Raw genomic sequence first — 57,671 nt, 5'->3', positions numbered from 1 at the left:
ACAAAAGCCGAGTGGACACCCTGTAGTCGCCTTCTTCTCTATCATAGGATTCATCATAAAACGTAAGTGCAATGCTAGCTCTGTTCTTGTTGTTTAAGTGTGATTGAAACTATATTTTTTTTGAAAACCAATAAGACAATAATGATATTAACATACAAATAAAAGTTTGATAATAATACACATTTTTGCATTTCGTTAATAATTATTTTATTATGCAATTATAGTTTCCCATAATTTGTTATTTTCAAAAAACACACAAAGTAGTAAGTGGTTTTTCACCTCATAAGAGATGTAGTTTTCTATCCTATAAAATCAGAATTGGTTATTTTTGGAGATTTGCAATGTCAACAAAAACTGTTTTATGGACCAGTGGCGGTAGCGGAAGCGGCGATTATAGTTTTGGCACTAGCGAATATGATACAATTGTATCTGGAGATCTGCCAGGCACAGAAATTAGTGATTTAACCATAACCGGTAATGTGACATTTGAAGGATCTGGCACAGTTATTATAAAAAACAATCTCAATGTGTCATCTCATGTTACTATCAATAATGGAATGTCCTTTATTGTAAAAACAAACCTTGAGGGGAGTCCAAATGGTTCAATTACCATTAATGCGGGAGCTAAGTTGGCATATGAAAAAAGTGATGGAAATACTGAGATAAATTTTGGATCTCTTGGTAACGGAGAAACGTCAACATTAGAAGTTTCAAATACTAATATAAATAATAAAATTACAAACCTCTCTCCTGGTGATAATATTACTTTTTCTGGAGATAATGATAATACAAATATATATTTCCAAGATACTGGAAATAAAGATTCTGATGGGAATAAAATATATCAGATACTGGATGGCAATAAAGATTCTACTCCTCTTGTTTCATATGTCACTTTAGCAAGCGGTGCTTCTCCATCGGATTTTTATTGGGATTCTTCAACAGATTCCATCGTATGCTTTCTGGCAGGCACGATGATCAGAACGCGTAATGAAGAAATCGCTATTGAAGATATTCAAATCGGCGATGAAATTATTACGTTTAATGGTTGTGGCAGGGGGCAAACAGTACGTCCTGTCGTATGGGTGGGCAAAGCACATGCAATTGTTCGTCCAAGCCTGCCAGATGACGAGGCAGGTTACCCTGTATGTGTTCTTAAAGATGCCATTGCTGATGGTGTACCATACAAGGACATGCTGATTACTTCTGAACATTGTCTGTTCTTTGAAGGCAGACTTGTGCCAGTTCGTATGCTGGTAAATGGCTCGACTATTTTCTATGATAAATCAATTATTTCCTACGATTACTACCATGTGGAAACAGATCAGCATTCTGTCATCACTGCAGATGGCATGCTGACTGAAAGCTATCTGGATACGGGTAATCGCCGCGCATTCCGCCAGAAAGGGAAAGTCGCGGCTTTGCGTATTAATGCCAAAAGTTGGGAAGATAATGCGGGGGCTCCGCTGTGTGTCGAGCGGTCCTTTGTAGAATCTCTATTTCACAAGCTGAAAGCACGTGAAAACACTGTGTTTGGGTGTTCCGTGTCAACAGAGCAGGCAGAATTAACGGAAGATCCCAATTTGCATCTGGTAACACAGGCAGGAGCAGTTATTCGTCCGGTGCGGCAAGAAGGTCAGCGCTACAGCTTCATGCTGCCAGCCAATACGCAGTCTGTGCGTATTGTTTCACATGCCAACCGTCCGGCTGATGTGATTGGACCGTTTGTGGATGATCGACGTCGGATGGGTGTGGCTGTAGCGGACATGCATTTTATGACAGCCCAAAAACTGCATCCGATTACAGTGCATCTTCAGGCAGACAAACCAGAAGGTTGGCATGATACCGATTGGACGGATTGCGCATGGACAAACGGTAATGCGGTGCTTCCTTTGGGTGATCTTACCAAAGGGAATATGGGCCTTCTCTGCATGACTATCCGTGCAAAAGGGCCATATCTACGCAATACGCAGTTAAAATCTAACATTAGGAAACAGTCTGTTTAACCCGTTCTGTTAAGTTACGAGTAAAGAGGGCTTTCTCTTCTTCGGGAAAGCCCTTTCCTATGAAAAAGATGTTCTAAATCAGTTGTTACTATGCATATAGCTTGATTTTATTTTCTCAAATAAGATTATTTCAAATTAAAAAGTGCAAAAGTTCCGACAGTCACGCAAACAGATTCAGACGTTGTGTACAGTCATTACGTCGTCCCACTAATGTGACGTTACCGGCTCAGTTACTCGAAGGAGCCAAATCGCTTAATAACCCTATAACAATGTTCGGCGTGGCATCAAAATTCAGGAAAGCAAGATAATGGGAAAAGGGCAGGCGCTTTCCGTAAAAGAAAAGATAGCCTACGGCTATGGTGATGCAGCCTCCAACATGATGTGGGGCATGACGTCATCCTATCTGATGTATTATTACACAGATATCTATGGCCTGCCGCTGGTTGCCGTCTCATGGATACTGCTGATGGCCCGTGTTGTGGATGCTTTTTGCGACCCGGCCATCGGCTATGTTGTTGACCGTATAGGCGGCCTGATTGTGCTACGCTTGATCCGTTCCCTTGCCATTCCGTTCAGTATAACGGGTTTTCTGTGCTTTCTGGCTCTACCGCTTTCGCCTAAGGGGAAAGTTGTGTGGGCCGGAGTAACCTATATCGTGTTTGGTGCCATCTATTCCTGCATCAATACGCCATATGGTGCGCTGGCCGTCATGATGAGCCACTCCGCCTCAGAGCGCGTTGGTCTCAATGCATTCCGCATGATGGGTTGTCAGGTAGGATCTTTGCTTGTCGCGCAGCTGACCATTCTAGCATGTTCGATTAATACAATGGGTTACGAAGCAGGCAATGGGTCTGACCGGCTTTGTTCTGGCGCAAGGCCATTACGTTGAAGGAGGACCCATGCAGCCACCAGACCTTTCATTCTAGATTATGGCCGGATTTGTCTGGCTCCCGCTGGGGGTAATATGTTTGTAGGCTTTTTGCTTTCTGTCATGGCGCGACCGAGAATGAATATTCTGCTGGTGCTGTAATTGAAAGAGTCATGTACCCTGTTAGGTTTTCGATACTTTCCTCAAAAGCCTGTAGAGATCCTAACCTGATTTTGGCTGACCAAGCCTGTCCGCTTACGCTTTCGGATACCAATATCGCCATTTTGTATTGCGGTGCGTAAGGCTTAAAAGTGTTGTGGATGTGTTATGAATTGCTCTGGGTTTTATGGAAACGTTTTTTATCTGATTTAAGCGGCTAATGCATGTGATTTCCGTTGTGCATGAAAGCGATCTCGGCGACAGAACCAGTCATGGTTACACTCCGCAGTGAAACGGCTCGACCATCATAACTTCACTTCATGCGGATACATCTGGAGCATGTAGGCAAGCCTCTCGGTCGCAAGCGATGAAATCCACTTGCGACCGCATAGTCAGTTTTATTTGTTGGCAGCCTCAAGCAGGGCTTCAGCCGCCAGCTTGCCAAGATTGTTCGATGCCAGCGGGCTATCACCTGTCAGCAGGTGACGATCACGATGTATCTGACCGGTAATTCCCGTATTGACGATTTTCACGTTGTATTTCTGGAGATTTTCACCGACAAGCCACGCCATCGAACCCGGGATATAGCCGATGTCGATATTGGCTCCGGTATCCAGACTGTCTGGAAAGACGCACATCTCGTAGCCTTCATATGCAAACTTACCGCCATCAACTGCAGTAGCCAGCAGGCTGGCAGGCCCATGACAGAGCGAGATCGTGAAGCGCCCGTTGGCTTGTGCCCAGCGCAGGATATCACCGACCTGTTTGCTGAATGGCACACCATTGAGAACGCCATGACCACCTGGAATGAATACGCCAAGATACGGTGTTTCAGCGGTGAGACCTTCGCCTATCACATCAGCAAGCTTTTTTGGTGTTTTGAGCTGCTTTTCATATTTCTTGTAGATTGACTTGATGGCCTCATCTTCATGCGGGAAGGCCCACCATTCGAGCTTGACCGGATCGCCGGAAATGGTCGCAATATCGATTTCAAATCCCGCCGCATCTAGATGATACATGGGCAGAAGCATTTCGACTGGATGATTGCCGGTCGAGAAGAACTCGCCGCCTTTCATCATCAGATACCTTTCCTGAGTGCCGATCATCAGGATTTTCCACTTTCCTCCCGTATAGGGCTTGGGATAGGTGGCGCCATCAAAATCGGTTTTTGAAGACGTGTATTGAGTCAGGGAATATTCCGACGGAAAGAAGGCGTTTTCCTCTGCCCGATCGGGCACCGGCGTACGGCTTAGCTGTTTATCGCTCATGAGTGTTCTCCTGTTGTTAGCCTGTTGCGAGCGAGCAACTTACGATCAGACCTCGCGGTGTCCTCACTCAGAAAGCGCGGCAGGGTATGCAGGCAATCATACGGTGTTTCACAGTAAAGATGAATGAGGGAAATTATTCACCTGCTGAAAGGACGGCCTTTCTAGAGCAGGCTGTGGCTATCTGTTCCCTTCAACAGGTCTCACCAGAAGAGGTGAAGTGCTATTTCGAGACCAAGGCGAATGGAAGTTTCATGCTTGGTGTCGGCAGTTTTCAGGAGGCACTGTTGTGAACCGGTCTGTGATTGTGTCCAAGAAATGTAGGATGTGGAATTATCCGGACGACCAACAGTTTTTCGGCATTGTGGAGGGAAAGAGATGAGCCGGGAGGTTCTGCAGGCATTTTTTCGAAGCAAACGTAACTGATATCGAACCCGTGGTTCTGACGGATAGTAAGGCAACAATGGCAGAAACCGCTCAGTTTACAGGAAAAGCAGATTGCCAACACGCGGCCGCATCATCCATGTGTGCCGCCACGGACAACCAACGCGCAGAACACAAAGCATTCCGTTGAGAAACAGACGATTATCCTGTGCAAGCTGGAACCAGTGGCTAGGTTCCGGCAGCAGATTGCTAATAATCGTCCATTCTTTGTCCGTCAGGTCGCCACGTATTCACTGCGCGCCGTAAAGAACAGTTTTGAATCTCATGCTAGAGGCCTGAAAATATCTTTTTTCAACACGATCTAGTTGAAAACTACATGAAAATAGACTGCGCGGCCATAATTGTCCCGCTCATCGGCATATTGCAAATGGTTTCCTGTAACATAGGTCGGTTGATAATTAGCTAAATTCATTACTTCATATTTTAATGTAATTCCCGGGAATATCTGATGCCAAAAACCTAGGTTGAAAGTAAGAAAGTTTCCAAATCCGTCTGATGCACCCGGGGTTGCTCCAAAGGATGTGAAATATTTCCCGGAATAATTGACAGTGGTACGAAGTGCGCCTTTTATTTGTGGAATATGCCATGTGAGCATGCCATTTGCGACAAAGTTAGGCTGGTAAATCATTGCGTTATATTTGTATGTCGTGCCACCAGATGAATAACTTTCATGTCCTTGAAGCCATGTCACGTTGGCTTGTAGATCAAGTATCTGGCTAAAAACATGTAGGTTTCTATTTACCACATTGAATTCCAACCCCATAACATCTGCAGAGTTGGCGTTCATCGGGCTGATGACCTCATAGTTCGTACCATTCTGGGTATAAAGACCACGACTGGTAATAATATCGTCTTTGATCCATTTGCTGAAAAATGCCAGGCTCACCATGCCGTTTCCTCGGTTGAACCATTTATCAACGGAAACATCAAAGTTGTGGGAACGGCGGGGTTTAAGATGGGCATTCCCCATGGTCAGTGTGCAATCTGCTCCTCCTGAATCGTTATCGCCGCAACTTTCAGATGCTGCCATGGCGATCTGTCCGGGGGCAGGGCGACCGAGAGACTGACTGTAAGAAGCGTGGACTGTGACATCATGTGGAAAGTGATGCACGGCATCAAATGAAGGCAACGGGTTGATGTAAGATCCAGGTTGTTTTGTGTAACCGGATGAAACTGTTTGAGCTGCGCTGTTGATTTGCGGCGTCCAGCCAGCGTAGTTCGTTGCATCAGCTCTTACACCAGCAATCAGTGTCGTGTTTTTCCACGCATAATGCATCGAGACGTAGCCATCAAAGATATTTTCGCGATATTTGTAGTTAGATATACCGCTATTATATAAAGATTTTTTCTGATCTGCCACTAAAGTTGACCACGGAAATTTGTAACCATTTGGACCAATAAATGTTTCTGGATATGTATTCAGCCACGGCACATGATCGGTTTGTAGCATCTGGTTACTGAAATTTTCTTTACTGTTATAATAAGTCTGTTCTTCATCGTGGTCCAGCGTCAGTTCTCGCCACTGGAAACCACTCATTATGCCAAAGCCTTTGTCGTGTTTATCGGTGTTCCATCCGTAGTCCAGGCGGACAGTCGGAATACGTTCCGATGCTTTTTCCCATGTCTGGTAAGAGCCATCATTATAGAGATTCCATGTTGATGTCTGGGCTGCAGAAGGATTTGACAAGCCGCTCTGGCTCCACATGTAGTCCTGATTTGGATACCCTGAGTAACTGGCTAGCAGGTTTTTGGGATAAGCCCGCGCGGCAATATATGGTTGATAATCACTGTAGTCCTCCATTGTATAGCCGGCACGTAATACAATGCTGTGCTTATCTTTATGCCAGTCGACATGGCCAATAATGCCGCTGTTTTGCCGATGCCAGTCATTCTGTCGACGGCGTACATACATGCTATTGACGGGAATATCAGAGCTGTCGCTGCCAATCCCCATATCCTTCAGATTATAATCTTCCTTGTCCATTACGGAATGTTCCCAGCGGGCGTAGGACCAACCCATAAGTGATACATTAAGGTTTTTGCCAGTTGGTTTCCATTCTAGCTTACCTGATCCGCCGAGATTGGTGACGTCATTTGCGTATTCCCCAGTGGAATACTGGCTTGGACGAACGTGGCCATTCCATGAACTATCAGGAGTACTGTCGCTGGCGCCATCCATATTGTCGTAATAATAACTTTGCCAGTTCTTGGTCGTATTACGTGCGCGGTTCTGGTACCGCATAGACATGACGATACCGAATTCTTTATCTTTACCAAATGTGTCGGAAAACGTGCCCTTGGCACCTTCACCCATATGAGGGGAATATCCCCCTAGACCGTTAGCGCCCACACCGCCGCGCTTGCTTGACCATATACCATATGCATCAACGTATTTATAAAGTCCCTTATGATCGAAGGCGCTCATAGGTATCATATCGATTACACCACCGATGGCATCGCCGTCCTGCTCTGCTGTAAAGCTTTTGTATACATTGGTGCGTGACGTCATTTCAGAAGGAATATCTTGCAGATTAACGCGTCGTGTGCCGCCAGATCCACTTTCCCCAATTGAAGCAATTGTTACGCCGTCCATTGTGGTATGATTGAGGTCTGGACTGATCCCTCTGATACTTACGTAACGAGGTTCGTCCCCATCGGTAATACCTGTTGCGCCGGGTAATTGAATGACCGATTGGGCAACTGATGAAACTCCGCCCAGATTTTCAAAAGGATCATATGCCACGGAATCCATAATAATGTTGGATGTACGCTTTTCGCTCTGGCTTTTTCGGTGACCTGTAACGAACATTTTTTCGATATCATTGATCCCGTCCTTCGGACTGCGATCTGAGGTGGAGGTTTTCCGTGCCGTTTTTTTGGGAACCGTTAGTGCCGGATGAATAATAAAACCGCCATCTGGCACTGTTTCAACCCTAAGGCCTGTACGCTTCAGTAAGCGTTTTATGGCTTCAGAAGAAGTCATATTTCCATTAACAGCTGGCGCTTTCAGATTGGCAACCTGTTCAGGTGTAAAGACAATATTTTCTCCTGTCTGCCTTCCCAGTGCTTCTAAGGCCTGTGCCATTGGTTGGCTGGCAATATGGATTGACGTGGCATTTGCGTTTGAACACAGGAGAGAAGCCCACAAGCTCACTGATCCTGTGGTTAAGAGTAAAAATGAACGAAAAGCACACAGGTTGCGGGCTGTCATATGTCATGTTTCCTAAAGGTCTGCACCAAAGGTGGTCATGACAGGTAGACAATCGGGGATTACCTTTCCTCATCATCTAGGTGGATGTTTCATCAAACTGTCACAAATATTGGAAATATATAATACTGAATATTATTTTGTTTTATTTAATAAAAATCCATATGATTCTTAATGAGATATATAGAATCATATGGATTTAGAAAGCTATTTATACATAAACAGAATGTTTATGTAGTAAGCATTAAGAATACCGATTTCTGCATAATCCTCTTTTTCATTCAGGATTTTTGTAAAACCGGTTTCCCGCGTTCTACCGCAAAACTGGCATAGGTAGAAAGATTTCCATTCTGTTCCATAACCTTGTCCAGCACTTTGAGATCAGCTGTCCATAGGTCACGTCCTACATCACATACAACATAACCGCGTTGATCTGTCGTTGCTAACAATTGGGGATTTTCACGACGAACCGAGCGGCTGAAATGATCATCATCACCTAATCCATCAGATCCAGAGGAAATAGATGTTGCCAGAAATTCGACAGAGACGGGCTTAATATGATCGGTGTCATAGGAAAGATTGCCGGCAAAATGTCGATGTGCGTCACCTGTAACGTTTACAACATTGCCGGGACAATGCTGTTCAATGAATTGAAGCAATCGGTTGCGACTGTACATATAGCCAGACCATTGATCCATACTATAAACAAGTTCGGAATGATCTGATTTACGATGTGCCAGATTCATCATCATGACTTGATGAGCCAGCAAGTTCCATCTGGTATCAGAGCGTGCCAGACCATCGAATAACCATTGTTCTTGTTCTGCCCCCATCATGGTGCGGCTTGGAGACCAGACATCAGCACCTTGTGTTGCTGTCTGGTCAGCATATGCCTGATCACTACGATATTGGCGTGTATCCAGAACGAAAGTATTCATCAGGTCACCATAACGAAGGTTTCGATATATTCGCATATGACTTCCATCAGGCAAGGAACTAAGGCGCAGTGGCATATGTTCATAGTAAGCCTGCATCGCGGACTCTCGCCGTAGACGAAAAATATCAGGAGGTGTGCCGTACTGATCGCTATCGCCAGCCCAGTTGTTATCTACTTCATGGTCATCAAATGTCACAATCCACGGAACAGCGGCATGGGCAGCTTGTAAATCTTCGTCTGTTTTGTACTGCGCATAACGGCGACGATATTCGTCTAAGGAATAGCATTCAGGTCCGATATGTCGTCGGAGTGCCTTAAATGGCCGGCCGTTGAGAGTGTGTATGCCGTCCTTTTTATCTCCTCCTTCATAAATGTAGTCACCATAATGGAAAACAAAATCAACCGGTTCGTTGGCGATGTGGCGCCATGCGGTATAATAGCCTTCTTCATAATGTTGGCAGCCTGCGGCAGCGAAGCGGACACGGGTTGGAGAGGCGTTGAATTGTGGGAATGTGTGACTGCGCCCAATTGTGCTGTCATAACCCGCAATATGAAACCGGTACCAATAGGGACGATCGGGTTTCAAACCTGTCACTTCTACGTGGACAGAATGTGCCAGTTCTGGATGTGCTAACGCCTGTCCTTTACGCACAATCCGCGAGAGACGTTCATCTTCTCCTATTTCCCAATTTACCAGCATGGGCCGGTTATGTTTTATGCCAGCATCAAGATGGAGCGGATTGGGAGCTAGACGTGTCCAGATTACGAACCCATCAGGGGAGGGGTCACCAGATGCAATGCCCAACTGAAAAGGAGAGGTATCAAATTTAGGTTTTTCATCCAGATTACGCGGATTTGCTGCATGGAGAGCCTTTATTCGACTTGCAAATAGCAGTCCCGCTCCAAATCCTACCAGTATATCCCTGCGGTTGAGAAAGGCCATAATGGGAAATCCTTGTTTAAATATGATGAGGATACTCTGATATATAAGACAAATAAGGGGGTATATTTCCTCATTGAATGAAAAGGAGTTTCATAAAAATGTCATGCAGGAAGAAGTGTTATGCCATTTGTGTTATTTACCAACCGAATTGGTAACAGGCGAACAAGCATTTGTAGGAAAGCATTGCCACGGGCAATATAGTAAACACCACTCAATGGCCGGTTAATTAAAAGAGGGGCATCAAGCTTTATTTTCTGCGGTATATAGCGGTTAATTTCAGTTATAACTTCCCATAGCGGACGATTTCGAAATATCAGTCTCCCTTCTTGCCACGATAGCAGCGTGTCAATTTCAGGGTAGTCACTGTGTAAATGTCCATCAGCAAAAAAACGTAGTCTTTGTCCTGGTTGTAGCCACGCGCCAGACGCAGGCAGATGTTCACTGCGAACCAATATTTTGTCTTGTAAAGCAGTTACGTGAACACAGTCAGGGTCAATGCGTATGTTGGTTGATGCGTGTAATTGCAAATAAACGCTGGTATGAGCAGCAATAACCCATAAAGTAGAAGCTGCGGCAGATGCTGATAAAATTACCTGACCTTTTTCTAGCCGACAACATTGGCTATCAGGAATAAAGGCAAGTTTGGTATCAGTATCCATCCGACAGCATATTTTCCCGCCCAGAGTAAAGGTGGAAATATCCCCGGTTTTGGTTTGCAAAAGTTGAGTAGCTTGAACTTTTTGTCCAAGAGGAGAAAGCATCAAAACGCTTGTTCCAAGACAAGCGAGTGCAGTGCGCCGATTTAACAGGATGTTGTTTTTTCTTGCAACTGGAATGGTAGGAAGCATTGTTTGCGGGGCACCTGCTCCGAGCTCCCAAATTTCAGTCAAATACTGGAATTCTGTTGCGTGATCCTGGCTGTCAGCCAGCCACTTTTGAAACGCCTCTTTTTCTGCGTCTGTACAGTTTTCCGAATGTAGCCGTGTGATCCAGTAAGCCGCATGATGTCGGATGGTAGAATATTTCGTGAAGTAATTCACTGTTCCATCCACGATGAAAGAAATGTCAGAGCTTTTATGATATGTTTTTCCACGCTGCTGGAACTGATGTCTAGTAAATCTGCTATATCACGATATTTCATTTTTTTTATACGATGCAGTAAGAAAACCTGACGTGTTCGTTCTGGAAGTTGCTGACATCCAGCATAGAAATGTTCCAGTTTTTGACGGCTTTCATAAGCCTCCTCCTGTGATGGTCTGGCATCACGAACATCAACTAATATATCTTCCCAACTTACGGACGCGATCTGACTTACTTGTTCGCGTTTACGCGTATTATGCGAGAGATTAAGCGCACTGCGGGTAATATAAGCTTCTGGATGTTCAATACTTCCTTCTGGTCGCTCCAGGTAATTCACAATGGCACTTTGCAGATGATCCTCTGCATCCTTTCTGCGTGTCAGTACACGTACTCGACGGCATAGACGTAACCAGTCCTGCCGACGTGGTAACCAATTTTCCGTCAACAGTTTCCTCGCCTCGTTGGGGACACCGAAAGAGATTGCTGCTGTGTAATGTATTTTTCATGAAAATATTTATGACAATTTTATAAAAACTGTGAAAAATTATACCATATTGTAATATTTGTTAAAAAATTAGCTTCTTATGCTCAACAATGGGTTATGGAAAGGTCAAGTGGTTCATACAAAAAAGTGGTATATTTTTTTAGTTATGAATGATACTGTAAAAGTGGTTTGAATATTAAAATGTAAATATATTTACAGGAAATGTAACAAGTATATCTTGAGAGCGGATATATGACACTTCTTGAGATGTTATCTCGCCTCTTTAACCGTCTCGGTAACGCAGTATGAAGTTTTCTGCCTGTGCAATTGTACGTTCCAGTTCCTCATAGTTTAGGGGGGAATGCAGGTACTGGCCCGAAAGGCTTGATGTCCACATTGTTTTTTCTGCGGGATCTATGTCTAGGTTACCGTTTTTTCTCGGTCAATCCGGTTTCCTTCCGGGATGCGGTCTTTGAGGAGGGCGGACGATCTCGCGCAGAGGTTTAAGTTCTTTCAGGGAAACAGTCGGTATGCTGTCCGATGCGTGACTTCAACGATCAGACCATCTTGCGAGACGATACCGTATCGTATAATTAAAAGAGTAATTTACTCAGAGGGTAGTATGACGGTGATGATAAGAGGATTCAAAAATACGGGTTGTCTCGACAGTAATACCTCTGAAAAGCCTAAAGTTTTTATTTTAAAACAGTCAACGGTTTATCTGAAGAGTAATGTTTCACAAATATCTTTGTTGAATAGATTGCGACGCATGGCAAGTCAGTAATACAGTGAACTTATCGTTGGTTTTTCGTCTTGCGGAAAAGTTTGCTCAAAAACCGTTATTGCAGAATGGCATACTCTGGTAACGCGTGTGGATGCATATATTTTGATCCGATTGGGAAGAAGATGGGAAAGCTCCTTTAGGACTACCTCAAAATCTGACCTTTTGAAGGAGCCATTTTCATGACCGGGCTACTGACTCAACCTATTTCTGATTGCGCAAGGACAGAATACCGATGAGCCAGCGCATCTTGTCGTGTGGAACCTGTGCTTATGTTTTGTTGCTTGTTCCTTTAGCTGCATGCCACAAGAAAGCTCCTGCACCGGAAATCAGGCCTGTACGTTCTATTTTGGTGCATCCCAGCAGAGATGGAAATGAGGAGTTTCTGACAGGGCAGGTTGCGCCGCATCGTGTCGTTAATCTTTCGTTTCGCTTACCCGGCAAAATTGTGGAACGGAAAGTAGCGGTTGGCGATGGCGTGCACGCAGGACAATTGCTTGCCCGCCTGGATGATACGGAATCCCGCCAGACATTGCGTGCTGCCACGGCCGATGCACAGGCTGCCAAGGCAGCTTTGGCGCAGGCAACACCGTTGCAGAAGCGCGCCACAGCACTTCTGCCTGATCATGCCATTTCGCGAAATGATTATGACGAGGCCATTCTGCGCTACCGTACGTCTCGCGAAGCAGTGCAATCCACGGAAGCGCGTGAACGCATTGCACGGGAGGAACTGGATCATACTCGCCTGATCGCAAATACAGACGGCGTAATTACGGAGCGCCTGGCTGAGGTGGGAGAGGTTGTTTCCGCTGGTCAGACAATTCTGCGTATGGCGGAAGCTGCGGGCCGTGATGCGCAGTTTGATATATCAGGAGATATCCTGCGTTCCGGCCTTACAACCGGCGCCATTATGGATGTGTGTCTGGATGCAAACCGACATGTTTGCTCACAAGGCACACTTTACGAACTGGCACCGGATGCTGATCCGCTAACCCGTAATTATCATGCAAAGGTACTTCTTCAGACACCGCCGCCGGGCATGACATTGGGTTCCGTGGTGATCGGGCGTCTGGCCGATGCATCCGGCCAGAATATCCACCTGCCTCCCTCAGCCCTTACCGCACAAAACGGCAAACCGGCAGTGTGGGTTATTAACTCTCAGACAATGACCGTGACCTTACGTTCGATTGAGGTTTCTCGCTATGCGGCCAATGATGTCACGGTAGCTTCCGGCCTCCATGAGGGAGAGCGCGTTGTAACGGCAGGCGTGCAGGCCTTGTATCCCAACCAGAAGATTACCCTGCTGGATGATGCCGATGTCCGTCCCTGATAATGCACCATCCCCTGAAGAAACTGGTTCTGATGAGAAAAAAGGCCATATTCTAAATCTTTCTGACTGGTCTATCCGCCACCGGGCTCTTGTTGCGTTCTTCATGATCCTGATTGCGGTTGCGGGTGTCCGGTCATACCTCAATCTGGGGCGTAATGAAGACCCGCCATTTACGGTCAAGACCATGGTTGTACAGGCCATGTTGCCGGGGGCATCGGTTGAGGAAACAACACATCAGCTGACAGACCGGATAGAAAAGAAATTACAGGAAACACCTTATTTCGATTACGTTAAAAGTTATACAACTGCCGGAAAAACCACCATTCTGGTCAACCTCTTGGGCAGCACGCCCAAGGCGCAGGTTTCCGATATCTGGTATCAGGTGCGCAAGAAGGTTGGTGATATCAAGCCTTTCCTGCCATCCACAACAGTCGGGCCATTCTTTGATGATGAGTTTGGAGATACCTATGGCATCATTTACGCTTTTACGGCAGATGGCTTTTCCCACCGAGAGCTGAAGGATTATGTCGAGACCGTCCGTGACGAGCTGCTACATGTGCCGGACGTAGCCAAGATTGAAACGCTCGGTGCTCAGGATGAAAAAATTTACGTTGATATCTCAGGTCGTCATCTCGCCCGGCTAGGCATTAACGGCGCAATGATTGTGGCGGCACTTCAGGCGCAGAATGCCCTTGTTCCTTCCGGTAAGCTTGATACAGGCAAAGAGCAGATCCTTGTTCAACCAACGGGAAAATTCAATTCCGTTGCAGATGTTGCCAATGTTACGCTTTACACGGGCAACCATAAGGTACGGTTGGGAGATATTGCCACCATTACGCGCGAATATGCCGATCCACCGCAAACGCTGTTCCGGGTAAACGGGCAGGATGCTGTAGGGCTGGCTCTTTCCATGAGCAAGGGCGGCAATGTTCTGGCGCTTGAAAAAAACGTTACAGCCAAAATGGCCGAACTGCACGCCCGTATGCCTATTGGGATTGAGGCGCACCTCGTGGCCAATCAGCCCAAGGTGGTCAAGGATGCGGTAGGGGATTTTACGGAGGCGTTGTTTGAGGCCATCGCCATTGTGCTGGGGATCAGCTTCCTCAGTCTGGGTGGTCGGGCAGGAACGGTTGTTGCCTTCTGTATTCCGTTTGTGCTGGCTGTTGTTTTTACCAGCATGGAAATACTTGGGATTGACCTCCAGCGTGTTTCCCTTGGCGCTTTGATTATCGCACTTGGCCTGCTGGTTGATGATGCCATGATCACGGTTGAAAGCATGGTCAGCAAGCTGGAGGAAGGCTGGAGCCTGCCGCGGGCCGCCACATATGCTTATACTTCCACAGCTTTTCCGATGCTAACTGGCACGCTCGTCACCGTGGCGGGGTTTGTGCCAGTTGGGTTCGCGCACAGTGTTGCGGGGGAATATACGTTTTCCCTGTTTGCTGTTGTCGGGTTGGCGCTGATTGTTTCATGGTTTGTAGCCGTTCTGGTGGCGCCCCTGATTGGTGTGACCATCTTGCGGGCCCAGCCCGAAAAAGCCGGGCAGGTGCATGAGGAGCCCAAGAAAGGGCGGATCATGGCCACATTCGAGCGGTTTCTGCTTCTGACCATGCATCATCCACGTAAAACTGTTCTGTTAAGCCTTGGTGCGCTTGTTATCGCCATTGTGCTATCACCATTGATTACAAAACAGTTTTTCCCGGCATCGGATCGGCCGGAACTGCTGGTCAATCTCTCGCTGCGGCAGGGAGCGTCCATTAAGGCGACAAGTGATGTCTCGCGCAAACTGGATGCCATGCTGCGCGATGACCCGGATATCGACCACTGGAGCTCCTATATCGGGCGCGGGGCCATTCGGTTCTATCTGTCACTTGATGAACAGCTGCCGAATGATTTCTTTACCCAGACAGTCATTGTTGCCAAAAGCGCCAAGGCCCGCGAGAATTTGCGCCAGCGCCTGGATACAAAGCTCAGCCGGGACATGCCGGATATTGTACACGGGCTGTTTCCGTTGGAGCTTGGCCCGCCAGTAGGGTGGCCGGTGCAGTATCGCGTATCAGGAAGAGACCCGGACAAGGTGCGCCATTACGCACAGGATGTTGCGCGGATGATGGATGCAAGCGGCAACCTGCATCTGATCAACTTTGACTGGGGGGATCCCGCCCGCAAATTGCGCATTGATGTGCGGCAGGAGGAGGCGCGCCGTCTTGGCCTTTCTAGCGCGGCCATTGCGCTGGCCATCAATTCCACCGTTACGGGTATCACCGCCACACAGGTGCGCGATAGCATCTATCTGGTTGATGTTGTTTTGCGCGCCAAGGCGGATGAGCGTCTTTCCATTGAAAGCCTGCGCAATCTGGACATTCGTTTGCCCAATGATCTGACTGTCCCGCTTTCTTCGGTCGCCAACGTCTCCTATGTCGAAGACTACCCGCTGATATGGCGGCGAGACCGCTTGCCCACCATGAGCATTCAGGCGCAACTGCGCCCGGGTGTGCAGGCCGATAGTGCGGTATCGGCACTGGCGGGCCAGATTGCCGATTTCAATGCGCATCTGCCCCCCGGTTACCATGTTGCCGTTGGCGGTATGGTTGAGGAGGCGGCAAAGGCCCAGAACTCGGTTATTGCCGTTATGCCGGTTATGGCGCTGATCATGATGGCGGTGCTGATGATCCAGCTTCAGAGCTTCAAGCGGTTGGCTCTTGTATTGAGTGTTGCGCCATTTGGCCTGATTGGTGTTGTGGCGGCTTTGCTTATCACAGGTAATCCCATAGGCTTTATTGCTCTGCTTGGGCTTGTGGCTCTGGTGGGCATGATTATCCGTAACTCGGTTATTCTCGTGCATCAGATTGAGATTGAGCAGCAGACAGGCAAATCCGAATGGGATGCAGTGGTAGCTGCTGCGATGATCCGTTTCCGGCCCATTATGCTTACGGCTATTGCGGCCATTCTGGGTATGCTGCCTATTGCATCCAGCGTTTTCTGGGGGCCTATGGCGGATGTGATCATGGGCGGGTTGGCTGTCGCCACGGCGCTGACGCTGATCTTTCTGCCATCGCTTTATGTTTTGTGGTTTCGCGTCAAGGAACCCGCACCCACAACGGAGAAAACATCATGAGGAAAGTGATTTTTCTCCTTCCGCTTCTGTTGAGCGGGTGCGCATGGCTTGCGCCGCATTATAAACGCCCGGAAGTGTCCTTGCCCAAAACATGGGATGGTGTTGGCGCTGTGGCACGGGATGATCGTGAATGGTGGCAGCGCTATGGTGATCCGGTGCTGGATCAGCTGGAAAGTGAAGCCCAGCAGCGCAGCGATGATATCGCTTTGGCAAAAACCAGTCTTTCGCAGGCGCAGGCGCAGTATAGCTACGCATTTGCAAACCAGTTGCCCTCCATTTCTGTTGCGGGCAGTGATGCATACGGAAAATTTGCCGATGGTAAGGTCCGCGCCATGGGGCAGAGCTTTCAGTTTCCCAACAAGACAAGCAATTTTGGCTTTGTTGGTGGCATGTTGAATTATGAGCTCGACTTATGGGGTAAAAACGCCAGCCTTAGTCAGGCTGCCAAAGCAGGTGTAAAAGGGGCTGTTTATGCGCAGGATGCCGCACGCCTATCTGTGGCGGCCGGGGTGGCAAAGCTTTACTTCAGCCTGCGCGCCCTGGATCGCAATGTTGCCATTTTGAAAGACAGCATTCGAACACAGGATGAAATTCTGGCTCTCGTCCAAAATCAGTATGATGTAGGGGCGGTTGATGCTCTTCTGCTTCAGGACGCAACCGAACGGCGAGATACTGTTCACGCTGCTTTGCCGGATATGGAAGATCAGCGCAACAATGCGGAAAGTGCATTATCTGTTCTGGTTGGTCGTTCCCCACAGGAACTCATACAGACTGGCATTGCAAGAGGACAGGAGATTGACAACCTGAAGGTGCCAGACCCCACACCTTCGGTATTGCCATCCGAACTTCTGGAACGCCGCCCGGATATTGCCATGCATGAACAGATGCTGATTGCGAGCAATTTCAACATTGGTTATGCACGCGCGGCCTATTTCCCAAGCATTTCGCTTGCCTCACTTGCCGGTGTGAACAATATTGATATCGACAATCTGTACAGGGCAACCAGCCGTTCATGGACACTTGGCGCCGCCATGGCAGCGCCTGTGCTTGATTTTGGGCGCACGCAAAGTGGGGTAAAGCTGGCAAAGGCCAACAAGAATCAGCAGGTTACCTTATATCAGCAATCGATCCGTACAGCGTTCAAAGAGGTGCGGGATGCGCTTTTGGCACAGAATACGGCTTCTGAGCGTGATGCTGATAATATTGCCCGTGATGAGGCGGCGCAGCAAAAGCTGCATTTAACAACACTTCGTCTTAATCAGGGATATGCCAGCCAGATTGATGTTCTGGTCGCACAATCCACCGTGCAACTGGCAGAACTTTCCCGCGTAAAGGCGCGGTTGCAACGCCTTGATGCATCCGTTGATCTTTACAAGGCAACAGGCGGTGGATTTAAGGCCTCAACTCCAGACGGGAAAAAGTAAGAACAAAACAAGCAGAACGCGTTCAGGAAAACCTACTCCCGGCTTTATGCCGGAAGTAGGGGCAGGGTATCAGCCAATAAGATTGCGCAGCTTTGCTTCGGCCTCGGGGGAAAGTGAGGTTTGAAGGATATGCGGGTGTCCGCCCATATAGCGCAGATCTTCAATAACCTTTTCTGGCTGGGCTTTGCGCACAAGAATGAAAAGAGCGGATGTGCCATTTTTAAGGGTAGTACCAACCTGCTTGATGAAATCATCACTGATGCCATAATCACTCAGCTTGCCATCCAGAGCGCCTGCTCCTGCTCCGGCAACGCTTCCGGCCACAAAACCGGCCAGCGGATTAAGAAAGATCAGGCCCAGCAGGGTGCCCCAGAATGCTCCCATGGCAAGGCCGCTGGAAAAACCAAGGGCTGTCAGATTAACGGACTGGTCTAGGTGCACCTTGCCATCTGCTGTGCGACGCACAACAACGGCATCTTCCAGATCCAGAAGATATTCCTTCTGAAGTTTAAAGCACTCAAATCGCGCTAAGCTTGCGCCATCTTCCGTATCAAAGCCAACAACAATAAGATCTGCCATGAAAATGCTCCGTGTTTTCAGAAAAAGTTACTGTGCTTTACGGTGCCGAAAATGCACAATGGCTGATATTGCCAGTGCAGCTGCCATTGTAAGACAGAACTTGAGATGAGACGCATGTCTTTTCTGCTCATGGGTTTCAAGCTGATCCTGAAGTGTTTTGATCTGGCTTTTCAGGTTTTTCTCCATGCGATCAGCGTGCCCGGAAAAAAGAGTTTCAATATGTTTCTTTAATGCGTCTGAAACAGTGTGATTGTTTTTTTCGTTTAAGATTTCGAGTGTCATACAAACCTCCATTTGGAAGCGGAGTCATGCATGATGCTCCGCTTACCAAGCGCTACAGTTTTTCATCCATATTGTAAACGATACCGTATGGTATTATTGGGTGCACAGAACCGTATCGCTTAAAGAAAGATATATTTCCATGATATTCCGTTTCCATAAGCTTTTTTATGCGTGTTGGATGGCATCCGCCATGTTCGCAGGCATGATGCCCACCTTTGCTGCTGCACATCCCACATGCAGGCAGGTGGATGGAAGCATCAATCTAACGCTTCATGAAACAGGTGCCGTTGTGGGGTATGGTTCCGGGCAGGGGGTTTTTACAGAGGGAACACACCAGTACCCCGTAGAAATCAAAGGCGGAGGGCTACTGACATTTGGCAACGCAACACTGAAAGCCACAGCTTGTGTCACCAATCTAAGCAGGCTGAGTGATCTGGCTGGAACATATTGGACAATTGGAGGAGCCGCCAGCATTACCAATGGAATCTTTGTGGCTGATATGGAGAATGCCCGTGGTGTTGATATGCATGTGCAAGGACAAGTACATGGGCCACTGATTGCAGGTCAAGTAGCCCGGTTTTCTTTGAAGTTTATGTCTAATAATCCACCTGATATTTAAAATATTTGAGAATAATTTAGGTAATTTCGATGATATATTGGAACTGGTTTCGTGATACAAAATCAGATTATTTTTCAAAAACAGATTTCATCTATCTCAGAAAGGGATGCTGCACGTCTCTCCCAGATGGATACACAGGCTCTCACAACCGCTGGGAACATACATCATGTTCCTCCGGGGACAAGGATCTTATTTCAAGGTGATGTTTGCAAAAATGGATATGTCATTCAATCGGGGATTGTAAGGGTTTCTTACGAGCTGGCTGATGGAAGACGACAGATTCTGGCGTTTTACTCAAATGGGAATTTATTAGGGTTTTATGGAAAGAAGACTTATCCGTATTCAGTTGACGCCCTTACAGATTGTCACATTTTGCAATTTGAAGTCAGAAATTTTCAGTCGTTTTTAATAAATCATCCAAATATCCAAAATAAATTTTTACTAAATTCTTTGTGCGAAATTCAATTATTACAAAGACATCTGATCGGGGCAGTAAAATTTGATATTATTTCTAGGACAGCGCAGTTTATTGCAGAGTCTTGTGCATGCGTGCAATATTTTGACCATGCAACTCACATTCTAAAACTTCCTATGAATCGGCGTGATATTGCCGATTATATTGGTATATCCTACGAAAGTTTAAGTCGCGCGATGGCGGTTCTGGAACGAAAAGGATTTATCAGACGTTTGGAAGTTGGGGAAATCTACGTAGAAAATAGTCTGCTGCAATACATTTACTCCTACTAAAAACCACATGGGCAATAGCTTTTGTCTGCTTGGGTTTTACTCAGAACTTGTCTCCCGATAGTCTACATCGTATCAGGCATATCATTAAACATGCTCGCTCAGTGCAAGGAGCAGAAAGGGAAGCAATTGTCTGGAAAGAATGTTGTCCGTGTGACAGGTGGCCGTCCTTCACCAGATGCTGGTGAAGAACTAGATCGCAAGATTATGGATGTCGCAACACAGGCTTTTCTGACAGACGGTTACGCTGCTACCTCAGTGGACACGATTGCTAAAACAGTTGGTTGCAGTAAACCCACCATTTACCGCAGATATCCTTCAAAGGAGGATCTTTTTAAAGCGGTGATGCATAATCGTTGCAGACGATTGTTTGAGGTTGCTCAGGAGGCCGAATTTTCGTCCCGAGAACCCATGGTTGCTTTAAAGGAACTTTTTGAGCAATTTCAGGATTTCTGCCTAGAGCAGGAAACTCTTGAAACATATCGTATTCTTGTCACGGATGCTCGGCGGGTACCCGCTGCTGCCAACAGTCTTTCAACAGAGATTATGCAGCCATTTTTCGAACGCATAGAAATGTTGCTTGCACGCACCTTGCAGTGGCCAGATACACCACAAAACCGTAAGCGCATTCAGGTATTGTCCCGTTATATTCCCGGCTTCGTGTTGCAATGGCCTATGCATCGGGCATTGGTTGGGGTGGAGACATTCAATGATGTTGAAGAAAGGCATCGTCATTTTCAGATATGTTGGGAAATGATTGAAAAAATGATTCAACAAGTAGATGCGCCAAATGCAAGGAGGTAGTGGTATTTTTTTGTAGTATAAATATAAAAATTTCTTTTTATTTATAATTTTTTCTATGCAAGAGATCTTGCTATATTCTGATTTTACTATCGAGAGCAAGATCTGATAAAGCTCTGTCTGGAGCCACTGTTCGCTGCTTAGCCAGAAACGCATGGCTCATCACGTGCTTTTCTTCTTATCTCTAACATGCTGATGTTGGCTGATATAGCTGTGATAATTGCCGCTATTGGTTGTGAGCCAGTCATAGAGGCCGCTTAGGGGTAACAGCTATCGTTGAAAACGAATTTGGGCTTGCAAATAAACGCCACCCAGCGTTGCATAGCGTAGCTTCTTGATTTTTCGAGTTATAATGTAAACCATACAAGAAAAAATTTTAGCTCTTATGCCCAAATATCTTCTGGCAATGGCGGATTAGGAGATTTCTAGCTACGGCTTTTCTGTAAGCTGCGGTAGAACGCATGTCATCAATCGGTGTAATTTCCGACATAGCTAGTTCAGCCGCAAACTTGAAATGCCTTTTATCGCATTCCTGTGCAGCAAGATACTGATGTGCTTTTGGGCATGTCATAGGAACAGGACCAACGGCACCGAATGCAAAGCTGATTCTGGCCGGATCGTCAGGAACTAAAACCGTTGCCAGAGAAAGTTTTGAAATTGCCTGCGCTTTGCGAGGGCCTACTTTTGTAAACATTTGTGGCTGACCAATGCATTTTGCAGGAATAACAAATCCGACAATAAGTTCACCAGCCTTACGTTTTGTGCGCCCAACCCCTGTAATAAACTCTGCAACGGGCATCTCCCGGGTTCCGTCTGGATGGATCAGCCGAATACGGGCCTGAAGTGCCACGAGAGCCGGAAGACTATCTCCTGCCGGTGAAGCTGTGGCCACATTACCGCCAATGGTGGCCGCATTTCTAACCTGAGGGCTGCCAACACCATAGGCGACATCTCTGAGGATAGGCACAGTGTGCGCAATGATACGATCATGCAGAATGTCCTGCCATCGCATCAGGGCTCCTATTACAAGGTTACCATCTTCCCAGAAAACCTGACGTAGTTCCGGCGCATTCAGCCTATCTAACGAAAAAAGCCGGAGGGAGCCAAGGTTATGGCCTGCGCGTACTATCAGATCGGTTCCGCCTGCAATCGGGATGAGGTCTGGGTTTTGAGCCAGATAGGCCAGTCCGTCTTGCAAAGACATATCCGCTTTACCGGAAACGGTATCTGTGTGCGGCAGAAGGCAGTCTGTTTGTTCAAGTGCTGTGCGAATTTTAACATATCCCGTGCACCTACAAAGATTTCCCTCCAGGGCATCATCTGGCGCGTCATCAGGGTGCCGTCCGGCCCAAGCCATGACTATTCCCGGCGTGCAGAACCCGCATTGAACGCCCCCTTTGCGCGCCAGAGCAGAACAGATTTCAGATCCTTCTGGCGTCTGGGCTAATGCTTCAATGGTAGTAATAGCTGCGCCTTGCAGCATTTCGGCTGCTTGTAGGCAGGAGCAGACAGGATGCCCATCAACCAGGACTGTGCAGGCTCCGCATTCGCCTTCACCACAGCCAAGCTTGGCGCCAGTCAAATGGAAATCGTCACGAAGAACCTGCAACAGGGTTTTACCCGCATGGGCAATCTGGACGGGTTTGCCATTAAGCTGGAATGTGATCATGACAGAATTTCTTCCATGACCGGGAGAATAGCTTCCGGTTTGATTGGAAAGTGCGCGAAGCGATGCCCAACACACCGTGCCAAAGCATTGGCGATAGCCGCAGCAGCGGGTGTGAGCCCAACTTCTGCTATACCGCGCGCACCGAGAGGATTGGATGCATCGGGATGGTTAATTAGATGGACGCGAACATCTATTGGTACATCGCGGATTGTCGGAAGAATGTATGATGAAAAACGGTTGTTCAGAACACGCCCCTCGCGCTGTACGAGGTCTTCACTTAAAGCGAAGCCAAGCCCTTGCGCTAAACCGCCTTCAATCTGGCCTGTTACACCATCGGGATTGATAACTGTTCCTGCATCTAACCATGTTTCAACTTCTTCCACCGTAACATTGGCGGTTGCCGTATCCAGCGCAATACGCACGGCCTGTATGCCATAAGAATACCCTATGTGCGGGGCACCAAGTGTTAGTTTTTCTGGAAAAATAGGGGCATAATGTGCTGTTTCTTCAAGCTCACCACTTTCGCCCGCAGCTATTCTCATGGCCAGTTGTTTTGCTGCCTGCGCTACAGCATTACCCGTTACAACCACGGATCTGGAAGCATTTGTGGACCATGAATTTGTGTTATCTGTTGTGCCGATATCAAGCTGGATATCATGGGCATGACATCCCAACCCTGATGCTGCAATCTGCTGAAATGCAGAAAGATTGCCTTCCCCCAAATCTGCCGTGGAGCAATTCAACCAGAAATGTCCATTCTCGTCTCGGCGAAGGGTCACGCTTGATCCGGGCTCAGCGCCTGCCCCCAACCCGAACCCTTGCCAGACGAATGCAAATCCGGTTGCACGAAACTTACCATCCTGATCTGGATGTACGCTTTTTTGAGAAAGGGCAGATAGTAATGGCCCTTTGCGTGCGGCAGCAATCAGGCGTGGAAGCGTAACATCGTGACGAACAATATGCCCAGCTCCTGCACGGTCTCCGCCGCGAAGAAGGTTTTTTTCGCGGAAGTCGATAGGGTTAAGGCCACATTTGGCGGCCAGTTCATCCATAGCCTGTTCAATGCCCAGAATAACCTGCGGGTTGCCAAACCCACGAAAGGCCGAGGCATTTCCTGTATTGGTATGGACGGCCTGACCATGAATACGGCTTGCCTGAAATCGATAAGGCCCGGAGGCGTGTTCGGCGGCCAGAACAAGAACGGCAGGGCCTAACGTCATGTAGGCTCCGGTATCGGCCAGAAGATTGGCCCGGAAGCCGGTCAGTTTCCCGGTGGCATCACATCCCACTTCGACATCTACTTCAAAACGATGCCGTTTAACGGAGTAGCCAATGCTTTCTTCACGTTCATAAACATACCGGGCGGGACGGTCTGTGGCTTGCACCGCTAAAGCCAGATGTGCCTGAACATTCAGGTCTTCCTTACCTCCAAAAGCGCCTCCCATAGGGGGATGAGACACATAGACTTGCTCAACAGGAATACCGAGAATAGCTGCTATCTGCTTCTGGTCTGCAAAAGGGTTTTGTCCGCCGCAAATAATGGCAATACGCTGCTGATTATCACGATAGGCAATGCCGGCTTCAGGCTCCAGAAAGGCGTGTTCCTGCCGTCCGGTGCTGTAAGCCAGACGCACAACATGCGCGGAAGCTGCCAAAGCTGCATCAACATCACCAAACCCCAGATTAACCTCGTGGCAGAGATTGCCATTCTGTCCGATCTGGGGGGCATCGGGAGCCAGAGCCTGTTTTGGGTCCAGTATGGCTGGCAGGTCTTCATATTCTACATGAATAAGTTGGCAGGCTTTTTGAGCCTCGTGCTCGCTTTCTGCAATTACCAGAGCAACAGCATCACCGGGAAACCTTACGCGGTCATGGCAAAGAACAGGTTGATCGGGGGTGATGAGGCCGAAGCTGTTGAGGCCTGGGATATCGGCGTATGTGAGAACGCGCAGAACCCCCGGTGCCTTTTGAGCTGCATGAATATCAATTTCAAGAATGCGGGCATGGGCACGTCCAGCCCTGAGAACCTTGAGGTGGACACAGTGTTCTGGCCGCAAGTCAGATGGGTACAGGAAAGTGCCTGTGGCTTTATCGCGTGCATCCCATTTCTGAATGGACTGTCCTATCACAGGCTTGCTCCGGCATTTTTCAGATTCCGATCGCTATCGGAATGAAAAGATAATTACGATACGATCCGTATCGTAGTCAAGAAACGATACGGATCGTTGCGAAAAATGCTGGATGGTGGCAATTTCCTTAAGGACGCACTGGAGATCTCTTTTGAACACTCGCAATCTATCTCATGCCTCAAAAGCTGCTGTAGCAGGGAGCGGGCGTAAGCGCAGTGCAGCCGCAACCGAGGCAGCGCGTAGTGCAGCCCTGAAGCTTGCATATGATTTGGGGCCGGAGCGCGTGACGATGGAAGCTATCGCAAGCCATTCAGGTGTGGCCAAAACAACGCTTTATCGCCGCTGGAACAGTGCTGCAGCCGTGGTGATGGATGCTTTTCTGTCAGAATTGACACCCCGCATTGCCTATCGCGCCGGACAGGATGTTAAGCAGACACTTATTTTTGCACTTGAAGATCTTAGCCATGCGCTAGACGAACCAAGACGGAAACTTCTGCGGCATATGGTTGCGGCTGCTCAATCCACTTCTGTGCTGGAACAGGCTTTTTGGGATCGGTGGATTGCGCCTAGAAGAAAGGCAGGGCTGGAGGCGCTAGAACAGTTCGGAATGCCTTCAGAAACAGGAGAGCTTATGCTCGATCTGCTGTATGGGGCATTTTATTACCGGATGTTGATTCCATATGCGCCCATTACAGATTTATGGATTAGGAAAATTGTAGATCAGGTTTTGTGAATGCAATTATAAATCGTTTTCAGAAAAAAGTGTCATACAAAAGTTTGAAATTAAGAACCAGAATAATACCAGCAACACCCCAGGCCAGGATGGTTGTTTTACGAGAAATAACAAGTTCACCCATTTTCTGGTTGTCAGATACAAACAGAATTAAAGGGATAACAGCAAAAGGAAGTTGGATGGATAGGATAACCTGGCTGAGCATCAGCAGGTTTCCAATACCCTTGTTACCGTAAAGAGCTGTCACCATTATGACAGGAATAATGGCAAGACCACGTGTGAGCAGCCGTTGCATCCAGTGCGGTATTTTTAACCGCAAAAAGCCTTCCATAATAATTTGCCCGGCCAATGTGCCGGTTACGGTTGAATTAGTGCCAGCAGCCAGAAGGGCAACGGCAAATAAGGTGGATGCAATGCCTAACCCAAGAACAGGGGAGAGCAGGCGGTAAGCATCTTCAATTTCTGCAACATTTTGATGGCCTGTTGTATGAAAAGCAGCTGCGGCAACAATAAGAATGGCCGCGTTAATAAACAAAGCCAGCATAAGAGCAATTGTGCTATCCCACGTCGCCCAGCGAATGGCCTCCTTACGGCCGGATAATGTGTGTTCGAATGCACGTGTCTGCACGATAGAGGAATGAAGATATAGATTATGTGGCATAACCGTAGCCCCAACAATGCCGATTGCAATGTAGAGCATCTGACTATTGGTTATGATTTCAGGTGAAGGAATAAAGCCTTTTACTAATTGGGCAAGAGGTGGGGCTGCAGCTATCATTTGCACACCAAAACAAATGGCAATAATGCTGAGTAATGCAATAATAAATGCTTCCAGATATCGGAAACCGCGATTCATCAAAACAAGCACAAGAAAAGCATCAAGAACCGAGATAATGGCACCACCTAAGATTGGAATGCCAAGTAGCAGTTGTAGCGCTATGGCTGTACCAATTACTTCGGCTAGATCACATGCAATAATGGAAAGTTCACAGGCTAACCAAAGAACAATATTGATGGCGGGTGGAAAATGATCTCGGCAAGCTTGGGCTAGATCACGACCTGTTGCAATGCCTAGTCTGGCTGATAGAGCCTGAAGGAGAATTGCCATCAGGTTTGAAAGTAGAATAACAGCAAGCAGGGTATATCCAAACTGGGCACCGCCTTGTAAGTCGGTCGCCCAGTTGCCGGGGTCCATATATCCAACAGAAACCATGTAGCCCGGCCCAACAAACGCTAAAAAGCGCTTGAGCCATGATGTATTTGCTGCGGGGAGTTTAATGCTGGCAAAAACTTCTGGCAGACTTTGGCCGCCTGCATCTGCTGTTTTGGCAAAACGCCATGCAGATTTTTTTGAAGAGAACGGAGGCGCAGGAGCTTGCGAGTCTTGGGGCATAAATTCAGACTAAACTGTGCCTGATTAAAATATGCAATATGTATATAATTAAAGTGAGTGGAATTTCTGTGTAAGCTACATGCCGTAAAAACATGTGTTGGCAAAAAGGTAGAAGATGCAGAAAACTGATGGGTATCTTTTTTCTTTGTTTCTCAATGCTTCATGTTTTTCTGTTCATCACGTACAACACGGCGTGAAACGCTAAGAATAGCTCCGGCAAGGGCAAAACCTGTTGCCAGTTCAAGGCAATGAACAGCCCCAGAACTGCCTTCAGACAAACCAAAAACCAATGCAACAAAGGCGGACCCCAGTGCCCAACCCATTGTGCGTGCAACAGCCAGCATACCACTGGCAGCACCACTGCGCGTTGTTGGGCCGGAGGTCATGACTGTAAGATTGTTGGGTGTTTGATAGAAACCAAACCCAATACCGCATAGCCCCATACGCCAAGCAACATCCAAGAAGGATGGGTGCGCAGGCATAATACTCAACATGCTTAATCCGGCTGCCAGAATAGTCAGCCCAATGCTGCTTAAAACAGAAGCGGGGTGGCGGGCAGCTAGCCGCCCGGCAAAGGGTGCTGCTACGGCAACAAGTAATGGCCAAGGCGTAACAAGCAAACCTGTTGTAACTGCAGATTGATGCATAACGGTTTGAAACAGAAATGGCAGCGCAACATAAGCCAGAATTTGGGCTGCATACGCACAAACAGATGTGAGGATGGAGAGCGAGAATAGAGGAATGGCCAGAAGATCAAGGGGAAGCATAGGGGCCTTTTGGTGGCGTTGCTGCATATACAGCATAATGGCGCACAGAAAGCCTGCTCCGATTTCAATTCCTCCCCATCTGGCTTCTTTTTGCCCCAACGCATCAACACCAAGAACACCCAGCCCCAGAGCGCCAACATTCAATAAAGCGCCCATCCAATCAAAAGCAAATGAACGGCGCGGACTATGTGGTGCAACTCGTAGAAAAAGAGGGACAGCTATAAGGCCGATTGGCAGATTGATAAGGAATAACCAAGGCCAAGTGGCAACAGATAAAACTGCAGCGGCCAATGTGGGGCCGGTTGCTGCAGAAATGGCAACGGCAAGAGCAATTATTGCGAATGCCTTATGCAAAAGTTCTCGTGGGTACACACTTCTAACAAGTGCACCGCTTAACGCAGCCATGCAGGCACCGCCAATGCCTTGCAAAACGCGTGAACCGACAAGAAGGCCAATAGACCCCGAAAGTGCACATGCCAAAGAAGCTGCAGTAAATAATGCTAACCCAAAACCATATACTCTTTTAAGACCCAGAGATTCAGCCAATGCAGCAGCAGGCAATAAACTGACAGCAACAGCAAGCTGATATCCGTTAACGATCCAGACAGTTAGCGTTTCGGTGCACGAAAGATCTCGGGCAATAGTTGGCAGGGCAATGTTGGCAATGGCACCATCCAACCCACCTAACACAATCCCTAAAACAGCGCAGAGCATAACCAGGCGGCGTTGCGTATCGGAAACAGGCTGAGTATTCATGTTTTTGTCAATGGAATGGATATCCCGCCTTGGATTTTAAGAGAAAATAGACAGAAGTTACTGCCTTAATCCACTACTGGAACTAAAATTTGAGGTGGAGAAGCTATGGTTTAACACAATGCCATTGTTAAAGACGATGGTAAGCGTTTTGCTTTTGTTATTTGTTTTTTCTCCAAGTATGCCCAGACCAACCACATTCTGAGCTATTGAGAGCCCATCTTCTCTACCAGCTGTAAAACTATAAACCCAGAACTCAAAACCATTTTCATAGCCTTTCTGCCCCGGTTCTCCGTAAATCTGATACACTTGGGATGCAGTCGTCACGCCATCATGAATATTCTGGTTAACTTCCGTAAGTGTTGTATGTTTTATGGAGGTATTGCCGGTGGATGTACAGGCACTGGTGATGGTAATAAGAGCTGTGACTACAGCGGTTCTGATAATTTTCATTCTGTAATATATCTCCTTATTTATGTACTCTCAGTATAATCCATTGTGTTGCATCAATACAGAGTATCTATCTTGTGTGGTATCTCACTTACTGAGTGTAGTTTTTTTACGAACTATCTGTCTACTTGTTTACGACTGGCAAGCCTAAGGTTTGATTATGATGAGGCGCTAGAAAACCAGCTTGCCAGCTAGTCATATGCTGTCTGGCAAGCGCTTGCTCTTTATGGTGTTACAGCCCTAGATCGGAAAGTCCTGGATGCTCATCTGGGCGCCGTCCTTGGGGCCAATGAAACAATCTGCTTTCTGCTTCGATAGGCAAATCATTGATGGCAGCAAAACGGCGGCGCATAAGCCCATCGGGATCAAACTCCCACATTTCATTGCCGTAAGACCGAAACCATTGTCCTGCATCATCATGCCATTCATAGGTAAAGCGAACAGCCATACGGTTTTGACGAAATCCCCAGAGCTCTTTGATCAGACGGTAATCATGTTCTGTGCGCCATTTGCGTTTCAGAAAATCTACAATTTCATCACGCCCATGGATAAATTCAGTTCGGTTGCGCCATTGACTGTTCACAGTATAGGCCTGCGCCACCTGATCTGGGTTTTGGGAGTTCCATGCATCTTCAGCAAGACGGACTTTGCGTGTTGCGCTCTCAATATCAAAAGGCGGAAAGGGTGGGCGTGACATAGACATATTCCTTATGTGATTGAGTATGTAACGTTGCTGTAGGATGACGTTTCCTGAGCAGTATTGATGAAAAAACAAGGCATCATGCAGGGTGCATGTTAAAAAGAGCAACGCAGAGGTGAAGCCGATATGGTTACATAAGGCGGGTAGGTTCTGTTAGTTTGAGCAGGTGATCTGAAATCTGTTTTCAGCCTGAATAGGAACGTTTCATGTTTACCTGCATCGGCTACGCTGCTTCCAGCGCCACAACTCCACTGGCTCCTTTTACTTTCCAACGTCGTGATTGCGGTCCTCTTGATGTGCAGATTGATATCACGCATTGCGGTATCTGCCATTCTGATATTCATACGGCCCGGAGCGAATGGGGGCCTGCTTCTTACCCATGTGTGCCTGGCCATGAAATTATCGGACGCGTTGCTGCCGTAGGTGTAGATGTAACACGTTTTAAGCTGGGTGAACTGGTTGGCGTGGGATGTATGGTCAATTCGTGCCAGACATGCGCCTCTTGCGAAGCCGGGTTGGAGCAGTACTGTGATGCCGGGCCAACCTGGACTTACAATAGCCCAGATCCGGCTTTTCCTAAAACGGATGCCTATACGTTTGGTGGATATTCACGCGCAATCGTGGTGGATGAACGTTTTGTTTTGCGTGTGCCTGAAAATCTGGATCCGGCTGCGGCTGCACCTTTGCTTTGCGCGGGCATTACTACATGGTCTCCGCTATCACATTGGAAAGTGGGCGTAGGCCACAAGGTTGGCATTGTGGGGCTAGGTGGCTTGGGCCATATGGCCGTAAAATTTGCTGTGGCATTGGGGGCAGAAGTAACACTTTTCACCACTTCGGCAAGCAAGGTGGAAGATGGTAAACGTTTGGGTGCACATCGCGTAGTTATTTCGCGTGATGCAGAGGCAATGGCAGCAGAAGCCAACCAGTTTGACTTCATTTTAGATGCCGTTTCAGCCGAACATGACATTAATGCCTACCTCGCGTTGCTCAAGCAGGATGGGCATATGGTTCTTGTTGGTCTGCCAGAAAAGCCGATGTCCATTGGTGCATTCAGCCTAGTAGCCAAGCGCAGAAGCCTTGCTGGTTCTGCTATTGGTGGTATTCAGGAAACGCAGGAAATGCTAGATTTCTGCGGTAAGCACAATATTACAAGTGATATTGAAGTCGTGCATGCAGATCAGATCAATGAAGCCTATGAGCGTGTTTTACGTTCAGATGTGAAATACCGCTTTGTGATAGATATGGACACCATGCCCAAAAGTGTTGAAGCCTAATAAAGGCATTTTACAATTTTTGTGTAATATTACTTTTTACGGGGCCACACCATTGCGGCCCCGTAAATGTGTTATTTAAGCAGTCATTCTAAAATCTTACATCTGCTTTCAGATAGTAAAAGCCACCATTAATACCCAGTTGTGATGTGCTCATGTAATACTGAGGCACGCCAAGGTAACGGTTGCTATCTGGCACGCGCGAGGGCAGGGCATTAAACAGGTTGTTCGCTCCAAGCGTAAAAGACAGTTGCGGCATAACCCGATAGGTAATGTCCAGATTGGTTACGAATTTTGGCGTGTTGTGAAATTGCGTAAAAGAGTAAGCGCTTACGCTGGCACTATTGGTTGGTCCTGTATAATCCGTGAGTTCGGATGTGGTTTGCCCCCAGCGTATTTCATGCACGCCTACGGTCCATTTGCCATTACTGCTGGTAAAGCGGCCACCCCAGATCATTTTGCTACGCGGATAGGCTGTGGTGATGTAGGCAATGCTTTGGGCAGTAAGCAGCGGTGTGCCATCTGCTGCAGCGCTCTGATGTGTTAGGCGTGTGCGGTTCAGGTTAATACCAACATCCCAGTCAATACGGCCTATTGTGGGGCTTAATTCCGTTGGGTATGTGGCGGTAATATCCAACCCTTGAGTGCGCGTGCTGGCCACGTTTGCAAACCAGTGTGTGGAAAGAGAACTGCCCCATGTGGCAGCATCGTTCGGAAGTGTAAATCCGTTCATTTGCAAGGCAGAAAGGGCATCTGTGCCATATACGTTGCCGCCGGGCAGGATCTGATCGCGCAGGTTTATCTGGTAAACATCTGCGGTGATATGAAGCCGTTTGACGGGTTCCAGCACAATACCGCCAGAAACGTTGGTGGAGCGTTCTGGTTTAAGCGCATTGGCGCCATTTGCACGCGCACCGAGGGAATTGGCAGCAATAATGCCACGTGCTGCCGTGGGGGAAACTGCAACAGCACTATAATATTCTTGCGCCAGTGTGGGGGCATGAAAACCGTTTGATATGGTTGCGCGTAGGCCAAGCCACGGTAGTGGGTCATACCGCAGCGCAGCTTTGCCGGTTTCTGTATCACCTACATCCGTATAGTGTTCGTAGCGGCCGGCCAGATCAAGTTGCACATTTTTGGCAAGGTGGGTGGCAACATCAATATAACCACCAATAACATCTCGGCTGTAATTGCCGGCATTGGCGGCCACTGTGCCCTGCAATGCGTCTGAACCACTGCTATAAGTGGAATCAGCCGAGCCCGTGCCAATACTATAACTTTCGTAACGGTAAGACGCGCCGCCTGCTACGTTTATGGCATACGGCCAGCCGGGTATATGAAAAGCTTTGCTGAGATCGAACGTATTGCTCCATTGCTCATTATTGTAGCCCTGGGCATCAAACTTTGTGGGCGTACGCCCGGTTGCTGTTGAAAGGGCAAGGTTGGCTGAATTGGCAATGCCAATCTGGTCGTAATCACGCCCATAAACGGACGAGAGATCCCAGTGCCAGTTGTCAATTTCACCACGTAAGCCTGCGGTCACTTCCCAGTCGTTTTCGTCCATTGTCATGACTGGGGAATAGCCATTTGGATAAATGGCCGCGTAAGCCGGGTAGTTATCTAAAGAACTGGCCGTACGGTAGTTCTGAAAGGATTCAGCGTGCCGGTGTGCATAGGTGGCTACAGCATAAGCCTCCAGATTATCCAAGATATGATACCCGGCTTTTATAGCCACGGTTTCACGCGTTTGTTCAGGTTGGCCCAGAAGTTTGTTGATTTTTGTGTTCGTGCGCAGGTCTGGCGCGCTGCGATACGTGTGATCTTCATGCACGTAGTCACCACTTACATGAATGTAACCGCGGTCCGTCAGTTTTGCGCCGCCATCCATATAGATGCCTTGCTCAAACCCATCTTTCGAGGCTGTGATGCCTGTAAGAGATTGCGCATGAAAACCGTGATCCTGCTTTTTCAGGATAATGTTTACCACACCCGCCACAGCGTCTGATCCGTATTGAGCGGATGCGCCATCCCGCAGAATTTCAACATGATCAATGGCAGCAAGTGGGATCATGTCTACATCAACGGGCGTGCTACCCTGTTGGGGGCCGGGGTCTGCATAAATATTGGCTGTGGTGTGCCGCCGTTTGCCATCTACCAACACCAGTGTTTCATTCGGGCTAAGCCCACGTAGGCTGAAAGCCGATGTCAGGGCGCCTGCATCATACCCACTGGTTGGCATGGTTAAAGAAGGGGCCAGTTGGGTTAATGCCTCCCGCAAAGAGGGCATTCCTGTTTCAGAAAGTTGGCGTGCCGTAATGATATCTACAGGCGAGATACTGTCTCGTGCTTTTTTGCCAATTTCACGGGTGCCGGTCACGATAACGGTTTCGGTGCCGCCTGCTACGGGTTGTGCTGCTGTGGGGTGAGGATCGGATACTGTTAATTGCCGGGCCTGGGCGGTTGAGGGGGCTTTCTTTTGTGTAGTCTGGTGCTGTTTGGGTAAGGAGCTACTGGCATTTTGGGCGTGAGTTGGCTCAGCCAATAAGCAGAATACAGAGGTTGTTCCTAAAAGCAGGGGATGTGTGATGCCAGTTGGACGAGCCATGATCGAACGAGGTGAACGCACAATAAGCTCCTAAAAATCGTATAGAATTCTTAAAGTCACGTTCACATGGGTGAATTAATAATTTCAACACATTTTTTGTATTATTGTGGGGTAAACTGTTGCTTTGTTGTGTATTTGCAACATCTGCAAAAACGTACCTTGGTGGATGCAAACCGTTGAACGTGTGCTGAGTTGCATAGAAAACCAAATATCAGGCACTCGTGCTTTCATAGGTACGGATCTTGCATAAGAACACGCATAAGCGTGTTTTAATAAACTTTCTGGTCTGTCTGGTGTTCGGGGGAGATAATAGCTGAGGAAAGTTGCGCATGCTTGCGTGCGCAGTATCAATATATAAATGGAAAAGGAACAGTATATGCCGCAATATATTGCCATGAACCGCTTTCTGGTGCCCCCAGAAAATGAAGAGGCTTTTCAGCGTCGTTGGCTAGACCGAGAAGTGCTGTTGAAAACCGTTCCCGGTTTTATCAGCTTTCAGTTCCTTAAAGGGCCAGAAAAAGAAGGCGGAAGGCTCTATGCGTCTCATACCGTATGGGCATCTTATGATGCTTTTGTCGGTTGGACACAGTCTGAGCAGTTTCGTCAGGCGCATGCCGGAGCAGGGCAGGGTAAGGCGCTTACAGCAGGGCCACCAGCTTTTGAAGGATTTACAGTTCTGCAGGATGTAAGTGCCTAAAAGGCAAAAGAAATCTCTCTCTTATATTTTTATCTATAAGAGAGAGATGCGTTTCTTTTAAGCGGAGAGTACTTTTGTTTCCGCTGCTGTCTGATCATCAATCAGATAGGGGCCAGCGGCGCGAATGGTCAGGGAAAGAATGCCCATTTTGCCGTTAAGCAGTTGTTCATCAAGCGGTAGTTGGGCGTTACCATTGGTCCATGCGCAATCAGTCCAATCTGTTGCGTGCCAGCCTTCTGGTTTTTCGGCCTGAAGATGTGTGGTGATGTTATGCTGCTGTTTGGCGGAAAGCAGATGGATATCTGCAATAGCCACACCCATATGGCGGCGATCATCCACAAATGGCCCAATCACATCAGCCGGACGGCTGGCGCGTGAGACAATGCGAACAGACTGTGTGCCAGCAGGCAGCATGAAGCTGTATTGCTGACCGTTGTGGCGCATCGGGCGAATAACTGCGCCTGTTTGTATCAGCAGGTGCAGGTTGGCGTCATTGGTTTGTTCTAACGGAAGCGCTAGAACTTTATGGCCAATAACGTTGTTGCCCCTATATTCCAGTTTGCGGAAAAGAGGCTCCACAAAAGCCCGATCAACACACAGTGGGGCTGCAGCATCTTCTTCCCATGTGCCTATTTTGCCACCTAGCATGACAACAGAGCCTTCCTGACGGAAGGAGCGGCGGTTGCCTGTGTCCATGTAGCTTTCTGTCAGCATTCCATCAGCGCGAATAACAGAATGTTGCTCTGTTTCCACGTGATAATAATCGTAAGACGTGATGGATTTATCGTAGAAGATGGAGATACCATTCACAAGCATACGTGCAGGCACAAACTTGCCTTCAAAGAACAGGCAATGCTCTGGCGTAATCAGCATGTCCTTGTAAGGCACACCATCTGCAATGGCATCTTTGAGAATACGTACAGGGTATCCTGCCTCATCATCTGGCAGACCAGCGCGCACTGTTGCATGGGTTTTACCAACCCAGAGCACAGGATGAGAGATTTCCTTGTTGTTCTTCCAGTCAAATGCAACAACCTGATCACCAATCTGGAGGTTTTCAACTGCTACATCGCCTTCTGGAGTGCGGATCATGCTACCGGAAAGGAAGCAGACCTCATAGCTTAGCCAACCATCAGAACCATCGGCCAGCGTGAATCCATAATTCTTTACACCAATAATGTTCAACGTGATGCTGTTGTTATTGCTCAGGGTTAGCTGAACCTGATCTGCGCTAGGGTAGGTGACAGATGAAACATCTGTGGCTTTGACCCCAGCCAGTTCGATGCTATCTGAATTGCTTGCAGAAGCGCCATTGAACCCGCTGATTACGGTATTGAGCGTACCACCAGATGCCAAGCCAGAGATAACCAGCCCAGTGTTGGTATCGCCCTGCAGGTCTACAGAACCACCAGCATTATTCCAGATAGTTGCAGAACCACCATCTTCAATAGTGACAGTGCCGGAAATGGTCGCACCACTGGCTGCGCTAATCTGTCCGCCATTGGAAACAGTGGTGGTGCCCAGAATGCTGCTGGCATCTGCATAAACAACACCGCCGCTGTTAACGGTCGTGCCTGTGGCTGTGCCACCAGAGTTAATTTCCACAACACCGCTATTATTAACGATTGTATTGGCAGCCGAACCAGAAACAGCTAGCCCACCATTGCTGTTAACAATCGTGCCCGAAGCAATGCCCCCACTTTGTATGGCGAGAGAAGCATTGGTTTCCACTGTAATAGTGTTTGCTGATGCTCCAGCGCTTACAACTGCCACGCCGTTGTTGGCTACAGTAGCGGAGTTAAGAGTGCCACTTGCATCAACATAGGCAGAGCCACCATTAATAGTGCCGCCTGTAGCTGTGCCGCCGGAGGTGATTTCTATAACACCGCCGCCATTAACGGTTGTGTTGGAAGCCGAGCCGTAAACAGCAACACCGCCACCGCTGGAAACAACTGTACCAGTAGCAACACCACCACTGTAAATGGCAAGTTTATTGCCAGATAGCAAAGTGGCATTTGAAATCGTTGCCCCAGATTGCACGATAATAGTCGCGCTGCCTGCTTTGGGGCTTTCGTTTATGTCTGTCACGCCGCTTTCTAAAACAAGTGTGCCACCGCTAGTACCCCACTTAAAATACGGAGGGGAGTTGTAGGCGTTAATTGTGCCACCATTAAGCGTAACACCGGTTTCCTTGGCGCCGGCTGAAAATGTTGCTGTCGCACCGGCATTAATGGTGGTGGTGCCATTCAAGGTGCCGCCACTGCTTACAACCAAGCTGTTTCCAGACAGCAAAGTTATGCCGGAAAGAGTGGCGCCTGCATCAACGATAATTGAGGCATTTCCTGCAAGAGGAGTTTCAGCACGATCGAGAGCGCCACTTTTTAATTCCAGGGTTCCACCCCCAGAACCCCAGGCAAAAGTTAACCCACCAGAGGTGCTGTTATATGAAACAATGGAGCCGCCATTAAGAACGGCGCCGCCGCTAAGAACGCCACCCTGGCTTACGGTAACGGTGCCGCCACTACCGATAGTGTTTGGGCCAGTCCATGTGCCACCAGATTGAATAATGACAGAGGAAAAAGTCTGCTTATCATATGAATTACCTGGGCCTGAAGGGATGGTGCTTGCCCCACCAACATATGCATCAATCGACAATACGCCGCTTGTAACGCCCGTCGTCATTCGGTTGTTTCCTTAAAGATTATTCAAACAAATGTCTGTTATCGGGTGAAGCTTCCATCTGCGAAATCGATTAAGGACAGCCGATGGTTAAACCCTCTACCATGATGAACGTAGAGGGTTTGCTAACGAACAGAAATTGAAAAAAAGTTGGCGATCATCAACTGTTTGGTTTTTTCAAAATAGCATCTTAAAATAAAATGGCATTTCTGCTATGCAAAGTTTTGGACTCTATCAGGGGTAATCTTGAATGATGAAGGTGGCTAAACTGCCAGACCTCCGCATACATATGAAATTACGACATTTTCGGCTTGTAGAAATGTTGGTTGCAACCAAAAGTATCCGGCTTGCAGCAGAACGCCTTAATATTACACCTGCAGCTGTTTCAAAATCGTGTCTGGAATTGGAAAATATTCTAGGCATGAAGCTGTTTGTTAGAAACAAGGGTGGTCTTATCCCTGATCCTATTTGTGAACGTTTTATCATTGCGGGCAGAAGAATTGATTCTGAGCTTAAAAATCTCACTGCAGATATTATGCTGTACGAAGAAAGTTTTCATGGGAATGTAAAAATTGGTTTTCAGGCAACGTTGTTGCAAGATCCAATTGTAAGAAGTGTTGCCAAAATTAAAAAGACACATCCCGGCTTGAATCTGACGCTTGAATATGCATCACGCCAGCAGCTTTTAGCTGGATTGGCGGCAAATCACTATGATTTTGTTTTTGTAAATCTTGCAGATATTCCACTCAATAAACGGTTTGGTATCCAGAAACTGGGTACGGAACAATATGTTGTTGCAACCACAAAAGAAACTTTTTCAATCCCTGATGTTCTTGAAAAATGGGATGAATTTTCTGCCGGAATATGGGTTATTCCGATATCCGGAATGGCGATGAGAGATCGGTTTGATAGTGTTTTGGCTGCAAGAGGGCTTTCTCTTCCATCTCGGCGTATTGAAATCAACTCTGTTGTAGGGGGAGAAAGAATAGTAGCGCTTGCCGATGCATTTACCCTGCTTCCGTTAACGATGCTCAGGGATCTTGGGCGCGATATTATGGATCCAGATACAAAATTACGTTTTCTGCCAGAGATGCAGCTGGAAGTAGGAATGGTCTATTTGCAGGATACGCAACTTAGTGCAGCGGCGCAGTATGCGAGTGATTTTATAGTGAATAAAATTACAAGAACGATTTAAGAATACATATATTCATTGTTCGTGCAGCTGTTCTGGATCATGGAAACAGCTTGCGTAAGGGTGTGCCACTTTCCACTGTAATTTTGGGCTTTCCTATTTACGCTCAGCAAGGCTTACGCAATAAGGGGCCTCCGGTTTTGCTTGTTCCCTTTAAGGTATCTGAGGCCCCATGATCCGTCTTGACACTATCAGCAAGTACAATGGCCATCGTGTCATTTTTGTCGATGCCTCGGCTGCGCTTCAAAAAGGTGAGAAAATCGGGCTTGTTGGGCCAAATGGTGCAGGAAAGACAACACTGTTCCGCCTGATTACAGGCGAGGAAGAGCCTGATGAAGGAAATGTTCTGATTGATCGAGGCATCACTATTGGCTTCTTCAATCAGGATGTGGGGGAAATGGCGGGGCGCAGTGCCGTAGCTGAAGTTATGAATGGTGCAGGGCCCGTTGCCGAGGTTGGAGCTGAACTTGCCGAACTGGAAGCAGCGCTGGCAGATCCGGACCGTTTGAATGAATTGGATGCCATTCTTGAACGGTTTGGTGAAGTGCAAGGGCGTTTTGAGGAATTAGGCGGCTACGCGCTAGATGGCCGCGCGCGTGAAGTTTTGCACGGTTTGGGCTTTAGTCAGGAAATGATGGACGGTGATGTCGGCCGTCTGTCTGGCGGGTGGAAAATGCGCGTAGCACTTGCGCGCATTCTGCTAATGAAACCAGACGTTATGCTGCTGGATGAACCAAGCAACCATCTTGATCTGGAAAGCCTGATCTGGCTGGAGCAATTTCTGGCAGGTTATGACGGTGCCTTGCTGATGACATCGCATGACCGTGCTTTCATGAACCGGGTTATCAATAAGGTGATTGAAATTGACGGTGGTGTGCTGTCCAGTTTTTCGGGTGATTACGAGTTTTATGAACAGCAACGCGCTTTAAACGAAAAGCAGCAGCAGGCCCAGTTTGAACGTCAGCAGGCCATGCTGGCTAAGGAAGTGGCTTTTATTGAGCGTTTCAAGGCGCGTGCTTCTCATGCCGCGCAAGTGCAAAGCCGCGTTAAGAAGCTAGATAAAATTGATCGTGTTGAACCACCCAAACGCCGCCAAACGCTTTCCTTCACTTTTCCTCCGGCGCCACGTTCGGGGGATGCCGTGGTTAATCTGCGCGGTGTGGATAAAGCCTATGGCAGCCGGGTGATTTACAAAAACCTTGATCTGTTGATCCGCAGGCAAGAACGCTGTTGTGTGCTGGGTATCAACGGGGCGGGGAAATCTACTCTGCTAAAACTTGTTACCGGCAGCACAGAGCCGGATGCAGGCACGGTTATGCTCGGTGGTAGCGTTAAAATGGGGTATTTCGCACAGCACGCTATGGATCTGTTGGACGGTGAGCGTACTATTTTTGAAACCTTGAATGATGCGTTTCCGCTTGCTTCTCAGGGTTCACTCCGTTCATTGGCGGGCAGCTTTGGCTTTTCTGGAGATGATATAGATAAACTGTGCCGTGTGCTTTCCGGGGGCGAAAAAGCACGTTTGGTTTTGGCATTGATGCTGTACGATCCACCAAACTTTCTGGTGCTGGATGAACCAACTAACCACTTGGATATTGCCACCAAGGAAATGCTGATTACTGCTTTGGCCGACTATGAAGGCACAATGCTTTTTGTTTCCCATGATCGTCATTTTCTTGCGGCACTTTCCAACCGTGTTCTGGAACTTACGCCAGAAGGCCTGCACCGCTACGATGGTGGATACACAGAATACGTAGCTCGAACTGGTCGGGAAGCTCCGGGACTACATGAGTAATTTAATTAGGGTTTATTGCAGCACAGTTTGGCCCGTATCTTTCTTTTGGCAAAGTAGCTTCATGGTATCTTAGCCACGGTTTCCGAAGGAAGTGCGGGTTATCGTGTCATCTCATAGCCCAGCAAGAGAGTAGAATTAGTTTAAGATGCAGTGTGTTATTTTTCCTATATGCTCTCCATGTCTTTAAAAAATATGAATATTCATTTCACAAAATTGTCTAAGAGATAAATAAAGCATCTTTTTATTTTAATATCGTATCGGTTTTCTTATAAAATATTTGTAATCATCTTTGGTTTTTTGAAACTTCATATAAGCCGAAAGGTTTTCTGTCTGGCGGCTAGATTAAAAGACCGTCTCATCTCAAAAAAGAGGAAGAGTACAATGGTCAATCAAGGCGGCAGTCATGAACAGCATGTAAAAGCTGGTGAGCAAAGCCATAAAAATACTGGTAGTTCGCATACTGAGGGTAGCGGGAGCGAAAATGGCTCTGGCACTCGGGGCGGCACACATGAGCAGCATGTTAAGGCCGGTGAGCAAAGCCATAAAAATGCAGGCACTTCGCACGATGAAAGGAGCCAAGGTGAACATGGCACCGGCACGCGTGGTGGTACGCACGAACAGCATGTAAAAGCTGGTGAGCAGAGCCACAAAAATACCGGTACATCGCACAATGAGGGCAGTGGGAGCGAACATAGCTCTGGCACTCGGGGCGGCACACATGAGCAACATGTTAAAGCCGGCCAGCAGAGTCATAAAAACTCCTGATCTCATGCTAAATACAGGAGGCATCAGCAAGATTGCTGGTGCCTCCATGTAGTTTCTCTACACTTACGCCAGCAGATTATATTATCTCTCAATGTAAAGTGACCAAGTTGTACTGATTAGGCATGGATCTGTTATTGCAAGCCATACGTTAGACGTAGAACGTCTTGCGGAATTGGGATGCCTAACATGCTGAACTTGGATGAAAAAGCCGTTAAAAATAACCTTTCTACTTTTCAAATAGATATCAAAAATCTGTTCGATGCGTGGAAAAGTGCGGCTTCCATACCAGCAGAAAATGCTTTTCCAATAGATATGCTCAATGCCTTGCGCGAAATTGGCGCACTAAATGCTCTTTTATCGCATGAAGAAGGCGGGCTTGATCTTTGCCGAACATCAGAAGGTGGGCGCGTTCTTTTAACTCTTCTGCGGCGAACGGGCTATGCAAGCCTTTCGTTAGGGCGATGTTTGGAAGGCCATGTAAATGTTATTCGGCTTGTAGAGCTTTATGGTACCCCAGAACAACGTTGTAAGCTTGCTCAGAGCCTTCAACGTGGAATCTTGGCAGGGATATGGGTTACCGACGGCATCCCACCAGTTACGATAGAGCATGAACGCAGACATTACAGATTAGCTGGCATTAAAGGGTTTGCCAGTGGTGTAGCGCACGTAAGGCTCGCACTCATAACAGCCACCACACATCAAGGCCATTCCATAATGGCGCTTGCCCCTACAGATGGAGCCGAGCGGAGGCTGTTAGGTCCGGGGAAGTTGATGGGAATGCAGTCTAGCGGTACAGGCGGCTATGATTTTACAGATGTAGTGATCTCTCCAGATAATATTCTTGGTTCAGCAGGAGATTATTTGCGACAACCTGAATTTTCTGCTGGGGCGTGGCGGGGATCGGCAGTCGCCTTGGGCGGCATGGATCGGTTGATTGACCTGTTGCGGCAGGAGCTTCTGGATCGGGGGCGCGCAAACAATCCGCATCAACTGCATCGGATTGGAGAAGCCCTGACTTTACAGAAAACCGCGAGCATGTGGGTCAAAGAGGCCGCCAAAGTGGCTTATGCTTCCAACATGGAACCAGAGAGTGTGGTTGCAACTGTTAATCTTGCACGCATTGCCGTTGAACGTGCAGCTTTGGAATTGATAACGCTTGTTCAAAGAAGCCTGGGCGTATCGGCTTTTGTGAAAGGTAAGGCGGTAGAGTTGGTCATGAGGGATTTGATGACCTATCTGCGGCAGCCTGCGCCAGATGAGGCTTTGACAGAAGCCGCTATGTGGTTTGTTAACCATGATTGGCCGGGAGAAGATGCATGAAAGTTCAAGACATTATAGAACATTTTTCTATGCTCCCTATCGCCGATTTTGACCAGATTGCTCCGGGAACATCACTTATACTGGCGCCTCATTCTGATGATGAAAGCTTGGGGTGTGCAGGTTTTATAGCAACCGCAGTGCAGCATAATAGACCTCCTGTTGTTGTAATCGTTTCAGATAGTTCTGCCTCCCATCCTGGTTCCTATGCATGGTCACCAGAACGCCTTGCGCAGTGTCGGCAAAAAGAAAGCCGAGATGCACTTGCTACGCTTAACCTTGCAACAGATCGGTTGTTGTTCCTAGGTTTGCCAGACTCAGCTGTTCCTACCTCAGGTGTGGCTTTTAATCATGCAATACAGAAATTATGCGTGCTGATAGGCCAGCATAATTGCCAAAACATTCTTGTGCCGTGGCAGCATGATCCACATTGTGACCATCTGGCCGTATGGCAGATGGGGCAGAAGTTGAAGGCCTTACTGCCAGAGTTAAGAATATTGTCTTATCCCGTCTGGGGTTTAACGCTTCCGCTTGGTATGGATATTGAAGAAACATTACCTGTTGGATGGCGCCTTAATATTCAGGATTTTTTGAGCCACAAACACAATGCTATTCAGGCATATAAGAGCCAAATGGGGTTGGTTGTGGAAGATGATCCAAATGGTTTTATTTTACCAGAATACCTCTTGGAAAAAATACTTCAGCCTTATGAAATCTTCATAACATCATGAGTAACGAGACGTGGAAACCAGATATTTTTGAAGATATCTTTCAGCTTAATGCTGATCCTTGGGACTTTGAAAACAGCCTATATGAGCAGCAGAAACTTGAAAAAGTCCTGCAATGTCTTCCTGCATCACCCATCTTTTTTGCTGTAGAGTTAGGGTGTGCGATTGGCGTAAGCACTCTAGCACTTGCAAAATATTGCAAGCGTATTGTTGGTATAGATGCTTCTGAAACGGCTCTTGCCATCGCTCAACAACGATGCGTGCAGCAAAAACACATCAGTTTTATCAAGGCCTTTCTGCCACAGGCTTATCCTGCTTCAGAAGTGTCTGGGTGTGACTTGGTTCTTATTTCAGAAGTTCTTTATTTTTTTAGTCCAGCAGATATTCAGTGTCTTGCTGAGAGTGTTACCAAAAGCCTAAAGCCAGAAGGTAATATTCTTATTGTAAATTGGACGGGCCCAACAGATACGCCATGCACAGGAGATGAGGCTGCTGAATATTTTATTCGGGTCTGTCTAACGCAGCATTGGCGCCCAGATTATAGTGAACGCGGGAAGGGATACCGCATTGATCGGTTGATACATGGTGCCCGCCCTCAGAAAGGCAATATTCCGTATGATGGAGAAAATTGAGAACACGTAGGGCACGCTGATAGTGTTTGGGAAGATCCTCCCGAAGAATACGGGGGAAGGGAGGGCAGGCAGATACCTTGCTTATAGGGCTTAATGGGTTTGCGCGTCTGTCAGCAAGCTCTCTGCGGACACGCAATAACCGACTTGAGACTGTTTCAAAGGCATCATCAATATATTTGTCTTGGGCAATCATTCTGCGTGCTAGAGTTTCTGCCATGCCGCCTTGTGCGCGCCCTAAAAGGCGTGCTGAAACATAGACAATGACATCTGGTGCATGACGTACGCGAATGCTATTTTGCCTTAATGCTTTATAAAACAGGCGATCTTCTCCAGATGCAATATCAGGAATGCCTCCCGCCTGCCTCCATGCCTGATGCGTGACAGCAATGCTTGCGCCTGAATGTTCTATATGCCGCGGCCACGGATCATGCGGTTGTGGGTCAAGAAGCAAGGTGATTTGATCTAAAAGAGCGCCATAGGCTTGTTCGGCTCTTTCATCTTCATGAAGCCGTAGAGGGATTTGTGCATATTCGGAAGGTAAAAGCAGGGTTCGCCCAAAAACAGCTTCAACGTGATATTGCGTAAACGCTTCAAGGGTTTGGTATATCCAATCTTTGGCAACTTCTCCATCAGCATCAGTCGTAAATAATAGAGCGTCTTGCTGTGCATTTTGGGCAGCATACGCCATAGCTTCTCTTCGCGCTGTTCCGGCATTTGCGATAGCAGGATCGTAGGTGACTGATATAATCTCCAGCGTAAATGGAAGTTTATCCTGTAGAGATGAAGCCCGTTCATAGGTTTGATCTATAGTGTTGTTAATCCATAAGATAACTTTGTGTGGAAGAGCAAGAAACTGTGCTGCCAGTGCAAGTAAGCAGGAGGTAATATGTTGTTCCTCATTACAAGCCGGAATAACAACAATTCTCTGCCTTTTCCAAAATATATTGTTATGAATGTAAGCATAAGTAATACATGAACTTTTATTATCAGGATCTTCTGAAGACATCATGATACGCCTTGTTAAAGACGATAGGGTGATTTTCTAAGACGCACCAGGAGCGTAAAAGTTCAATTTAATAGTTTGTGACTATGACACAAAGGGTAATGAGCATTTACAGTTTCTGGATGCCTGAATTATGTTTGTTTTTTATTATAAAATGATAAATAAATTGGTTGTGGGAAGTTATCATAAATATACGATTTTATTTTTCAAGTATGTATCTTGTTTTATTAAATGACGGAATTGCAAATATGATCATGGAAATGAAGCGAAAATACATTTCATGATGTTTCTTACGGATGGTTTTCATGGCGCGCACATAGGAAAAATTTGGCACATCTGTTCATTTTAAATATGCAACTGGGAATATGTATTTTTTATGTCTATAATTAAATATACTTACTTTATACGTTATTTACATGCAACAACAACAGATTATTATTTTATTTACCTATAAAGCATAAATAATATTTTTTAATACCATAATCTAATAATTGTTATGTTGAGGGGTATGGATTGGATTTGTGGAAAATAAATAAAACCAAGAACAAATTAATAATTATTACTTAAATGGAATGTAATAATAAAAATAAAATTAAATTAATTGACTCGAATCAATTACAAGTGCGTGAGTTCATGTATATGTTGCGTGGTTCGGGTAGTATATATTCTCAAGGAACTACATTTTGCACGCATTCACTACTCTTTTATCCAGCCTGTTTGGTGCGTGTCCAGAAATGGCCTTGTTTCTTGCACTTGTTATAGGGTGCTGGATCGGGCGATTTCGCTTTGGCTCGTTCCAGCTTGGCGGTGTGGCGGGCTCGCTTTTAGCAGCTGTGCTTATTAGCCAAGTGGGCGTTCATATTGATTCTGGCATCAAGAGCGTTCTGTTCGCTCTTTTTATCTATGCCGTGGGTTATCAAAGCGGCCCGCAGTTTTTTCGTTCATTAGGGCGGCAGTCTCTTAAAGAAATTCTGATGGCCGTTGTGCTGGCTATTACGGGATTGATTACCGTTGTAGCGGTTGCGCGCATATTCCACCTTGATAAAGGACTTGCTGCAGGGCTTGCGGCAGGGGGGCTTACCCAGTCGGCCATTATTGGTACGGCAGGCTCGTCCTTGGAAAAAATTGGTCTGCCGCTTGCGCAGGTGCAGCAGCTTCAGGGTAATGTCGCTGTTGGCTATGCCGTAACGTATATCTTTGGCTCCATTGGGCCCATTCTTCTGTGTGTTAACGTTTTGCCGTGGTTTATGAAGCGCGGCATCCGTGAAGATGCTATTCGTGCTGAAGCCGAGCAGGCAGGCGGCGTGCATGTTATGGGTGAGGGAGAGGTTTCTGCTTTTCCTAATCTTGTTGGGCGTGCGTATCGTCTAACGCAGTCTGATCTCACTATTGCTCGTGTGGAAAGCCTGGCTGCAGGCGTTACGGTGGAACAGGTGCTGCGCAATGGCAAACCTGCCGGTGTAGGGGCCGATGCTGCGCTGCTGCCGGGTGATCAGCTTTTGCTCGTTGGGCAGCGCGCAGAGGTTCTGGCTGCAGGGCAGAAGATCGGGCAGGAAATTGGTGATGTTCCCGGCCTTGATCTTTCCCTTATCCGTCGGGATGTTGTTTTGTCTCGTAAGGATTTTGTTGGAAAAACTGTTGATCAATGCGTACAGTCTCTTTCCGCAGCTGTGCGTCACGGTGTTTATCTGGTCGCGCTCTCCCGTGCAGGTAAGGCAATGCCTGTTACGGGCTCCATGCAGGTAAAGGATGGAGATATTGTTACCCTGCTTGGTACGTCTGCCGATGTGCAGCGTGCAGCCACGCAGATTGGGACGATCCTGCTTCCAAGCATTAAAACCGATCTCGTTTTCCATTCTCTGGGCGTTGCCCTTGGTTTGCTGATCGGCTTGGGTGTGGTGCATATGGGGTCGGTCCCTCTTACTCTTGGTAGTGGCGGTGGGGCTCTGCTTTCCGGGTTGCTGTTTGGTTGGTATCAAAGCCGCCATCCCGTTATGGGGAATATGCCGCAGGGTGCCTCAACTTTTCTGGTGGACTTCGGGCTGGCAGGCTTTGTGGCCGTAACGGGCTTGCAAACGGGCCAGCAGGCTATTGCTACCATCATGCAGCACGGCATTACGCTCTTTCTGTTGGGTGTAGTGGTTACATTGGTGCCGCTTATCCTCACCATGCTCTTTGGGCGCTACGTGCTGCGCTATAACAATACGGCCATTTTTGCAGGTGCTTTGGCAGGTTCTCGCAGTGCCAATCCAGCTTTTGGCGAGGTGTTGAACAAGGCAGGCAATGCCGTTCCCACAACACCTTTTGCCATTACTTACGCAGTTGCAAACGTATTGCTTACGCTACTTGGGCCACTTGTGGTCGCATTTTCCTGAATACTGAAAAGAAGGAAACGCAATAATGACACTCGATTATTCGAAATTTCGTGATCTCAGCCCATTTGAACTTAAAGACACGCTCATCAGCTTGGCATCATCAAAGGCTGACCGCGTTATGCTGAACGCTGGCCGTGGTAACCCCAACTTTTTGGCAACACTGCCGCGTGCTGCCTTTTTCCTGTTGGGGCAATATGCTTTGGCTGAAGCGCGCCTTTCTTTTTCCTATCTCTCTCCCGGTCTTGGCGGTACAGTCCGTATTGAAGGGATTGAAGCACGCTTTGATCGGTTTATTGAAAGCAACGAAGATAAAGAGGAAGCCGCTCTTCTGGGGCATGCTTTAAGTTATGTGCGCGACCAGATGGGCCTGCCAGCCGATACATTCCTTGTTGAAATGGTTGAGGGTATTCTGGGCTGCTACTATCCAACACCACCACGTATGCTGACATTGAGCGAAAAAATTGTTGGCCAGTACGTTCTGCGTGAAATGGTGGGTGGTAGAATTTCTCTGGATTCCACAGACTTTTTTGCAACCGAGGGCGGCACAGCGGCTATGGCCTATGTGTTCAATTCTCTCAAGCAGAATGATCTGATCAAAAAGGGAGACAAGGTGGCAATCGGTATGCCGATCTTCTCCCCTTATATCGAAATCCCGCAGCTTGAAGAATATGGTCTGGAAGTTGTGCCCGTGCAGGCAGATCCTTCTCTGGATTGGCAGTATCCAGAAAGCGAGCTGGAAAAGCTGCGTGACCCGGCAGTTAAAATGTTCTTCTGCGTGAACCCCAGCAACCCGCCATCAGTCAAGATGAATGATGCATCGCTGGAGAAGATTGCCGCTATTGTTGAAGATCGTCCCGAGCTGATGATCCTGACAGATGATGTGTATGGCACGTTTGCTGATGGCTTCCGTTCGCTTTATGCAATCTGCCCGCGCAACACCATTCTTGTTTACTCCTTCTCCAAATACTTTGGGGCAACGGGTTGGCGTCTGGGTGTTATCGGGATGCACAAGGATAACGCAATTGATGCACGTCTGGCGCAGCTTCCGGCAGATGCAAAAGCCGCATTGGCAAAGCGCTATTCCAGCCTGACAACAGATTCAGCTGATCTGAAGTTTATTGATCGGTTGGTGGCAGATAGCCGTGCCGTGGCTCTTAACCACACGGCAGGTCTTTCTACACCGCAACAGGTCCAGATGGTACTGTTCTCTCTGTTTGCGCTGATGGATCATGAAGGCCGTTATAAAGCGACGCTTAAGAGTGTTATTCGCCGCCGTGAAGCTGCGCTTTACCATGAGCTGGGTGTGGCGCCATCGGAAGATGCCAATGCAGTAGATTACTATACGCTGATTGATCTGGAAGATACTTGTCGCGCTCTGTACGGCGAAGAGTTTGCGCAGTGGATGCTCAAGCGGGCCAGCACAGGTGAAATTCTGTTCCGAATTGCAGATGAAACCGGTATAGTGCTGCTTCCCGGTGCTGGGTTTGGGGCTACGCGTCCTTCAGCTCGTGCTTCTCTCGCCAATCTTAATGAATTCCAGTATGCCGCAATCGGGCGTTCATTGCGCAAGATGGTGGATGAATATCACGCTGAGTTTGTGAAGCCTCAGGCGTAATGAAAATTGTGTTCGGAAGGAGAAAGCGCTCCTTTCGGTAGATTTGGTTTTTAAATGACGACAAGGGGAGGTAAGGGCATTCCTTTATCTCTCTTTGTTAGAAAGAGTGTTGTTTTATGGTTTCTGTGCGTGGTCTGCCTATTCTTGCTGCAATTCTGGGGGTAGCCTCTGTTATGCCTGTTTTTTCTCATGCAGAAGGGGCATCTGCACCTCTTGCGGCCCATCAGCAGGTCTCCTTACCACGTGTGCTTGTGCTGGCTACGGGGGGCACAATATCCGGTAAGGCTGATACCCGTTCCGCTATTGGATATGATGCCGGTGCCGTAACAGGTGAACAGTTGATTGCAGGTGTGCCTGGCGTTGAAAAACTGGCGCAGTTGCAGGTGGAACAGATATCCAACATCGCTTCCCAGAACATGAACAGTCAGGTCTGGTTCAAGCTGGCCGAGCGTATTCGTCGGGCTTTTGCCCATAACGAAGCAGATGCCGTTGTGATCACCCACGGGACAGACACAATGGAGGAAACAGCTTTTTTTCTGGATAACGTGATTGCAGATGCACGGCCGGTTATTTTAACGGGCGCAATGCGGCCGAGCACGGCCATTAGCGCAGATGGCCCCGCCAATATGTATGAAGCCGTAAAGGTTGCGGCTGATCCGCAGGCCCGTGGGCGAGGCGTAATGGTGGTATTAAATGATGAGGTGCAGTCTGCGCGTGGTGTCAGCAAAATGCACACCACTGCACTGCAAACCTTCCATTCACCTAATCTTGGTCCGGTTGGTTATGTTGATCCGGCAAGTGTGCGCTTTATGACGCCAGCCAAGCCTCAGCAGCATCTTGCTCTGCCAGCAGACCATAAACTGCCGCGGGTTCAGATTGTCTATGCCCATGCAGACATGGATGCACAGCAGATTGATGATGCCGTAAAAGGCGGAGCGCGGGGCATTGTGGTCGCGGGTATGGGTGATGGCAATGTTTCAACAGATGCATTGGCCGGCATAGAGCGTGCCACAAAAGCTGGGGTTGTTGTTGTGCGTTCCACCCGCGTGGGCAACGGTTTTGTAAACCGTGATGTGGAAGTTGATGATGATCACTATGGGCTTGTGGCCTCTATGGATCTCAACCCGCAAAAAGCACGGATACTTCTGCAGCTTCTGCTGGCTAATGGTAAAACCACAGCTGCAGAGATTCAAAAAGCGTTTAGCGCTGGCTTTTGAGCAGAAAAAACTCAGCAGGATAAGTAATTGAATGAGAGTACGCCTTAAGCAATGGGTATATGCGGGTGGCAAGGTTTCCGTAAGAAATGCACTTGTCTGCTTTCTTGCATCTACCGGTAGTTTTGCATCTGCCCATGCAGATCAGTGGTATACAGGCTCACTCGTTTCCCCTTCCGGCACAACGCGGGAAGGGGTGCTGAATGTTGAACCCTATTATTCCTATAGTCAGCCTTTAGGGTCTTTTGATGCGCATGGGCGAGCAGGGCCTGCATCTCATCCCATGCAGCGCATGTTTTCCAATTCAACGCTCTGGAAATACGGGATCTCTCAGGATTTCAGCATCCAGTTGCATACTATTGTCGATTATGGATGGAAACATGCAGATGGACATTCTCATGGTCCTAAAACAGGCGATGTTCCGTTCGATCTGATCTATCGTTTGGTGCGGCCTGATCCTAAACATTACATCCCGGCTTTCAACCTTTTTGTAGGTATGATTTTCCCTACAGGGGATTACAAAAAGTTAGGAGATAAGCAGGATGGAGTAGGGAGCGGTGCATATGTTTTCCGTTTTGCCTTAACTGAGCAATCTACTTATACGTTGCCAGGCAACCATGAATTACGCTTGCGTGTATGGAACTGGTTCCGGCGTGCTGTCACCTCGGCCAAACTTACAGATGTCACCAGTTATGGCACAGCGCATGGCTTTCGTGGCCGTGGGCAGCCGGGCATGAGCGGCCAGACAGGTTTTTCATTGGAATACGGTTTAAGCCAGAAATGGGTGCTGGCCATGGATCTTGCGCGAGATTGGTCCAATGGATCAACGTTACGTGGGCATGATAGTAATGGCAATTACATCCATAAAACAGGGTCTGCCGGAACGGATTGGCAGATTGCGCCTGCGTTTGAATATAATTGGAACCCACGTTGGGGGGTGATTGTTGGTTCTGCTTTCTATTTTGCCGGTCACAACAAAAGTATCCAGGTTTCCCCACAGTTTGCGGTCAATGCAATGTTCTGAAGTTGGCTTTATAAGGCTTTTGAATATTGAACTTCTAGAAAAGCAGACCAATAAAGAGGCGCCATAGGTATTGGCGTCTCTTAGTAAACCAATCTAAAAGGTAATCATAATTTATAGGTGAATGCTCACTTTAAAGTGGAGATGAAAGGCCTAAACATACATTATTGAGAATAATTTGCATTATCTTTATGCTGCATGCCCTTATATAAGGAGATCTTGCCGCAATGCATTTTAGAAAGCTCTGGAGAGATGGAAAGGGGAAGAAAGACCTTTCTAAGCCTTTGGAATTACCTGCTGAGATAGAAGCCATTCGCCAAAAAGCGTTGCGAGGGCATCATTTAGAACAGGTTATATGGGGCAAAATCCTTTTAGACAGCGTATATGTACCTTCAGATCCTGCAGCTGCTATCACATGGTTTCGTATGGCTGCGCAGGCGGGGTATGGGCCAGCACATAATATGCTGGGGCGTTGCTATTATTTTGGCTGGGGCTGCCCTCAAGATTATCAGCAAGCTATTGTGCATTATACCTTAGCTGCAAAATTAAATGATAACTGGGGGCGCTATAATCTTGCAATCATGACAATGCGGGGTATCGGCATGCAGCAAGATCTTTTATCAGCGTTTGCTCTTTTTCAAATGGGAACTCAAGCTGGTCACGCAAAATCTATGAACATTTTGGCGCGATTTTACGAAGAGGGGTGGTGTGTGCCTCAAGACAAGAAAAAAGCGCTTATGTTGTATAAGGAGTCAGCGCAAAAGGGTGATTATCGAGGCCAACATAATTATGCAGTATGGCTGGCTGAGCAGGGGCGTATTGAAGAGGCTATGGTATGGTGGCATCAAGCCGTACCGCAGGCCACATTAGATGTTTTGCTTGCAATGCAAGATATTATGCAAAAATTAAAAAATAACGCAGTAAATAATTTAAAATATGCTGTAGAACGAGAAATAAAATCAAAAAAATATAAATAATTATTATTCCAATAGTGTTTATTTATATAAACAAAAACATATCTGCAACGAAGCAAAACAATAAAAAATATTTTAAAATACGCGGAATTGCGAATCATTTGCGATAAAAGCTATATGCAACTGATTCGCATTAATGTTTTGTAAAGTCTCATGACAAACTCATCTTCATCTCGGCAGATACCTACGTCTTCTTTCATGTTTGGTTTGGCTATGGGGTGGAGTACACTCTCATTGCTAACGGTGGATGCATACGCTGCAACGGCTACAACAGAGGGGCAATCTCTTAAAAATCAGAAAGCTCCAGAGGTCATAGATGCTTCATCCAAGGCAACGCTTGCGACATCAGGGAAGAAAGGGCCGCATTCTGCAAAACAGGAAGATGGGTCTGAGGCAGAAGAATGGGTGGTTACCGCATCCCCCATGAACACACTTCGGACACCTATGGGCATTAGCCGAATGCCGCATGATGCTTTGCATACTCCACAAACCATTAATGTGGTGCCGCAAATTCTTATGCAGCAGCAGAACGTTAAATCTTTGGATGAGGCCCTTAAAAATGTTCCCGGCATTACGGCGTCTGTTGGGGAAGGTGAAGGGGGAATGGCGGGAGATCAATTCCTGATCCGAGGATTTGCCGCCCAGAATGATATTTATGAAAATGGCTTGCGCGATTTTGGTGTGTATACGCGCGATAGTTTCGATTATGAAAATGTGGCCGTTATTAAAGGGCCATCTTCACAAGTGTTCGGTAATGGCACCACAGGTGGTGCTATCAACATTACAACTAAAACGCCTACATTGAAAAATCATATTCGTGCGTCTTTTTCTGGCGGAAGTGGGCAGTATTATCGTGGAACACTGGATTTTAACCGTATGCTTACGGATAGCATTGGTATCCGTATTACCGGGATGGGGAATGAAAATAATACTGTCGGGCGCGATTACGTTTATTCCCACAGATGGGGTATTGCGCCATCCATAACATTTGGTATGGGTAAAAAAGTTTCCTATACTTTAGAATACTTCCACCAAACAGATAATCGCATTCCAGATTATGGTGTGCCGGTGTTGAAAAAGCCGGGGGCTGCTTATGGTAAGCCGGCCACGGAATATGGTGTAAAACGCACCAATTGGTATGGCACCACGTTTGATCAAGATAATTCCAGTGTGGATATGCTGACAGGACGTTTGAAGTGGGAGGCCTCTCCTTACGTTACTGTGTATAATGATACGCGTGGGGGACTTTATAGCCGATATTTTTCTGCTTCGCAGGAAGGTTGTACCAGCAACCAGCTTTCCTATAATGCAAGTGGGTATCTACAAAACGGAGCAGCCTATAATTGTAATACCGATTTTTTTGGTGGGAACGCAGCTGCTGCCAAGCTTTCCAGAACAGGGGGTGTGTTTGGGCCAAACCCGTATCAGCAAAATGATTGGTCTGTGCAAAATGTCCTTTCTGCAGTTGCCAAGTTTGATACAGGCAGCGTGAAGCATGAAATGATTGGCGGCGTAGATATCATGCATGTTTATGATCGCCGTGAAAATTTTGCCTACAATAATGCTGTTGCGCGCCAATATGTAAATCTTCTGGACCCGTCTCCGGTTGTGTCAGGGTTGAATGTTGTAGATGGCTCATCCATGCCCGGCGGATTGGTGAACACAGCTACTGCAGGGCAGAAAAAGTGGAAAACGGGTGATGCAACAGATGTAGGGGCTTTCTTTTCAGAACAGGCCCAGCTTGCCCCGTGGTTTTCTGTGCGTGCTGGTTTTCGGTGGGATCACTGGGATACACATTACAGCATGACCGGTGGAAGCTATGCCAAGCCAGACGTGCATATGGGCCAGACGCAGGATACGTTTAACCCTAACGTGAGCCTGATGTACACACCTAATGACCATGGGATGATCTATTTCAATTGGTCGGAATCAACAACGCCACTTGGCCTGTATGTGACAAACAGTTCTGAGCCGTTGAACCTCAAGGATCAAGGCTCCAAGCCTGAACGTAGCCGACTTTATGAGTTGGGGGCTAAATATTCAGCTTTCCATGATCGTATTGGTTTTGCGGCCTCTGTTTTCCGTTTGGAAAAGGGCAATTCCATTCAAACAGATCCAAGTTCAGGCACAGTTACACCAACCAGCGATACACAGCGCAACCAAGGTGTGGAGCTGAGCGTATCTGGCATGATTATGAAAAATTGGAACGTGATTGCCACTTACGCACGGTATGACAGCAAAACACTTTCTGGTACAGCAACCGATGTTGGCAAGCAGGTGCAGTATGTGCCCAGAAACCAGGCAACAGTTTGGACGACATATGAGATTGCCCCCTCCAAGCCCTACAATTTTCTTGTGGGTGGCGGGATGACATGGCGGGAAGGTGTGTTTCTTGATAACGCCAATACAGCACGCGTTCCTGCAAACGTAGAGTTTGATGCAGTTGTTTCTCATCGTTTCGATCAGCATTGGAAAGTTACGATGAATGGTTACAACCTTGCCAATCGTCTAAATTATGGAAACCTGTTCAGTAACCGTGTTACGCCATCTATTGGGCGTGCCTTTTTATTCAATTTGGCAGCGGATTATTGATTGATCTTGTGTCGGAAATAAAGGAAGGGGGCGCGTAAGAGATGCTCTTTCCTTTATGGATATAAGTATAGAATATTAGAAAAGTTTTTGATGATGTTTTTGTGTATTCCATCTGTTCTGACTGCTGATGAGCTTGCCTATTGCCGGATGAAGTTGGAAGCAGCAGAATGGACAGATGGGCGGGAAACCGCAGGGGCACAATCTGCCAAAAGTAAGAACAACTTACAGCTTCCCCGTAACTCAGAAACCTGTTTGGAATTGGGGGAGCTAGTTTTGCGCGCTTTGGGCCGGAATGCCTCGTTTAATAGTGCTGTTCTGCCGTATAAAGTTACGCCCCCTTTATTTAATAGGTATGAAGGGGGCATGCAATTTGGTGCTCATGTGGATAATGCGATCCGCGGTGTTTTTGCGGGTGGCATTCACACGCGTATTCGCACGGATGTTTCCTCAACATTGTTTTTTTCTGAACCAGAAGAATATGATGGGGGCGAACTTGTTATCCATACTAACGGCACGCAGCAATCAGTTAAGCTGGCTGCTGGTGATATGGTCGTATATCCCACTACGGTATTGCATAGCGTTGCGCCAGTTACACGTGGCAAAAGATTGGCTGCATTTTTTTGGTCACAATCTATGATTGCAGAAGAAAGCCGTCGGCAAATTATGTTTGATCTGGATGTGCAAATTATATCCTTGCGCGAAAGATTGGGGGATACAGACCGAACTGTATTGGCGCTTACAAATACCTATCATAATTTAATGCGCCAATGGTGCATTCTGTAAATAAGAAAATATAGTTATCATCCTCAATAAATATTTTTATATAGAAAACATAAAATATATTGAGCGTGTAATTCTATTCTTGAGAAAGATTTTGCTTCCGGCCATCTGATCATAAGTCAGATGGCTTTTTTCTTGGCCGTCAATAATGGCTGTATTGCAGTAGTTGATTCATCGTGACCTCATCATGTTGCGCGTTTTGCTTGTATGACCATGCTGCCGCACACTTTTTCTGCCTTCAAAATAGTTAATAAAAATATGTAAGTTAATGGAGAGGATATCTCCATTCGAGAGAGATTTTTCTTAGTAAAAAGGCATATTTCAAAAAACCTCCTTCTTTCCCTACCTTGACATAAATAAATACATAATTACATAAACAATGAATAAAGGCGGTGCCCTTATCATTCCCCGTTCCTTTGTGGGGGTGAGGGGGCAGTGAGTGTGAAAGTGATGATGCAATCTTCGAGCAACAAAACCCTTGTGGGCTTTACGCGGCGCATAAGCCTTTGGCTTGGTGTATCCGTGCTGCTTGGTGGAGTTGCTGCTGTATTATTGGTCTTACAACTTACTGTTTTTGCACAAATTGTTGCAGATCTAGCTTTTAGGCATCACGCGTTGGAGGCTGAAGTTCCAGCCTTAGGGTGGCTGGTAATTTTGCTGGTTGGGCGTGCGCTCTTGCAATGGGGGGCTGATATTGTTGCTGCCCAAGGCAGCCTGCGTCTTATCTCCAAATTGCGGAATGAACTGCTACAGCATCTGTTTCATGTCGGGCCTGTAGGGATGGCCAACTACACAACAGGGGAAACAGTTACGGTGCTGGATGCCGGGCTAGAAGGGTTGGAACCCTATTTTGCCCAGTATATTCCACGCGCCGCCATGATGGTGGTGTTGCCGTTTATGATATTGGCCACTGTTTTGCATCTGGATGGCTGGAGCTTCTTAATTCTGGCCTGCACCGGGCCGCTTATTCCTGTTTTTATGGCGCTGGTTGGGTATCGGGCTCAGGCTATTATGGACCGACAGTGGACCCAACTTCTGCTGCTAGGTTCATCCTTTCTGGATGCATTGCAGGGGATGACGAGCCTGCGGCTGTTTGGTCGTGCAAAGGATGCTGTTGCCGCGGTGGCAGGTATGGCAGATGAATATCGCTGTACAACCATGTCCGTCATGAAAGTGGCATTTCTTACCTCGGCAGTGCTGGAGTTTTTTGCCAGCCTGTCCATTGCGCTTGTAGCCGTTGTGTTCGGTGCACGCTTGCTGGAGGGGAAAGCAGATTTTCAGTCTGCTTTTTTAGTGCTGCTTTTGGCGCCAGAGTATTTTATGCCGCTGCGGGCTTTTTCTGCCAGTTATCATGCACGCCAAAATGCAACTGCAGCTATGGCCGGGATCAGCAAACTTTTTGCACTTCCAGCAGGAGTTGTAGATCATACTCAGCAGCCAATGATAGAGCCACTTCTATCTGTAAACTGTGAGAATATATCAGCAAAGTATGAAGAAAACAGACCCGTTTTGTCTCGTGTAAACTGTACATTCAATCGTGGCACAGTTAGCTTGATAACAGGGGAAAGTGGCGCAGGTAAAACAACGCTGGTGCGCCTTCTGCTTGGCCTATTATCGCCTGTTGCTGGGCGTATTGTTGCAAAAGATGTTCATGGCCAAATACATACGCATTGGCAATCTTGCATTGGTTGGGTGCCACAGCGGCCTTGCCTTATACATGGCACAGTGGCGGAAAACCTACGTCTGGCAAACCCACAAGCAGATGTTGAATGCCTTCGTAACGTTGCGCGGCAAGCTGATGCATTGTCGTTTATCGAAGCTCTGCCTCAGGGGTTTGATACCCCCATAGGAGAGCGTGGGGTATGTCTGTCTGGCGGGCAGGTGCAGCGTTTGGCGCTGGCACGTGTGTTGTTGCGGGACCCGCAAGTTCTCATTCTGGATGAGCCCACAGCTCATCTTGATCCCGAAACTGAGCAACGTGTTGCTGCCGCCATCGCGCGTGTTGCACTTGATCGTATTGTTATTGTGATCGCTCATCGTGGGGCAATCATCAATCACGCACGGCAAGTGTTGCGGGTGCATAAGGGGCAGGTTTTTAGCGGCCCACATATGTTGGAGCACGCAGCATGACACCGTTTTTACGCCTTGCCGTGCTGATAAAGCCTATTCGGCGCGAAATGCTGATAGGGCTTGTGCTGGCAGTATTTGCATCTCTGGCTAATTTTGGGCTGCTGTTTTTGTCCGGCTGGCTTTTGGCTGCTGCGGCAATAGCGGGCCTTGGCGGAATTGTAGCACAAAATGCCTTTAACATCTTCTTGCCAGCAGTAGGTGTCAGGTTTTTTGCCACTGTGCGTATTCTTGCGCGGTATCTGGAACGTGTGGTGACGCATGATGCCACGCTACGGTTTATTGGGCAGGTGCGTGCGTGGAGTTTTGAGAGGCTTGCACCTCAGGCTCCTGCCGTTCTAGCTCGGCAACGTAGTGGGGATATGCTGTTCCGCTTTGTGTCTGATACAGACCGGATGGGGCAGGTTTACCTGGAAGTTATGCTGCCTTTTGCCGCGGCTGCTATCTGCTGCGTAGTATATGTGACTGTAACAGGCCTATTTTCTTTTTCAGCAGCTTTGGTTTTGGCTGCAAGTCTGTTGCTGTGCGGAACTATTATTCCACTAGCAACAGCCAAGCTTTCAGCAAAAGCGACCGCGCAGATCAGCGTTCAGCAAGATATTATGCATGCAGATATGGCG

Annotated in this window: 41 protein-coding genes and 2 pseudogenes (1 of these 43 running past the window's edge); 25 read left to right on the top strand and 18 right to left on the bottom strand. The window is 47.5% G+C overall.

Annotated features, from left to right (window positions below):
* The first annotated feature begins 341 nt into the window (after positions 1–341).
* Complete coding sequence (locus EOV40_RS07365; protein ID WP_128105529.1) at positions 342–2,006, top strand: Hint domain-containing protein; 1,665 nt, start codon at positions 342–344, stop codon at positions 2,004–2,006.
* Positions 2,007–2,313: 307 nt separating this feature from the next.
* Positions 2,314–2,817 (top strand): annotated as a pseudogene (locus EOV40_RS07355) (MFS transporter); the annotation flags it as partial.
* Between the two features lie 614 nt (positions 2,818–3,431).
* On the opposite strand, the gene hchA reads toward EOV40_RS07355, so the two are convergent.
* The 6 genes from hchA to EOV40_RS07320 form a co-directional block, all read right to left on the bottom strand.
* Positions 3,432–4,301: a glyoxalase III HchA gene (gene hchA / locus EOV40_RS07350; protein ID WP_128105527.1), complete on the bottom strand. Its 870-nt coding sequence runs from the start codon at positions 4,299–4,301 to the stop codon at positions 3,432–3,434.
* Between the two features lie 479 nt (positions 4,302–4,780).
* Positions 4,781–4,924: a hypothetical protein gene (locus EOV40_RS15520; RefSeq protein ID WP_408740519.1), complete on the bottom strand. Its 144-nt coding sequence runs from the start codon at positions 4,922–4,924 to the stop codon at positions 4,781–4,783.
* Positions 4,925–5,043: 119 nt separating this feature from the next.
* Positions 5,044–7,953, bottom strand: a complete 2,910-nt coding sequence (locus tag EOV40_RS07335; RefSeq protein WP_128105526.1) for a TonB-dependent receptor — start codon at positions 7,951–7,953, stop codon at positions 5,044–5,046.
* Between the two features lie 278 nt (positions 7,954–8,231).
* The gene (locus EOV40_RS07330) at positions 8,232–9,830 is read right to left on the bottom strand and encodes an alkaline phosphatase D family protein (protein WP_128105525.1); all 1,599 of its coding nucleotides are present in this window, start codon (positions 9,828–9,830) and stop codon (positions 8,232–8,234) included.
* Positions 9,831–9,931: 101 nt separating this feature from the next.
* Positions 9,932–10,870 carry a FecR family protein gene (locus tag EOV40_RS07325; protein WP_128105524.1) on the bottom strand — a complete coding sequence of 313 codons (939 nt, stop codon included), beginning with the start codon at positions 10,868–10,870 and terminating at the stop codon, positions 9,932–9,934.
* Positions 10,867–11,355, bottom strand: a complete 489-nt coding sequence (locus EOV40_RS07320) for an RNA polymerase sigma factor (RefSeq protein ID WP_128105523.1) — start codon at positions 11,353–11,355, stop codon at positions 10,867–10,869. Before EOV40_RS07320 ends, EOV40_RS07325 begins: the two co-directional genes overlap by 4 nt.
* A 1,055-nt stretch (positions 11,356–12,410) precedes the next feature.
* On the opposite strand from EOV40_RS07320, the gene EOV40_RS07315 reads away from it, so the two are divergent.
* The 3 genes from EOV40_RS07315 to EOV40_RS07305 are packed head-to-tail and all read left to right on the top strand — an operon-like array spanning position 12,411 to position 18,047.
* Positions 12,411–13,505, top strand: a complete 1,095-nt coding sequence (locus EOV40_RS07315; RefSeq protein WP_128105522.1) for an efflux RND transporter periplasmic adaptor subunit — start codon at positions 12,411–12,413, stop codon at positions 13,503–13,505.
* Positions 13,483–16,623 carry an efflux RND transporter permease subunit gene (locus EOV40_RS07310; protein WP_408740472.1) on the top strand — a complete coding sequence of 1,047 codons (3,141 nt, stop codon included), beginning with the start codon at positions 13,483–13,485 and terminating at the stop codon, positions 16,621–16,623. The genes EOV40_RS07315 and EOV40_RS07310 overlap by 23 nt, the downstream gene beginning before the upstream one ends.
* Positions 16,620–18,047: an efflux transporter outer membrane subunit gene (locus tag EOV40_RS07305; protein ID WP_128105520.1), complete on the top strand. Its 1,428-nt coding sequence runs from the start codon at positions 16,620–16,622 to the stop codon at positions 18,045–18,047. The genes EOV40_RS07310 and EOV40_RS07305 overlap by 4 nt, the downstream gene beginning before the upstream one ends.
* 69 nt (positions 18,048–18,116) lie before the next feature.
* Here the strand turns inward: EOV40_RS07305 and EOV40_RS07300 are convergent, their stop codons facing one another.
* Both EOV40_RS07300 and EOV40_RS07295 read right to left on the bottom strand, forming a co-directional pair.
* Positions 18,117–18,626 (bottom strand): DUF1269 domain-containing protein, encoded by a 510-nt coding sequence (locus tag EOV40_RS07300; protein WP_128105519.1) that lies wholly within the window; start codon positions 18,624–18,626, stop codon positions 18,117–18,119.
* A gap of 27 nt (positions 18,627–18,653) precedes the next feature.
* Complete coding sequence (locus EOV40_RS07295) at positions 18,654–18,908, bottom strand: hypothetical protein (RefSeq protein ID WP_128105518.1); 255 nt, start codon at positions 18,906–18,908, stop codon at positions 18,654–18,656.
* Positions 18,909–19,047: 139 nt separating this feature from the next.
* On the opposite strand from EOV40_RS07295, the gene EOV40_RS07290 reads away from it, so the two are divergent.
* The 3 genes from EOV40_RS07290 to EOV40_RS07280 all read left to right on the top strand — a co-directional run bounded on the left by EOV40_RS07290 (position 19,048) and on the right by EOV40_RS07280 (position 21,075).
* Positions 19,048–19,527 carry a hypothetical protein gene (locus tag EOV40_RS07290; RefSeq protein WP_128105517.1) on the top strand — a complete coding sequence of 160 codons (480 nt, stop codon included), beginning with the start codon at positions 19,048–19,050 and terminating at the stop codon, positions 19,525–19,527.
* 51 nt (positions 19,528–19,578) lie between these two features.
* Positions 19,579–20,274, top strand: coding sequence for a Crp/Fnr family transcriptional regulator (locus tag EOV40_RS07285; protein ID WP_128105516.1), 696 nt, complete (start codon positions 19,579–19,581; stop codon positions 20,272–20,274).
* A 90-nt stretch (positions 20,275–20,364) separates the two neighbouring features.
* Positions 20,365–21,075: a TetR/AcrR family transcriptional regulator gene (locus EOV40_RS07280; RefSeq protein ID WP_128105515.1), complete on the top strand. Its 711-nt coding sequence runs from the start codon at positions 20,365–20,367 to the stop codon at positions 21,073–21,075.
* 373 nt (positions 21,076–21,448) lie between these two features.
* Here the strand turns inward: EOV40_RS07280 and EOV40_RS07275 are convergent, their stop codons facing one another.
* Together EOV40_RS07275 and EOV40_RS07270 are read right to left on the bottom strand one after the other, a co-directional pair.
* Positions 21,449–22,741: an FAD binding domain-containing protein gene (locus tag EOV40_RS07275; RefSeq protein WP_128105514.1), complete on the bottom strand. Its 1,293-nt coding sequence runs from the start codon at positions 22,739–22,741 to the stop codon at positions 21,449–21,451.
* Positions 22,738–24,870 carry a xanthine dehydrogenase family protein molybdopterin-binding subunit gene (locus EOV40_RS07270; RefSeq protein WP_128105513.1) on the bottom strand — a complete coding sequence of 711 codons (2,133 nt, stop codon included), beginning with the start codon at positions 24,868–24,870 and terminating at the stop codon, positions 22,738–22,740. Before EOV40_RS07270 ends, EOV40_RS07275 begins: the two co-directional genes overlap by 4 nt.
* A gap of 151 nt (positions 24,871–25,021) precedes the next feature.
* Here EOV40_RS07270 and EOV40_RS07265 point away from each other — a divergent pair, with 151 nt between their 5' ends.
* Complete coding sequence (locus tag EOV40_RS07265; protein WP_128105512.1) at positions 25,022–25,603, top strand: TetR/AcrR family transcriptional regulator; 582 nt, start codon at positions 25,022–25,024, stop codon at positions 25,601–25,603.
* Between the two features lie 19 nt (positions 25,604–25,622).
* Here the strand turns inward: EOV40_RS07265 and EOV40_RS07260 are convergent, their stop codons facing one another.
* The 4 genes from EOV40_RS07260 to EOV40_RS07245 all read right to left on the bottom strand — a co-directional run bounded on the left by EOV40_RS07260 (position 25,623) and on the right by EOV40_RS07245 (position 29,663).
* On the bottom strand, positions 25,623–26,996 hold the full coding sequence (locus tag EOV40_RS07260; protein WP_128105511.1) for an Nramp family divalent metal transporter: 1,374 nt from the start codon (positions 26,994–26,996) through the stop codon (positions 25,623–25,625).
* 152 nt (positions 26,997–27,148) lie between these two features.
* The gene (locus EOV40_RS07255) at positions 27,149–28,519 is read right to left on the bottom strand and encodes an MFS transporter (RefSeq protein WP_128105510.1); all 1,371 of its coding nucleotides are present in this window, start codon (positions 28,517–28,519) and stop codon (positions 27,149–27,151) included.
* Between the two features lie 57 nt (positions 28,520–28,576).
* On the bottom strand, positions 28,577–28,969 hold the full coding sequence (locus EOV40_RS07250) for a hypothetical protein (protein WP_128105509.1): 393 nt from the start codon (positions 28,967–28,969) through the stop codon (positions 28,577–28,579).
* A gap of 229 nt (positions 28,970–29,198) precedes the next feature.
* On the bottom strand, positions 29,199–29,663 hold the full coding sequence (locus tag EOV40_RS07245; RefSeq protein WP_128105508.1) for a nuclear transport factor 2 family protein: 465 nt from the start codon (positions 29,661–29,663) through the stop codon (positions 29,199–29,201).
* A 209-nt stretch (positions 29,664–29,872) separates the two neighbouring features.
* On the opposite strand from EOV40_RS07245, the gene EOV40_RS07240 reads away from it, so the two are divergent.
* Complete coding sequence (locus EOV40_RS07240; RefSeq protein ID WP_128105507.1) at positions 29,873–30,943, top strand: NAD(P)-dependent alcohol dehydrogenase; 1,071 nt, start codon at positions 29,873–29,875, stop codon at positions 30,941–30,943.
* Positions 30,944–31,031: 88 nt separating this feature from the next.
* On the opposite strand, the gene EOV40_RS07235 is transcribed toward EOV40_RS07240, so the two are convergent.
* Positions 31,032–33,545 carry a TonB-dependent receptor plug domain-containing protein gene (locus EOV40_RS07235; RefSeq protein WP_128106218.1) on the bottom strand — a complete coding sequence of 838 codons (2,514 nt, stop codon included), beginning with the start codon at positions 33,543–33,545 and terminating at the stop codon, positions 31,032–31,034.
* 376 nt (positions 33,546–33,921) lie between these two features.
* Here EOV40_RS07235 and EOV40_RS07230 point away from each other — a divergent pair, with 376 nt between their 5' ends.
* Complete coding sequence (locus EOV40_RS07230; RefSeq protein WP_128105506.1) at positions 33,922–34,242, top strand: antibiotic biosynthesis monooxygenase family protein; 321 nt, start codon at positions 33,922–33,924, stop codon at positions 34,240–34,242.
* Between the two features lie 57 nt (positions 34,243–34,299).
* On the opposite strand, the gene EOV40_RS07225 is transcribed toward EOV40_RS07230, so the two are convergent.
* Positions 34,300–36,540, bottom strand: a complete 2,241-nt coding sequence (locus EOV40_RS07225) for a Hint domain-containing protein (protein ID WP_128106217.1) — start codon at positions 36,538–36,540, stop codon at positions 34,300–34,302.
* A 631-nt stretch (positions 36,541–37,171) separates the two neighbouring features.
* Between EOV40_RS07225 and EOV40_RS07220 the strand changes: the two genes are divergently transcribed.
* Together EOV40_RS07220 and EOV40_RS07215 are read left to right on the top strand one after the other, a co-directional pair.
* Positions 37,172–38,116 carry a LysR family transcriptional regulator gene (locus EOV40_RS07220; RefSeq protein WP_128105505.1) on the top strand — a complete coding sequence of 315 codons (945 nt, stop codon included), beginning with the start codon at positions 37,172–37,174 and terminating at the stop codon, positions 38,114–38,116.
* 169 nt (positions 38,117–38,285) lie between these two features.
* Complete coding sequence (locus tag EOV40_RS07215) at positions 38,286–39,908, top strand: ABC-F family ATP-binding cassette domain-containing protein (protein WP_128105504.1); 1,623 nt, start codon at positions 38,286–38,288, stop codon at positions 39,906–39,908.
* A 360-nt stretch (positions 39,909–40,268) separates the two neighbouring features.
* On the opposite strand, the gene EOV40_RS15130 is transcribed toward EOV40_RS07215, so the two are convergent.
* Entirely contained in the window at positions 40,269–40,661 is a 393-nt protein-coding gene (locus tag EOV40_RS15130) for a hypothetical protein (protein ID WP_208729111.1), read from the bottom strand.
* A 198-nt stretch (positions 40,662–40,859) separates the two neighbouring features.
* On the opposite strand from EOV40_RS15130, the gene EOV40_RS07205 reads away from it, so the two are divergent.
* From EOV40_RS07205 to EOV40_RS15255, 3 genes and pseudogenes are all read left to right on the top strand, one after another.
* On the top strand, positions 40,860–41,993 hold the full coding sequence (locus EOV40_RS07205; protein WP_128105502.1) for an acyl-CoA dehydrogenase family protein: 1,134 nt from the start codon (positions 40,860–40,862) through the stop codon (positions 41,991–41,993).
* Positions 41,990–42,721 carry a PIG-L deacetylase family protein gene (locus EOV40_RS07200; protein WP_128105501.1) on the top strand — a complete coding sequence of 244 codons (732 nt, stop codon included), beginning with the start codon at positions 41,990–41,992 and terminating at the stop codon, positions 42,719–42,721. Before EOV40_RS07205 ends, EOV40_RS07200 begins: the two co-directional genes overlap by 4 nt.
* A pseudogene (locus tag EOV40_RS15255) lies at positions 42,718–43,110 on the top strand (class I SAM-dependent DNA methyltransferase); the annotation flags it as partial. The gene EOV40_RS07200 and the pseudogene EOV40_RS15255, both read left to right, overlap by 4 nt.
* Positions 43,111–43,219: 109 nt before the next feature.
* On the opposite strand, the gene EOV40_RS07190 reads toward EOV40_RS15255, so the two are convergent.
* Entirely contained in the window at positions 43,220–44,356 is a 1,137-nt protein-coding gene (locus tag EOV40_RS07190; RefSeq protein ID WP_128106216.1) for a glycosyltransferase, read from the bottom strand.
* Between the two features lie 680 nt (positions 44,357–45,036).
* Between EOV40_RS07190 and aspT the strand changes: the two genes are divergently transcribed.
* The 9 genes from aspT to cydC form a co-directional block, all read left to right on the top strand.
* Complete coding sequence (aspT, locus tag EOV40_RS07185) at positions 45,037–46,728, top strand: aspartate-alanine antiporter (RefSeq protein WP_128105499.1); 1,692 nt, start codon at positions 45,037–45,039, stop codon at positions 46,726–46,728.
* Positions 46,729–46,753: 25 nt separating this feature from the next.
* A complete protein-coding gene (locus tag EOV40_RS07180; RefSeq protein ID WP_128105498.1) occupies positions 46,754–48,343 on the top strand; it encodes a bifunctional aspartate transaminase/aspartate 4-decarboxylase in 1,590 nt (529 codons plus the stop codon).
* A 116-nt stretch (positions 48,344–48,459) separates the two neighbouring features.
* Complete coding sequence (locus EOV40_RS07175) at positions 48,460–49,560, top strand: asparaginase (protein WP_128105497.1); 1,101 nt, start codon at positions 48,460–48,462, stop codon at positions 49,558–49,560.
* A gap of 31 nt (positions 49,561–49,591) precedes the next feature.
* Complete coding sequence (locus EOV40_RS07170) at positions 49,592–50,581, top strand: hypothetical protein (RefSeq protein WP_128105496.1); 990 nt, start codon at positions 49,592–49,594, stop codon at positions 50,579–50,581.
* A gap of 224 nt (positions 50,582–50,805) precedes the next feature.
* Positions 50,806–51,555 carry a tetratricopeptide repeat protein gene (locus tag EOV40_RS07165; RefSeq protein ID WP_244296842.1) on the top strand — a complete coding sequence of 250 codons (750 nt, stop codon included), beginning with the start codon at positions 50,806–50,808 and terminating at the stop codon, positions 51,553–51,555.
* A 150-nt stretch (positions 51,556–51,705) separates the two neighbouring features.
* Complete coding sequence (locus tag EOV40_RS07160) at positions 51,706–54,144, top strand: TonB-dependent receptor (RefSeq protein ID WP_128105495.1); 2,439 nt, start codon at positions 51,706–51,708, stop codon at positions 54,142–54,144.
* Positions 54,145–54,237: 93 nt separating this feature from the next.
* Positions 54,238–54,927: a Fe2+-dependent dioxygenase gene (locus tag EOV40_RS07155; protein ID WP_128106214.1), complete on the top strand. Its 690-nt coding sequence runs from the start codon at positions 54,238–54,240 to the stop codon at positions 54,925–54,927.
* Positions 54,928–55,365: 438 nt separating this feature from the next.
* A complete protein-coding gene (gene cydD, locus EOV40_RS07150; RefSeq protein ID WP_128106213.1) occupies positions 55,366–57,054 on the top strand; it encodes a thiol reductant ABC exporter subunit CydD in 1,689 nt (562 codons plus the stop codon).
* Positions 57,051–57,671 carry the 5' portion of a thiol reductant ABC exporter subunit CydC gene (gene cydC, locus EOV40_RS07145; RefSeq protein WP_128105494.1) on the top strand. 1,071 nt of this gene lie beyond the right edge of the window, so 621 of the gene's 1,692 nt are visible here — the first part of the coding sequence; it begins with the start codon at positions 57,051–57,053; its stop codon lies beyond the right edge, outside the window. Before cydD ends, cydC begins: the two co-directional genes overlap by 4 nt.

Origin of the sequence: Acetobacter oryzoeni (genome assembly GCF_004014775.2) — a bacterium.
Taxonomy (GTDB): domain Bacteria; phylum Pseudomonadota; class Alphaproteobacteria; order Acetobacterales; family Acetobacteraceae; genus Acetobacter; species Acetobacter oryzoeni.
The sequence above is the reverse complement of the archived record's forward strand: the minus strand, read 5'-3'. Positions and strand labels throughout refer to the sequence as shown.

Excerpts from the sequence above, each read along its gene's own strand:
- EOV40_RS07170 (WP_128105496.1), top strand. The coding sequence starts at position 49,592 with ATGAGAGTACGCCTTAAGCAATGGGTATATGCGGGTGGCAAGGTTTCC.
- EOV40_RS07260 (WP_128105511.1), bottom strand. The coding sequence starts at position 26,996 with ATGCCCCAAGACTCGCAAGCTCCTGCGCCTCCGTTCTCTTCAAAAAAA.
- EOV40_RS07275 (WP_128105514.1), bottom strand. The coding sequence starts at position 22,741 with ATGATCACATTCCAGCTTAATGGCAAACCCGTCCAGATTGCCCATGCG.
- EOV40_RS07160 (WP_128105495.1), top strand. The coding sequence starts at position 51,706 with ATGACAAACTCATCTTCATCTCGGCAGATACCTACGTCTTCTTTCATG.
- EOV40_RS07240 (WP_128105507.1), top strand. The coding sequence starts at position 29,873 with ATGTTTACCTGCATCGGCTACGCTGCTTCCAGCGCCACAACTCCACTG.
- EOV40_RS07280 (WP_128105515.1), top strand. The coding sequence starts at position 20,365 with ATGCTCGCTCAGTGCAAGGAGCAGAAAGGGAAGCAATTGTCTGGAAAG.
- EOV40_RS07220 (WP_128105505.1), top strand. The coding sequence starts at position 37,172 with ATGATGAAGGTGGCTAAACTGCCAGACCTCCGCATACATATGAAATTA.
- EOV40_RS07205 (WP_128105502.1), top strand. The coding sequence starts at position 40,860 with ATGCTGAACTTGGATGAAAAAGCCGTTAAAAATAACCTTTCTACTTTT.
- EOV40_RS07310 (WP_408740472.1), top strand. The coding sequence starts at position 13,483 with ATGATGCCGATGTCCGTCCCTGATAATGCACCATCCCCTGAAGAAACT.
- EOV40_RS07175 (WP_128105497.1), top strand. The coding sequence starts at position 48,460 with ATGGTTTCTGTGCGTGGTCTGCCTATTCTTGCTGCAATTCTGGGGGTA.
- EOV40_RS07180 (WP_128105498.1), top strand. The coding sequence starts at position 46,754 with ATGACACTCGATTATTCGAAATTTCGTGATCTCAGCCCATTTGAACTT.
- EOV40_RS07230 (WP_128105506.1), top strand. The coding sequence starts at position 33,922 with ATGCCGCAATATATTGCCATGAACCGCTTTCTGGTGCCCCCAGAAAAT.
- EOV40_RS07200 (WP_128105501.1), top strand. The coding sequence starts at position 41,990 with ATGAAAGTTCAAGACATTATAGAACATTTTTCTATGCTCCCTATCGCC.
- EOV40_RS07155 (WP_128106214.1), top strand. The coding sequence starts at position 54,238 with ATGTTTTTGTGTATTCCATCTGTTCTGACTGCTGATGAGCTTGCCTAT.
- EOV40_RS07305 (WP_128105520.1), top strand. The coding sequence starts at position 16,620 with ATGAGGAAAGTGATTTTTCTCCTTCCGCTTCTGTTGAGCGGGTGCGCA.
- EOV40_RS07300 (WP_128105519.1), bottom strand. The coding sequence starts at position 18,626 with ATGGCAGATCTTATTGTTGTTGGCTTTGATACGGAAGATGGCGCAAGC.
- EOV40_RS07315 (WP_128105522.1), top strand. The coding sequence starts at position 12,411 with ATGAGCCAGCGCATCTTGTCGTGTGGAACCTGTGCTTATGTTTTGTTG.
- EOV40_RS07290 (WP_128105517.1), top strand. The coding sequence starts at position 19,048 with ATGATATTCCGTTTCCATAAGCTTTTTTATGCGTGTTGGATGGCATCC.
- EOV40_RS07295 (WP_128105518.1), bottom strand. The coding sequence starts at position 18,908 with ATGACACTCGAAATCTTAAACGAAAAAAACAATCACACTGTTTCAGAC.
- hchA (WP_128105527.1), bottom strand. The coding sequence starts at position 4,301 with ATGAGCGATAAACAGCTAAGCCGTACGCCGGTGCCCGATCGGGCAGAG.
- EOV40_RS07215 (WP_128105504.1), top strand. The coding sequence starts at position 38,286 with ATGATCCGTCTTGACACTATCAGCAAGTACAATGGCCATCGTGTCATT.
- EOV40_RS07330 (WP_128105525.1), bottom strand. The coding sequence starts at position 9,830 with ATGGCCTTTCTCAACCGCAGGGATATACTGGTAGGATTTGGAGCGGGA.
- EOV40_RS07250 (WP_128105509.1), bottom strand. The coding sequence starts at position 28,969 with ATGAAAATTATCAGAACCGCTGTAGTCACAGCTCTTATTACCATCACC.
- EOV40_RS07335 (WP_128105526.1), bottom strand. The coding sequence starts at position 7,953 with ATGACAGCCCGCAACCTGTGTGCTTTTCGTTCATTTTTACTCTTAACC.
- EOV40_RS07245 (WP_128105508.1), bottom strand. The coding sequence starts at position 29,663 with ATGTCACGCCCACCCTTTCCGCCTTTTGATATTGAGAGCGCAACACGC.
- EOV40_RS07235 (WP_128106218.1), bottom strand. The coding sequence starts at position 33,545 with ATGGCTCGTCCAACTGGCATCACACATCCCCTGCTTTTAGGAACAACC.
- EOV40_RS07165 (WP_244296842.1), top strand. The coding sequence starts at position 50,806 with ATGCATTTTAGAAAGCTCTGGAGAGATGGAAAGGGGAAGAAAGACCTT.
- EOV40_RS07365 (WP_128105529.1), top strand. The coding sequence starts at position 342 with ATGTCAACAAAAACTGTTTTATGGACCAGTGGCGGTAGCGGAAGCGGC.
- EOV40_RS07255 (WP_128105510.1), bottom strand. The coding sequence starts at position 28,519 with ATGAATACTCAGCCTGTTTCCGATACGCAACGCCGCCTGGTTATGCTC.
- EOV40_RS15130 (WP_208729111.1), bottom strand. The coding sequence starts at position 40,661 with ATGACTCTGCTGGCCGGCTTTAACATGTTGCTCATGTGTGCCGCCCCG.
- EOV40_RS07190 (WP_128106216.1), bottom strand. The coding sequence starts at position 44,356 with ATGTCTTCAGAAGATCCTGATAATAAAAGTTCATGTATTACTTATGCT.